Below are 57671 nucleotides of genomic sequence, written 5' to 3' on the forward strand. Positions count from 1 at the left end.
GAATTAGACACTTTTGACTTTGAAGACCTAATCCAAGAAAAATTGGATGTGGTGAAAATGAATCCTGCTTTTCTGGAACGCAGTTTAAATGAAGGGTTTTCCGGAGGAGAAAAGAAGCGTAATGAAATTTTGCAGATGGCTATCCTGGAGCCGACCCTATCCATTTTGGATGAAATCGATTCCGGCCTAGATATTGATGCACTCCGCATTGTTTCTGAGGGGGTCAACTTTCTTAAAAATCCTGATAATGCCACCCTGGTTATTACCCATTATCAACGGTTGCTCAATTACATTGTTCCCGACCACATCCATGTAATGTATGACGGTAAAATTGTCATGAGTGGAGGCAAGGAATTAGCCCTAGAATTAGAAGATAAAGGCTACGATTTCCTCGATGAACAGGTTTTAGCTGCCATTTAATTTCCTGTTTGAGGTTGGTTATTCTCCCCCAAACGAATCAACTGATCGCTAGCTATTATTAGACAACTTTAGCTACTGACTAATCAAATTAATCCACTTTGCCCATCCCCAAGGATACTGCCCATGACCGCCGCCATTCTAGCCAATGCCCTAATTCAAAAAGTTCACCAGACAGAAATAGATCAACAGCTACAAGCCCTCAAGCGGCAAGCTATGGCCCCGGAGACTATGGACTCCATTTTGGTGGAAAAACAACAAGGTGCAGCTAATGTGTTGGATGGTTTACGGTTGCCCCAGAAGCGGGATGAAGAATGGCAATTTACGGATCTAACTGAGCTCAAAGCAGTTGATTTTGTGCCCCCCAGCAAAGTTAACCTCGACGTAGCGGCGGCTGAAAATTTCTATTTACCAGAACTAAGTCAAAGTCGCCTGGTATTTGTCAATGGCTTTTTTGCGGCGGAATTGTCCAATACCGATGGTTTGCCTGCCACCATTACCTGTCAACCTTGGACTAATCTGTCCTCACATCAAAGGGAAAAGTTGGCTAATTATTTAGGCAAACAAACAGATGGCAAGGAAGTTTTCAGTAACCTTAACACTGTCGGACTAAAGGATAGTGCGGTAGTTTGGATTCCCAGCAATGTGGAACTAGCACCCCCTATCCACTGTTTATTTTTAACGGTGGTTGATCCCACCCCCATCTTGGTACAACCCCGATTATTAGTAGTAGTTGAAGATAATGCCAAATTAGTTATAGCCGAATCCTACGGAGCTATTAGCACAAACTGCACTGATCGCCCGCAGCAACAACCCTACTTTAACAACATCGTTAGCGAAATTTACGTAGGGGAAAATGCCCAGGTCACCCATATCCGTAACCAACGAGATTCCGGTGATAGCTTCCACATTGCCACCACGGCGATCGCCCAGGAAAAACAAAGTCGTTACCAATTAATTGATGTTAATTTGGGGGCAAAACTATCCCGCCATAATTTGGCCATGACCCAACAGGGAGAAGCCACGGAGACCGAATTTTTGGCCTTGACTACCCTAGCCGGCCGGCAGGTGAGCGACACCCATAGTAGTATGGCTTTAAATTATCCCCATGGGGTGACCAATCAACTCCATAAATGTATTGTGGATGAATATTCCCAGGCAGTTTTCAGCGGCAAAGTTTTAGTGCCCCAGGCGGCCCAACTAACCAATGCTCAACAATTAAATCGTAACTTAGTACTGTCCCCCAAGGCTCGCATCAATACAAAACCAGAGCTACAAATCACCGCCGATAACGTTAAATGTTCCCACGGTGCCACCATCAGTCAATTGGAAGCCGATGAAGTTTTTTATCTCCGCAGTCGAGGCTTAAATGATTACGATGCCCGCCATTTGTTAATTGATGCCTTTGCTGGAGAAATTCTGGATCAAATTCTCTTACCCTCTTTGCAAGGACGTCTGCGGCAATGCATTTCCTGTCGGACTATTTAGTCAGTCAGAAAATCGATATTTTAGTTGATTTTTTTCGTTAGCCTTAGTGTTGTTTGATTGTTAAACCATGCTCGCCCTACAAATCCCCAGCCTTGCTGCCACTGTCCGCCAGGATTTCCCTATTTTAAATCAGGAAATTAATGGTCATCCCCTGGTGTATTTGGACAATGCCGCCACTTCACAAAAACCCCGGGCAGTGTTGGAAAAATTAAGGCACTATTACGAAAACGATAATGCTAATGTCCACCGGGGAGCCCATCAGCTGAGTGTGCGGGCCACCGATGCCTATGAAGCAGTACGCGGCAAGGTCGCTAAATTTATTAATGCCCGATCGCCAAGGGAAATTGTTTACACCCGTAACGCCACGGAAGCGATTAATTTGGTGGCCTATAGTTGGGGCATGAATAACCTCCAGGCAGGGGATGAAATTATCGCCACGGTGATGGAACACCACAGCAATTTAGTACCTTGGCAAATGGTGGCGGCCAAAACTGGGGCGGTGCTGAAATTTGTCCAATTAGACGAGGCCGAAGGCTTTAACTTAGAGCAATTTAAAACCCTACTTTCTGGAAAGACTAAGCTAGTCACTGTTGTTCACATTTCCAACACCTTGGGTTGCGTTAACCCAGTGGCAGAAATTACCCGATTAGCCCACCGAGTTGGGGCCAAAGTATTAATTGATGCTTGTCAGAGTGCGCCCCATTATCCCCTGGACGTACAACTGATTAATTGTGATTGGCTAGTGGCCAGTGGCCACAAAATGTGTGCCCCCACCGGCATTGGTTTTCTCTACGGCAAAGAAGAAATTTTAGAAGCCATGCCTCCCTTTTTTGGTGGCGGAGAAATGATTGCTGAAGTCTTTTTTGACCATTTCACCACTGGGGAGTTGCCCCACAAATTTGAAGCGGGTACTCCGGCCATTGCCGAGGCGATCGCCCTGGGAGCGGCAGTGGATTATCTAACTGATTTAGGTATGGAAAATATCCACAACTACGAAGTGGAATTAACCCATTACCTCTGGCAGGGCCTGGCGGAAATTCCCCAACTGCGGCTTTATGGGCCTAGTCCTCAACATGGAGATCGGGCCGCCCTGGCTTCCTTTAACGTGGCTGGACTCCACGCCAGTGACGTGGCCACTATGATGGACCAAGACGGCATTGCTATCCGTTCTGGTCACCATTGCACCCAACCATTGCACCGATTATTTGACGCTTCTGGCAGTGCCAGGGCTAGTTTGTATTTTTACAACACCAAAGAAGAAATTGATCTATTTTTGCAATCTTTGCAAGCCACCATTAGCTTCTTTAGTGACGATAACTTTAACGTTTAACTGCTTCAGCAAACCTGATTTTGAGGTAATCATCCTCCATTTTTGCTCCAGCAGGGGTCAAGCCAGCCAAGGCCTGGGGCAGCACTAGGTTACGGCGATGGTTGCCAATGCGGACATTTAACTCATCCCCGGTTTTATTGAGTTGGATTTGTTCCTTATGAATGCCAGGTAAGTAAAGCTCTAGACTGTAGTCGTTATTGTCACCCTGGACAATGTTAATGGTGTTTTCTTTGTAATAAACCTGGGAAGGATCCTCATCTTTATACAAAGTTTCTTTCAGTCTTTCCAGAGCAGCTAGACCACACATTTCTTCGGAAAATAAGGGCGCTTCCTTCACCGGCAGAGGATAGAAATTGTCGTAGATTTCCTGTTTATAGACCTGTTGGTTACTTTTCCACCGTTGAAAGAAAGGATCATCAATGGTGTCTGGCAAAATCCGGTTAGCGATAACCAAATCTGTGGCCACATTGTACAAACTCAGATAGGCATGGGCCCGCAATGATTCCTTCAGCACCATTTTTTCTGGATTAGTCACTAGGCGCACGGAAGTTTGGGTATTATCCGTTAACACTTTCTCCAACGCTTCAATCTGTTCATAAAATTCGTAGGGAGCATCCATCACTTCCTTATCAGGCAAAGAAAAACCGGCGATCGGTCTAAATAGGGGTTCCACCAACGGTCTGAGGGCCACGGACATTCCTTGTAAAGGCTTATAAAAACGCCGCATATACCAGCCCCCCACCTCCGGCAAACTGAGCAGACGCAACGCCGTGCCCGTGGGAGCAGAGTCGATAATCAGTACATCATAATCAGCTTCGTCGTAGTGGCGCTTCATCCGCACCAGACCAAAAATTTCATCCATGCCAGGGAGAATGGCCAGTTCCTCCGCTTGTACCCCGTCTAGCCCCCGGGCCTGTAGCACCTGGGTAATGTAACGCTTCACTGCGCCCCAGTTCCCCTCCAACTCCATCAAGGCATCCAATTCCGCTCCCCAGAGATTTTCCTTCACAAGGCGAGGCTCATGGCCCAACTCCATATCAAAACTGTCAGCGAGGGAATGGGCTGGGTCGGTACTCAGGACCAGGGTCTTATGGCCTAATTCCGCACAACGGAGGCCGGTGGCCGCCGCAACGGAGGTTTTGCCAACCCCCCCCTTACCTGTCATCAGAATTACGCGCATGGATGGATCTGCCTAGAAATATGAAAAATCGGAGACGGAATGTTACATATTGTTAACTTCCATGCTTCCATTATGCCGGGAAAGCCAGACTTCTTGCAGGGTTTTAGCGTAATTTTCCAGGCTGTGGTGTTGACGGTAGGCCTGGGCCATGGCGGCTAACTGCTGATAAATGATGGGGTCAGCCAACTTTTGAGCAATTTCTGCCCACCCCTGGGATGGGGTTTGCCAATCCATTACTAAACTATTGAGATCGTACTGGTTTAGTTCCCTGGCCATCCAGGTACCGGGGGATACTAACGGTATCCTTTCTGCAATGATGGCTTCAGTGAAAATGCCGGAAGTTCTTTCTGCGTAAGCCTCTGGGTCGTAGGGTAAGAGAATGATTTGGGCTTTGTTTAACCAATCGGTGTATTCTTCCCTGGTCAGGCGATCGCCAATTAAATGAACTTCAATTTCTTCACTGTTGCTTTTTAACCCGGAAGCGACCGCCGCAATTATCTGCAGCTTGGGTGAGTTATGCCAAGGTGATGAAACTAAACTGCGCATCACCGACCAGCCCTTTTCTTCCCTGGGGGCACCGGGCCACCAACAGAGGATGGGATCAGCTTGTATGGATAGGGGCACCACTTCAGCAAAATCCGTGTGGGGAATGGGCATCACCGTGAAAGGCTGACGAAAATAATCCTGGAGCGATCGCCCGAGGGGTTCACTATCGGTTAAAAATTGGCACTGGGGCGGGGGCAATAATTTTCCTAAGCGTTGGTGGAGCCAATGGTAAAGAGGACGGGTTTGGTCTAAATGCACATCCCGACGATACAGTAGCCAAAAATGCAGTCGCTGGCGAGCCGGGGGAGACAATTGCCGCAGTCCCCACCAGACAGCAAAAAGTTGAAGATGAATAAAACGTTCCAAAAATAAGATAACTGGTCTGTTTTCTCCATTGTTCAGCAACGGTTTTAACTGTTGGGCCAAGACATTGCCACACTCCATCGCCTTAGGAAGACGGGTTAGCTTGGCCACCATACTACCCTCCGCTTCCAAATCCTCCGGCAGAAGAACTCTATGGAGGCGATCGCCAATTTCCTCCAAATTCGGATCTGTATCCTGGGGAACCCAAGCTTGATACTGCCAGCCCAAACACTCCACCGATCGCCGCACTGCTCCGTGGTAGGGCACAATATGGCCTTGCCCTCTCATTAGGTGGGGGATGAGGGAAACAAATAGGGGTTGATCCTTGGAATCGTCAGAGTTCATTCACTTGAAGGGAAAGCCAGCAGACTAACAGTTTCCCCCAGATTGGCAAAGACGGGAATCGGCCCCGCCAATTGCGACGCAAATTTATCCAACTGCTGACAGGTTTCCTGGCCCCGGCCTGTTAGTAGCACCACTGGTTGGCAACCGGCGGCAATGGCCGCGCCAACGTCACTGGGGGCATCACCAATAAAGTAGGACTCTTGGAGAGAAATTTGGTACTGATCCGCCGCCCGCAACAGCATTTCGGGGGAAGGTTTACGGCATTTACAGCCCTCATCGGGACGGTGGGGACAAAGGAAAAAATCGGTGAACTTTACTCCCTCTTTGCCATACTCATGTTGAATTTTGCCATGCACCGACCCCACGTCACCATGGTCAAAATAACCCCGGCCAATGCCCGCTTGGTTGGTGATCACAATCAACAAATAACCGGCTTTTTGCCACTGGACTAAAGCTGATCCCGCCCCCGGAGGTAACTGTACCTGCTCCGGTTTACCCAGGTAGGGAATGTAGTTGATGATGACGCCGTCACGGTCGAGGAATAGGGCTTTGCGGAGGGCACTCAAGGTTATCGGTGATGGATTTTGGCTAGGTTAGAGATAGCTTCAGTAGCTTGCGAAGTAGGGAAGTAGTTTTACCCCCATATGGAATCAATTTTCGCAACTAAACCTTAACTCCAACGGATTTTTGGGCAAAGAGGCGAGATTCCACCTGTTCACAGATGTGGTGGTAGGTCATCAAATGCACTTCTTGGATGCAAGGGGTATTTTTATCGGCAATGAAGAGGGGATAGTCGGCAAATTCCTGGAATAAACCGCCGTTATTACCAGCCATGCCAATGGTGTGTAAACCCTTATCTTTAGCGCATTTCAGCGCATGGAGCACATTGGCCGATTTGCCAGAAGTGGATAAACCCCAAAGAATGTCCCCCGGTTGCCCCAAGGCTTCCACCTGCCTGGAAAAAACAATGTCGTAGGTATAGTCGTTGCTGACGGAGGTGAGGATAGAACTGTTGGCCGTTAAGGCGATCGCTGGTAGGGCTTGGCGGTTGAAATAGAAGCGGCCGACAAACTCAGCGGCCAGGTGTTGGGCGTCGGCGGCGGATCCCCCGTTACCGCAGATGAGCAATTTGTTGCCCGCCTGAAATCTTTGGCAAATCAGGTCTACCACGGCCTCAATGGCTCCGCAATAGGATTGGTCAAAAGCTTTGGCAAGGGACTGTAAACGCTGTTCAACCCATTCAGACATAGTAAATCCTCATTTTCAAAGCCTGAAGCAACAAGCAAAGTCTAGCTTCGACTTTTAGGGACTCCCATTACCTCAAAAAAGTGGCAGGGGCCAAAATATAGTTTCTAATCTTAATCGAGGCAGGCAAAAATTGGCTAATGTTAAAGGGGTTGGCGTTTGGTCAGGGGGGACAATTTTCCCTCATTCTAGGGTGAGCAGACAGTGATTTGAGATTTTTATGTGGATTATTTATAAGGAGTTTTCCTTTGAGGCGGCCCACCAATTGCCCCACCATGAAGGAAAATGTCGGCGTTTACATGGCCATAGTTTTCGGGGCCGGGTTTACGTGGCTAGCGATCGCCTGAAAACCACTGGTTCAGAAACGGGTATGGTGATGGATTTTAGTGTGCTCAAAGCCCATTTGGACCCCCTGGTGAAAAACTACCTCGACCATTATTACCTCAACGAAAGTCTCGGCCTGGAAAGCCCCACCAGTGAGGCGATCGCCGCCTGGATCTTTGCCAAGTTAGAAGAAGCTGGAGTGCCGGGGTTACATTCGGTTGAAGTGCTGGAAACCTGTACCTCTGCCGCCCGTTACTTTTCGCCCCGCCTGTCCACATTTCTCTGAGTCTCTGATTTTGGGCATCCCTGGAATTGGGGGATTTAACCAAATAAGTTGCCCCCGGTCAGCCAACCATTGCTTAAACTAGGGGAAAGTACTAAGTTTAGTGAAAAAATTGTCAGTCTTGGGTATTTAGCGGAATTTTGATAGGATTTCGCTCCCTTGAGGCATTCTGGAACTAGCACTAGTCACCACTGTTGTTGTTTGTTGAACTGTTATCTCCGCCGCCGCCGCCATGGTCTTACCCTCCGATTCCCCCGAATTTAGCCTTTCCCCCTTTGAGCAAGCCTTAATTGAAGCGGGTTATCTTTCCCTTTCCCAAATTCATCAGGCTTTAATGGAGGCTCGCCGCACCGGCATTGCTCTGCCGACGTTGGTGGAAACAATATTGGGGGAATCTTTGCCCGATGAACTACATCGTCAGTACCAAGCTCAACAACGGTTTGCCCTCTCGGTGATCCATGGGGTGAAATTTTTTGACCAACATCAGTTGATGACCCTGGCCAACACCGAGGCGATCGCCAGTTTATTGAACCGTTACTTTCCCTTCCCCATCTGCCGTCAGTATGGTTTTTTACCCCTGCATTACCGGGAAGATCCCGGCGCACTGTTAGTGGTGATGGTGGACCCCAGCGATAGAGAAGCGAGTCAATTTTTACAACGGCAATTGGCTCCCCATTGTCTTACGTTGCGGCGGCGGGGGGTAACCAGGGAAGACTTTGACAATTTAATCGATCAGCTTTACCACGATCCGGAAGTGCAGGCTGTTCTCAGTGCTCATGACCAAACGGCGATCGCCGAAAATCCCTACGATGGCAGGGAAACGGTGGTGGAAGTGACGGAAATAATTGAGGACTTACCCCAACAAATCGCCGCTCTACAGAATACTCCCCCGGTTGCTCCCCCCACTGCCCCGCCGGTAATTGCCGTGGAGGAAAACATACCTGTTCCGACCTCAGATACCAAAGCCGAAGGGCCAGAAGTTAAATTAGCCAATAAGATTCTTATACTGGGCTTACGGGAAGGGGCCAGCGAAATTCATATTGATCCCCAGGGTAATCGGGTGCTAGTGCGGATTCGCCAGGGCGGTAATCTGCGTATGTTGCTCGAACCCTTACCCAGGGAATTGGGGCCAAAATTGGTCACTAGGCTGAAAACTATGACCCATTTGGACACCAGCCAGACCAATGTGCCTCAAAAGGCTCGCATCCGCAAAAGCTATAACGGCCAGTCGGTATTTTTCTACGTCAATATTCTCCCCAGTTTTTATGGCGAAAAAGTACTGGTGCGAGTGGTGCCTTCCCTAGAAAAATTGCCCGATTTTGCCCAACTTTGTGGCGATCGCCAGGGCCAGGAAAGTTTGCAAAAATTAGCCCAGCAATCCCAAGGTTTAGTGGTGGTGGTTGGGGCGGCCTATGGCGGCAAAACTACCACCATGGAAGCTTTTTTGGCAAAACAGTTGGAACAGGAGCGTGCCGTCGCCCTGGTGTCCGATCCCCTGGTTCATATCTATAGGGACATTAATCAGCTAGAGGTCAACCTTCAAAAGGACTTTACCGGCGAGAAGGCAGTGCAGTCCCTCCAGGAGCAGTTCCCCCCAGTGGTGGCAGTGGATCCCTTGGAAGATCGAGAAACGGCCCAGGCCTTGACCGAGGCCCTCAACCAAGGAAGTTTAGTTTTCACCTCTGTCATTGCCAAAGATGTGCCCTCGGCGATCGCTCAACTGCAAGCATGGTTTGAACCGGCGGTACTGGGGCAACACCTCAAGGGCATTGTTTCCCAGCGACTAGTGCGGCGGGTGTGTCCGGCCTGTCGTTTGAAGGGGGAGGTGACAGCGGAAGAGCAACAGCGTTTTGGTCTACCTCCGGGCCCTATTTATCGGGCTAACAGTTTGAGTGTGGAGTTAATGGCCCAACCCATGATCAAAAGTCGCCTCTGTCGGCAGTGCCATGGCCTGGGTTACGCTGGTATGACAGGGGTATTTGAAGTGGTGCCGGTCACGCCTAAACTCCAACAGTTGGTCAGTGGCCCCTGCTCCCATGAAGAAATTATCAACGGTCTTAATCAAGCTGGTATTGCCAGTCCTGCCCGGACGGCGATTACCCTAGTGAGTCAGGGAGTCACCACCCTTGAAGAAGTAAATCGACTTTTTCCCCAACTGCCCCGACAACTATCACCCCAAACCTCCCCCACTGCGGCTAGTATTACCACTCCCTCCCCAGTTGCACCCCCCGTAAGTCAACCCAACCCAGGAGAAACTGTGCCCCCCAACGACCAATGGTGGCAACGTCTGCAACAACTGGAAAAATCTGTCCAAGAGCTTAACTTTGCCCTGGCAGATTTGAAAAAAATGGCTGGCGATCGCCATTCTGCCCCCCGACCCCATACCGCTCCCCCCCATCCCCCCTCTACTTCTGGCTCCAACTTAGACCTGATGGCGGAATTGCAAGCCCTGGAGGATTTATCCGCCCACAAAAAGCCCAAGGTGAAGAATAGGCATGACCAGGACATCACCGTCATGGAAGGCTTTGATAAAATTGAAGAATTATTAATTGATGAATTGGACCCACCGTCCGCCGCTCCCCCCAATGCCGGGGAAGAAACCTTCATTGCGGAAGAAGAAACCAATTCCCCAGAACAAGGTAAACTCAATCCGTTCAAGTCCGTGATTGACCCTTGGTAATCCAAGAATTAATTCTTCACAGATGGCAAAGGCTGGAAAAAAATTCTGCCCATCCACAGCAAACACACCAGAAAATAACCAGTGGTGATGAGGCCGTTTAGATACATCAACCTGAATGCGGCCAATTCCCCAGCCCCTTGGCCAGTGCCCCAGAGTAGTAGGTATAGACAGAGCCAACCCAGGGTTAATTGCAAGGACCGATGGCTCAAACGACGAAGTTGACGGTGATGCTGATCATCATCAGCCCAGCCATGGCGATTTGGTTGGCGCAACTGCCAGAGGGACGGTAATATGCCCACTACGGGAAGCAAATATAAACAAAGTTGTAGGCGCATCAGTTTCGTGTCGGCAAAACGATCTTCGTTCACTCTGATTTTCCATCCTGCTTGCGAGCCCAGCTTGACCGGCGCTGACTTTTCCATTAACCCTAACCTTGCTGAATTTGTCCATGGCCTCCACCCCAAAATCCGTAATCCTCTACACCGATGGCGCTTGTTCCATGAATCCTGGCCCCGGTGGCTATGGCGCAGTAATTCTCTACGATGATGGTCGTCGGGAGGAACTATCCGCCGGTTATAAAATGACCACCAATAACCGAATGGAAATTATGGGGGCGATCGCCGCTTTGAGTCACTTACCGGAACCATCCCAGGTATTGCTCTACACCGATTCCCGCTATATGGTCGATGCCATGAGCAAGGGTTGGGCCAAGAAATGGAAGGCCAAAGGATGGCAAAGAAATGCCAAGGAAAAGGCCAAAAACCCCGACCTGTGGGAAATCATGTTAGCGCTGTGTGAAAAACACCGAGTTACATTTGAGTGGGTCAAAGCCCACGCTGGCAACAAGGAAAATGAACGGTGCGATCGCCTAGCGGTGGCCGCCTATCAAAATAACCCAAGCCTAGTAGACGAGGGCTTCGGCAAATTCTAGGGGCCAACAGCTAATCAATTCCCATTCTCTACCTAGGCTTTGCGAACCTTACGATTTCCCCTTGGTTGTAAACAAGGGAATTTTTTCACGCACAATTTCCAGGGCTAGACGAGATTGGCTTTCTTCACCATGTCATTGTTTTGCCAAAAAAGTTTGCTGTTAACATCAATGTTCTGTGTTATATGTTGGTTAAATACCGTCTAGTAGGTTTCCCAATGGCAACGCTAGAAGCCCCCCCCATAGTCTCCAACACCAAGAAATTCCCCCCAGCCACCGTATTTTGGTTGTTGAAGATGAGGTTTCCATCCGTGAAACCATTGTTCTATCACTGCAGGAAGAAGGTTATGAAGTCCATGCGGTGGACGACGGACGCGACGCTTTAGCCCTGTTGCAAGAATTTAGCGAAGACCCCGGACAGGCCGCCGTTGACCTGATCATTTTGGATATCATGCTTCCCCAGGTAAACGGTTTAGACGTATGTCGTAGTTTGCGCTTTGGTGGCGATAACACTCCGATTTTAATTGTCAGTGCCAAAGGCAGTGAAATGGAAAAAGTAACCGGCTTGGAAGTAGGGGCCGATGACTACATCACTAAGCCCTTTAGCATGAAAGAATTAGTAGCCCGTTGCCGTGCCATGATCCGTCGCCAAGGCTTGGCCGGTAACAACATTGCCCCATTCCGCAAATTTCGGGATTTGGTGCTTTATCCCCAGGAATGCCGGGTGTTAATGCGGGGGGAAGAAGTCAATCTGGCCCCGAAGGAATTTCGTCTGTTGGAATTGTTCATGAGCTATCCCCGCCGAGTCTGGTCTAGGGAACAGTTAATCGAACACATTTGGGGCATTGATTTTATGGGAGATAGCAAAACGGTTGATGTCCATATCCGTTGGCTGCGGGAAAAGCTGGAACAGGACCCCAGTCAACCAGAATACTTAGTTACAGTGCGGGGTTTCGGCTATCGTTTTGGTTGATCCTAGGGCACAATTTCCTGGTATCTGACACCTTAGGTCCATGGCGATCGCCCTAGTTTTGGTGCTAATGTCAGCAAATGTATAACATTACACCAAACCACTTCGGGTTTTCTGGTGTAAATCTGTTACAATGTCTTTACAAATAAAAAGGGTCTGACCACCGTTCCCCATCCGCAGGCTGTGTTTACAGAATTTGCTGATCATTGCCTGGTTTAGTCCCTACCCTACATTTCTTGGACTTAAACTCAGTCAATATCTAGTAAATAATTTATGGGCCAAACGCCAACGATCGCCATTAACCACTTGGGTTGCGAAAAAAACCGGATCGATTCGGAACATATGCTGGGACTGCTGGTGGAAGCCGGCTACCAGGTGGATGCCAACGAAGAATTGGCCGACTACGTCATTGTTAATACCTGCAGCTTTATCCAAGATGCCCGCCAGGAATCGGTGCGAACCTTGGTGGAATTGGCTGAGGCCAACAAGAAAATTGTTATTTCCGGTTGCCTGGCCCAACATTTCCAAGAGCAACTGTTAGAGGAAATTCCTGAAGCGGTGGCCGTGGTGGGCACGGGGGATTACCAAAACATCGTCGATATTATCCGGCAAACGGAGCAGGGCCAACGGGTCAAAGCGATTTCTGCTAATCCTAGTTTCATTGCCGACGAACATTTACCCCGTTATCGCACCACCAACGAGGCGATCGCCTATCTGCGGGTAGCGGAAGGTTGTGATTATCGCTGTGCCTTTTGCATCATTCCCCAACTGCGGGGTAAGCAACGCTCCCGTCCCATCGAATCCATTGCGGCCGAAGCTCAACAATTGGCCAGCCAAGGAGTAAAGGAATTGATTCTCATCTCCCAGATCACCACCAATTATGGGTTGGATTTGTATGGGGAGCCAAAACTAGCGGAACTACTACAGGCCCTTGGTAAAGTGGATATTCCCTGGATTCGCATCCACTACGCCTATCCCACCGGTTTGACCCCCAAAGTGATTGAAGCGATCGCCACTACGCCCAATGTCCTGCCCTATCTGGATTTACCCCTGCAACATTCCCACCCCGACATTCTCAAAGCGATGAATCGTCCCTGGCAAGGTCAGGTCAATGACGACATTATTGCCAGGCTAAAAACCGCCCTTCCCGACGCAGTGTTACGTACCACCTTCATTGTGGGTTTTCCCGGGGAAACGGAGGCACATTTTCAGCACTTGTTAGACTTTGTCCAGCGCCATCAATTTGACCATGTGGGGGTCTTTACCTTTTCCCCAGAGGAAGGCACCGCCGCCTTTGACCTGCCCAACGCTGTGCCGGAAGAGGTAATGGGCGATCGCCGGGATCGGTTGATGGCCCTACAGCAACCCATTTCAGCCCAGAAAAATGCCGCCTGTTTAGGGCAGACCCTAGACGTACTGATTGAACAGGAAAATCCCAGCACCGGGGAATTCATCGGCCGGGCCACCCGCTTTGCTCCAGAGGTGGACGGATTGGTTTACGTCAAGGGCAATGCCAATTTGAATGAAATCGTCCCGGTCGTAGTCACTGCCACCGACGATTATGACCTGTACGGTATGACCGCCGAGGAGGCTAGGGTTTTTTAGCTAATTGAACTAAGGGGATGGACTGGCTGTGTTATTGACGGTTGGTTCCCAGCCATTCCCGCAAAATTTTTAACTCTTAATTATTTGCCCACTAAACCGTCTTTTGTTACCTGAAATTATTTAATTTTTCCATGACTAATACCTTGACTAGTACTTTCGCCGACCTTGGTCTTTCTGAAAAACGTTGTCAACTCTTGGCCGACATTGGCTTTGAGTCTCCCACCCCAATTCAAACCGAAGCCATTCCCCTCCTGCTCAGCGGCCGGGATATGTTGGCCCAGTCCCAAACGGGTACTGGTAAAACCGCCGCCTTTGCACTGCCTTTGATGGATCGCATTGATCCTGAGGGAGATTTGCAAGCCTTGATTTTGACCCCCACCCGGGAGTTGGCCCAACAGGTGGCGGAAGCAATGAAGGACTTTTCCCACGAACGCCGTCTGTTTATTTTGAATGTGTATGGTGGCCAATCCATCGAGCGGCAAATTCGCAGCCTAGAACGCGGTGTACAGATTGTGGTAGGTACCCCAGGGCGCGTTATTGATTTAATTGAGCGCAAAAAACTGAAATTGGAAACCATCCAATGGGTAGTGCTAGATGAAGCGGACGAAATGCTGAGCATGGGCTTCATTGACGATGTGAAAACTATCCTGCGTAAAACTCCCCCCACCAGGCAAACCGCTTGTTTCTCTGCCACCATGCCCCGGGAAATTAAAGAATTGGTCAACCAATTTTTGAACGATCCCGCCCTAGTGACCGTCAAACAGACCCAATCCACCCCCACCCGCATTGAGCAACAGCTTTACCACGTGCCCCGGGGTTGGTCTAAGGCCAAAGCGTTGCAACCGATTTTGGAAATGGAAGATCCCGAATCCGCCATCATCTTTGTACGCACCAAACAAACCGCCGCTGACCTTACCAGTCGTTTGCAAGAAGCGGGCCATAGCGTGGATGAGTACCATGGCAACCTGAGCCAGTCCCAACGGGAGCGCTTGGTGCATCGTTTTCGGGATGGCAAAATTAAGCTGGTGGTGGCCACGGACATCGCCGCCCGGGGTTTGGATGTGAATAATCTCAGCCATGTGGTCAATTTTGATTTACCCGATAACGCTGAAACCTATATTCACCGCATTGGCCGCACCGGTCGGGCTGGTAAAACCGGCAAGGCGATCGCCCTGGTGGAACCCATTGACCGTCGTTTACTGCGCTCCATCGAAAATCGTCTCAAACAACAGATCGAAGTTTGTACGATCCCCAACCGCTCCCAGGTGGAAGCCAAACGAATCGAAAAACTCCAAGAACAACTCAAAGAAGCCCTAGCCGGTGAACGGATGGCCTCATTCCTCCCCCTAGTACGAGAATTGAGTGATGAGTATGATGCCCAGGCGATCGCCGCTGCGGCCCTGCAGATGATCTATGACCAGAGTTGTCCCCATTGGATGAAAACCGATTGGGAAGTGCCTGAAGTCGACTTCAACAAACCTGTCCTGCGTCGTAACCGTGGTGGTGGCGGTGGTCAAAATAAAGGTGGGGGCTACCACGGTAAACCGGGTAAACCCCGTCGCTCCAGTGGTGGCCGTCGCCCTGCCTACAGCGATCGCCAACAGTAAACAATAGTCAGATCGGCTGGTTGAAAAAAACGAATCCGGATCAATGACTTGCTAAAAATCAACTCCTCCAGAATGAGAATCCTGGGGGAGTTTTGCTGTGACCAATGATTGACTCCCAGGGGGGGGAAATTGACCGACCCATGGCTAGGGATAAAAAGCGAGTTGGGGTAAGCCCAAGGATTCTTCCCAACCCATCATCAGGTTTAGGCATTGCACAGCCTGCCCTGCCTGCCCTTTGACCAAATTATCAATGGCGGAAAGGACAATGACCCGCCCAGTGCGGGGATCCACTTCAATGCCGATGTAGCAAAGGTTAGTGCCCCAGGCCCATTTTGTTTGGGGGTAAACCCCGTGGGGCAAAATTTTCACAAAGGGGGAAGCCCGGTAAAAAGCACTGTAAATGGTGATCAGATCATCTCGCACTAACCCCGGATCCCGCAGGGTGGCATAAACGGTAGCTAAGATACCCCGCACCATGGGGATCAAGTGGGGGGTGAACTGGACTTGCAATTCCGTACCGGCTAAATCACTGGCAATCTGCTCAATTTCAGGGGTGTGGCGGTGTTTGGCAACGCCATAGGCCCCCAAAGATCCTTCGGCTTCCGCTAGAAGCATATTAACTTTTGCTTCTCTGCCTCCCCCGGAAGTACCGGATTTGGCGTCAATGATGGCGGTTTCAGGCGCAATGAAACCCTGTTTGAGCAACGGGGAAAGGGCTAGCAAACTGGCGGTGGGGTAACAGCCGGGGCAACCAATTAGTTGGGCATCCTTAATGGCATCCCGATACAATTCCGGCAAGCCGTAAACGGCCTGGTTATTGGTAGCTTGGTCTTGGCGCTCTTTTTTGTACCATTCCGTGTAGGTGTTGAGGTTGCGAAAGCGATAGTCCGCCGACAGGTCTAAAACTTTACAACCTTTGGCCAATAATACCGGGGCCATGTCACAGGCCAAGCCGTTGGGCAAACCAAGGAATACCGCATCACAGCGGTCGGCGATCGCCTCTAGGTCAATGGGTTCGATGGTGAGATTTACCCGGTGGGTTAAATGGGGATAAAGGTCACTGTAGGGTTTCCCTGCACTGCTGTGCCCCGCTAGGTAGGTCAATTCCACCTGGGGATGTTCTAACAACAAACGTACTAACTGAATGCCGCCATAGCCCGATGCGCCAATGATACCGACTCTAGCTTTTTCATTCCCCATGGTTCTCAAGTCTCAAATAATGCCAATAGATTGGTGAAATTGGTGTGTTGGCTGAATTTTAATATCAAAATTGCCCAATGGCGAACTTGATCCCTGGTTTCACCAAGATTTTTTCTGGGATCTCCCTGCCTGGATTAATTGCTGGACTTCCCTGGGAGGCGGTCAACTTTGCGTACAATGGCTACACGGGGGTTGAGCCTCACCATTAAAGGGTTTAACTCTGTCCTACTTTGCGTCTTTATTTCCCATGGGTTACATCGCCGTCGTTGACTATGATATGGGCAATCTCCACTCCGTCTGTAAGGGTCTGGAGAAAGTGGGGGGTAATCCCCTCGTTACGGACCATGCCCAGGTTATTGATGGTGCCACGGCCATTGTCCTGCCGGGGGTAGGTTCCTTTGATCCGGCGGTGCAACATTTGCGAGCCAGGGGCTTAGAAGAGGTACTCAAAAAGGTGATCGCCAAGGGGACTCCTTTTTTGGGCATTTGCTTAGGTTCTCAACTGCTATTTGACAGTTCCGAAGAGGGCCAGGAAAAGGGGCTGGGCATTTTCCCTGGGCAAGTCAAACATTTCCATTCCGAGCCGGGATTGACCATTCCCCACATGGGCTGGAATGGCTTGGAGTTTAACCAACCGGATTTATGCCTTTGGCAAGCTCTGCCCCCGGAACCCCAGGTGTATTTTGTCCACTCCTACTACATGGCTCCCCTTGATCCCCAGGTAGTTGCCGCTAGCACTACCCATGGCAGCCAAACCATCGCGGCGGCGATCGCCAAAGATAATGTGATGGCAGTGCAATTCCACCCGGAAAAGTCCTCTAACCTGGGGCTAAAAATTTTGGCTAACTTCGTTCAGAAGGTGCTTTGAGGATATTTGACCCTACCAAGTATCGTGGTTGGTCACCGTTGCTTGTAATTTTTCTAACACTTCCGTTACAGGAATTTCTCCCAATTCCCCCGAAGCCCTGGTGCGAATATTGAGGGCATTGGCTTCCACTTCCTTGGCTCCAATTACCGCCATAACAGGGATTTTTTGCTTTTCTGCATTGCGAATCATTTTTCCTAGGCGATCGCCACTGATATCCACTTCGGCCCGTAAACCCAAAAATTGCATTTGTTTAACCACTGACTGGGCAAAGGGAAGAAACTCATCACTCACCGCCAGCAAACGCACTTGAATGGGGGCTAACCAGAGGGGAAAATCCCCTGCATACTCTTCAATTAAAATGCCAATTAATCGTTCCAGGGAACCAAAGGGGGCCCGGTGAATCATCACAGGTCGTTGGCGGGAACCATCGGCGGCAATATATTCCAAATCAAACCGCTCCGGCAAGTTGTAATCCACCTGCACCGTTCCCAACTGCCATTCCCGTTCCAGGGCATCTTGGAAAATGAAATCCAGTTTAGGACCGTAGAAAGCCGCTTCCCCTGGGGCTTCAAAATAATCCATCTCCAATTCCTGCACTGCCCGGCGGATCGCTCCCTGGGCCTTTTCCCAGGCTTCATCGGAGCCAATGTATTTATCAGATTCCGGATCTCGGAAGGAGAGACGGGCTTTAAAATTCTTCAGTTGTAAACTTTTGAACACAGTCAGAATCAAATCCACCACGCTCAAAAATTCCGCATCCAACTGATCCGGAGTAACGAATAAATGGGAATCGTCCACCGTAAAACCTCGCACCCTGGTTAAGCCTCCTAGTTCCCCCGATTGCTCGTAGCGATAGACGGTGCCAAATTCCGCTAACCGTTGGGGCAAATCCCGATAGGAGCGCAGTTCACTTTTATAAATTTGGATATGGAAAGGGCAGTTCATCGGTTTGAGCACAAAGCCTATTTCCTGGGCCGCTTCCTCCGCTGATTCCGCCATCATGGGGAACATGTCTTCGTGGTATTTTTGCCAGTGCCCCGATTGTTTGAACAAGTCCACCCGGGCAATGTGGGGGGTAACCACGGGCAAATAGCCCCGCTTAATTTGCTCCTGTTTAAGAAAATCCTCCAAAACGGTGCGAATAATTGTGCCTTTGGGAGTCCAGAGGGGTAAACCGGGGCCTACGGGGTCAGAAAAGATAAATAGTCCTAATTCCTTACCGAGTTTGCGGTGGTCCCTTTTGAGGGCTTCTTCCTTGCGCCGTTGATATTCTGCCAGTTGTTCTGGGGTTTCCCAAGCAGTTCCATAAATTCTTTGCAGTTGGGCATTGTTGGCATCTCCCCGCCAGTAAGCTCCCGCCACACTTTCGAGGGCGATCGCCTTGGGGTTAATGTCGGCAGTATTTTCTAAATGGGGCCCGGCACAGAGGTCCCACCATTGATCCCCCAGATGGTAAAGGGTGATGGGTTCATGGATGCCGGCGAGGATTTCCAGTTTGTACGGTTCTTGGATTGCCTCAATCTTTTGTTTGGCCTCTTCTCGACTGAGTTCTTCCCGAATCACCGGCAATTTTTTATTAATTATCTTCACCATCTCTTTTTTGATCGCCTTCAAATCCGCCTCTGTAAACGGCTCTTCCACATCGAAATCGTAGTAAAAGCCTGTCTCTGTCCAGGGGCCAATGGTTACCTGGGCTTTAGGAAAGAGTTTCTGTACCGCCATGGCCATGATGTGGGAAGTGGTGTGGCGGATTTTTTTGAGATTTTCCGACTCACTGGTGCGGGGTAAGGCGATGGTATCAGGGGAAACGGGGGGTTTGGCCATGGATAATGCTTGCAAAAAATGTTCAAACGAAGGAATTTAGCCCCCTCCCATGATACTTGATCTGCTCCCGTCCCCCATCGCTCTGGGCATTGTGGCTGGATCGGGACGAATCTGTAGCCCATGGGAACAGGTTATAATCCAAGGCGTTTTCCTTCATGTCTGGTTTTGCCGTGTCCTACGCCATTGATTTTGGTACAACCAATACCGTCATTGCCCGCTGGAATGAAGTGACCCGTCAAGGAGAGCTAATTGACTTGCCCTCCCTAAGCCGTCCCTTGGGGGATAGTGGCCCCTTGGTCCCCAGTTTGCTCTATGTGGAAAATGCGGCCCTTGGCCAGGTGGCGATCGCCAGGGAAGTGATGGATCAAGGCAGGGATATTCCCAGTGATGCCAGATTTTTTCGCAACTTTAAGCGAGGCATTGGGGCGACGGTGCAGGGATTTTTACCTCAATTGGATGGCTGTACGTTGTCCTTGGAAACATTGGGGCAGTGGTATTTAAATAAATTAATCCGAACCTTAACGGAGCAAGAAGGCAAAGGGCCCGATTGTTTAGCCTTGACGGTGCCGGTGGACAGCTTTGAATCCTATCGCCATTGGCTGAGCCACACCTGTCGTAGTTGGGGAGTGGAGGAAGTGCGCCTGTTGGATGAACCCACGGCCGCCGCCTTGGGCTACGGAGTGGGGGATGCTAACCAAATCTTGGTACTGGATTTTGGTGGGGGTACAGTGGACTTTTCCTGGGTGCAGTTGGGGGAAAAGACCGCAAAAAGCCGGGCAGGATTTCTACTCAAATGGGGAGATGTGCTTGGCGGTGGAAAAACAGCGGAAAAATCTGTCCTCGCTAAGGTGTTGGCCAAGGCAGGGGCCAATTTAGGCGGTAGTGACATTGACTATTGGATTAGTGAATATTTCACCCAGGCCCAAGGTTTACAGGTTTCCCCCTGGATTAAACGTTTAGCGGAACGGCTCAAAATTGCCCTGGCCCAAGCAGAAGAAGCCACAGAAGTTTACTTTGATGACCAAGCCCTAGAATCCTATGAGTTTCAACTGCGGCGGTCGGACTTAACAGAAATCCTCCAGCAAAGGCAATTTTTCGACCGGCTAACGGCCCTGTGGGAACAGGTGCAGCAAACGGCCCAACGACGGGGTTTGACTCCCGCTGACCTGGATGCAGTGTTGGTGGTGGGGGGTACCAGTCAATTGCCCATGGTGCAAGATTGGATTAAGGCCCAATTTCCCGCCAATAAAATTCGTAATCAACAACCCTTTGGGGCGATCGCCTTGGGAGCGTTGCAAATTTACCAGGGCCGGGAGGTACAGGATTATCTCTACCATAGCTATGGAGTGCGGTATTGGAATCGCCGTAAAAATAGCCATAATTGGCATCCCATTATCAAAAATGGGCAAGCTTATCCCATGGCCGACCCCATCGAATTAACCCTGGGAGCTTCCTTGGATAATCAGCCCAGCATTGAACTAATTGTGGGAGAGTTGGGGTCTAGCATTGGGGCCACGGAGGTGTACTTTGACGGCAATCAGTTAATCACTAGGGTTTTGGAAAACCAAGAGTTCACAGTTCAACCCCTCAACGACCGCCATGGGGCCAGGCAAATTGCCCAACTGTCTCCCCCTGGCGTCCCCGGTGGCGATCGCATTAAGGTCAAATTTTGGGTGGACGACCAGCGTTATCTACGGCTTACTGTGGAAGATCTGTTACAGCAGAAATTATTGCTGGAAAATCAAGTGGTGGCCCAGTTGCGTTAACCCTGTTGAATCCTCCCTAAAACGAACATTAATTCTTACTTGGCGCTATTGATCGACTTTAATCGTTGGGGATCAAGGCAGAACTGTATTGATCGATGCCAAACCCAGAGAAAAATCGATTCCAGGCGATCGCCAAGATTAGGGTAAAATGTCCTACCCAAAGTCGAGGCCAAATTTTTTATGATCACCACCGATGTCGTCATTATTGGGGCGGGGCACAATGGCCTAGTCTGTGCGGCCTATCTGCTCCAACGGGGCTTGGGAGTGATGTTACTAGAAAAGCGGGAAGTGCCTGGGGGCGCGGCCACCACAGAAGCACTCATGCCGGAGCTATCTCCCCAGTTTCGCTTTAACCGCTGTGCCATTGACCACGAATTTATCTTTCTGGGGCCAGTGTTGCAGGAATTAAATTTGTCCCGGTACGGTTTGGAATATTTATTTTGTGACCCCAGTGTTTTTTGTCCCGGGTTGGATGGGGAAGCTTTCATGGCCTACCGTTCCTTAGCTCAAACCTGCGCCCACATCGCCACCTATAGCCCCAGGGACGCGGAAAAATATCAGCAATTTGTCAATTATTGGACGGATTTACTCACCGCTGTCCAGCCTGCCTTTAATGCTCCTCCCCAGGCTTTGCTAGACTTAGCCCTCAACTACGGTTGGGAAAATTTAAAATCCGTGTTGGCGATCGCCGGGTCGAAAACTAAGGCGTTGGATTTTATCCGCACCATGATTGGCTCCCCGGAAGACGTGCTCAATGAATGGTTTGACAGTGAACGAGTGAAGGCTCCCCTGGCCAGACTATGTTCAGAAATTGGGGCTCCCCCATCCCAAAAAGGCAGTAGCTCCGGCATGATGATGGTGGCCATGCGCCATGGGGAAGGCATTGCTAGGCCCAAAGGGGGCACGGGGTCTTTAACAGATGCGTTGGTGAAATTAGTGCAAGCTCAAGGGGGAAAAATCCTCACCGATCAAACCGTCAAACGGGTATTGGTGGAAAACAACCAGGCGATCGGGGTGGAAGTGGCCAGTGGCGAACAGTACCGGGCCAGAAAAGGCATCATTTCTAACATCGATGCCCGCCGTTTATTTTTGCAATTGGTGGAACCGGGGGCCCTAGCTAAGGTGGATCAAACCCTAGGGGAACGGCTGGAACGGCGGACGGTAAACAATAACGAAGCGATTTTAAAAATTGACTGCGCCCTCTCTGGTTTACCCTACTTCACCGCAATGGCCGGAGAACAGGATTTGACAGGAACCATTTTAATCGCCGACTCGGTACGCCATGTGGAGGAGGCCCACGCTCTTATTGCCCTGGGGCAAGTTCCCGACGCTAACCCTTCCCTATATGTAGACATCCCCACCCTCTTGGACCCCACCATGGCCCCCCCAGGCAAGCACACCCTGTGGATCGAATTTTTTGCCCCCTACCGCATTGCTGGATTGGAAGGAAGCGGGTTAATGGGCACAGGTTGGACTGATGAGTTGAAGGAAAAAGTGGCAGATCGGGTGATTGATAAATTGACTGACTATGCCCCTAACCTAAAATCCTTAATTATTGGTCGCCAGGTGGAAAGTCCGGCGGAATTAGCCCAACGGCTGGGGAGTTACAACGGCAATGTTTACCATTTAGATATGACCCTCGATCAAATGATGTTCCTGCGACCCCTACCGGAAATCGCTAACTATCAAACCCCCATCAAAAATCTTTACTTAACTGGGGCCGGCACCCATCCCGGGGGCTCCATCTCCGGTATGCCTGGTAGAAATTGCGCTCGGGCTTTTTTGAAGCAACAACGACGTTTTTGGTGAAGCAGAACACTTAGATCGGGACGCTGACAAATCTTCTGGTTTGGTCATCGGGGAACATTGCAGGTTAAGCCCGACAAGATAAATGGTTTACCATGTTAGGCCTAAGCTTGCCCTTCCAAGGTCAGCCTTGAATCCTATTGTTATTTTCCTTTCCATACCATGGCCAGCGCCACCACTGCCAGTGCAGATCTCTACGAAAAAATTAAGGACTTCTACGACGACTCCAGCGGTCTTTGGGAAGATGTCTGGGGTGAGCACATGCACCACGGCTACTACGGGCCCCACGGCACCTATCGGATCGATCGCCGTCAGGCCCAAATTGATCTGATTAAAGAACTATTGGCCTGGGCAGTGCCCCAAGATAGTGGTAAGCCAGGGAAAATTCTCGATTTAGGCTGTGGCATTGGCGGCAGCAGTTTGTATTTAGCCCAGCAATACCAAGCAGAAGTAATGGGGGTAAGTCTCTCCCCCGTACAGGTGGAACGGGCAGGGGAAAGAGCCCGGGCCGTGGCATTGGGCTCAAGCTGTCAGTTCCAAGTGGCCAATGCCTTAGCTTTACCCTTTGCTTCCGACTCTTTTGACTGGGTTTGGTCTCTGGAAAGTGGGGAGCACATGCCCAACAAAGCTCAGTTTTTGCAAGAGGCTTGGCGGGTACTTAAACCCGGTGGCCGTCTGATTTTAGCCACCTGGTGTCATCGTCCCATCGAGCCCGGCAATGGGCCCCTCACCGCCGATGAACGTCGTCATCTCCAAGCTATTTATGACGTGTACTGTTTACCCTATGTGGTTTCCCTGCCAGATTACGAGGCGATCGCCAGAGAATGCGGCTTTGGGGAAATTAAAACCGCCGATTGGTCTGTGGCGGTAGCCCCTTTTTGGGAGCGGGTGATGGAATCTGCCCTTAATCCCCAAGTGTTATGGGCCTTGGGGCAAGCGGGACCCAAAATTATTAATGCCGCCCTGTGTTTGCGATTAATGAAATGGGGTTATGAACGGGGATTGGTGCGTTTTGGCTTATTAACGGGGATAAAGCCTTTAGTTTGAAGTCCACAATCTCCTAGGTAATTATGGAATTCGACTATCTTCATTTGTACGTTGACGATTATCAGTCAGCCCATCATTGCTATCAGCATCAATGGGGTTTCACTTGCTTAAATAAAATTATTACTGACCAGGGTATTACTGGCATTTACCAACAGGGGCAAATCCTGTTAATGGTTTCTGCTCCTACATCTGAATCCGATTTCAGTAGATATGGTCATTACCTACAAAAACATCCCCCCGGCATTGGCGAAGTGGCATGGCAAATAGAAGCAGAGAACTGGCCTAGTTTTTCCGTCCATCTAGAGCAAAAACAAATTAAAACTAGTCCTATTAACCATCCCCTCACTGGGGCAGAAGGATTAACTTTTTTAGCCTGGGGTGACTTGGCCCATAGTGTTTATCCAGCTCGTCCTTCCTTGAAGAGCCAAAAGTCCCATGGCTCTAACTTAACCACCATTGATCATGTGGTACTAAATATTGGAGCTGATCAATTTACCCAGGCTTCCCAATGGTATCAACAGGTGTTTGATTGGTCAGTGCAACAACAGTTTACTATTAATACTTTCCATTCTGGGTTATACAGTGAAGCGTTAATCAATGCCAATGGAAAAGTTCAGTTTAATCTCAACTGTCCGACTACAAATACTTCTCAGATAGAAACTTTTTTAGCTAACAATGGCGGGGCGGGTATTCAACACGTAGCTTTTGCCACCGACAATATTATTGAAACCGTGGGGCATCTGCGCGCTCAGGGAGTGGAATTTCTTTCTGTCCCCCCTAGCTATTACAAGCAACAACAACAGTGCAGTCACTTCCACCATAACTATTTAAATCTAGACTGGGATAGCCTAGAGCGTCTACAAATTCTCCTCGATGATCAAGCCCATACAGGTGAGCAGTTACTGCTACAAATTTTTAGCTTGCCTTGCTACGGAGACGGTAGTTTATTTTGGGAAATTATTGAACGTCGTCATCGGGCTAAGGGGTTTGGTGAAGGCAATTTTCAAGCTCTCTATGAAGCGGTGGAAGCTTTGGAACAACAGTTGGAAGTTCCCCAATGGTCTGGGAAGATTGACTAATGCCTTATCTTTGCTTATTTTAATAATAATTTTACATTTAAAATAGAGTCATTCACCCTAGATATGCTTAAAACTATTACTGCTGAGCAAAGACAGTTTTTTCGTCTTCGTAAAACTCAATCGGTGGAGGAAAGATTAAGCTTACTGACAAAACTAAAAGCGCAAATTCAAGCCCAGGAAAAAGATATCATTACTGCCCTCCAGCAGGACTTTGGTAAGCCCCCTTTTGAAACCTATGTAAATGAAATTTTAGGGGTAATTAGGGAAATTAATTATTATCAAAAACATCTTCAGCAATGGTCAAAAGCCCAACGAGCGGGTATTAATTTACTGGTGTTTCCTGCCACGGCCCAACTAAGACCAGAACCCCTTGGTTTAGTGCTAATTATTAGCCCCTGGAATTATCCTTTTTATCTTTGTTTGATGCCCTTAATCGGGGCGATCGCCGCTGGTAATTGTGTGGTGATAAAGCCGTCAGAATACACCCCGGCCATCAGTGGAGTAATGGCCCAATTAATCCAGAACGTATTTCCCCCAGGTTGGGCGACGGTGGTGGAAGGGGATGAAACCGTTAGCCAACAATTGTTACAGGAAAAATTTGACCATATTTTCTTCACTGGCAGTGCTAGGGTGGGTCGGTTAATTATGACAGCGGCGGCAGAGCAATTAACCCCAGTTACTTTGGAATTGGGCGGTAAATCTCCCTGTGTGGTGGATAGGGAAATTAACCTCCAGGAAACGGCTAAACGAATTATGTGGGGCAAGCTAGTCAATGCAGGGCAAACCTGTGTAGCGCCGGATTATTTGTTGGTGGAGCAATCTTGTATAGGGCAACTTTTGCCAGCCTTACAACAAGCCATTAAGATACTTTTTGGGGAAAATCCGGCCCAGAACCCCGACTACACTCGCATTATTAACCAACGACAATGGTCACGGTTAGTGTGTTTATTAGGCCATGGCAAAGTGATTACGGGGGGAGAGCATGACGAAGGCGATCGCTATATTGCACCGACTCTAATGATTGAGTCGGATCTTAATTCTCCATTAATGCAAGAAGAAATCTTTGGCCCCATCCTGCCAATTTTGACCTATGAAAACTTGGCAGAAGCAATAGATTTTATTCGCTCTAAGCCTAAACCACTGGCGTTATATTTTTTCAGTAATAATCGACAAAAACAAGAGCAAATGTTGCAATTTACCAGCTCTGGCAGTGTTTGCTTGAACGACATTCTCTTACATTTAACCGTGGCAGAATTACCCTTTGGTGGGGTAGGAGAAAGTGGCATGGGTCGCTACCATGGTAAAGCTAGTTTTGACACATTTAGTAACTACAAAAGTATTTTACGTCGTCCCTTTTGGGGGGAAACCAATCTCCGTTATCCTCCCTATGGGAAAAAGATGAACTTGATTAAGCGACTTTTTTCTTAGGTTAAACCATGGCTGTTATGCCCCAGTTAAGTATTATTATTCCTGTGCTTAATGAAGCAGAAATTTTGCAGCAATCTTCAATTCAATACGAAAAAGGGTATTTGGCACAGTTTACAAAAGATAAACGAATGGAAATTTTGATTATTGATGGGGGTAGTCAAGATAGCACAGTAGAGTTATGCCAAAGTTATGCGGATCATTTAGATTTAAAGGTTTTTTCTAGTCCTCAACCAGGGCGGGCTAACCAAATGAATTATGGTGCCAGCTTAGCCCAGGGGGAGTGGTTATTATTTTTACATTTAGATAGCATTTTGCCAGAGGATTTTTTTGCCCAAATAGCCCGAATATTAACTAATACTAATTACATAGCCGGAGCTTTTGCCCTGACCATTGATCTGCCTGGTAAACTCTACCGCTGGCTAGAAAAGTTAATTCTTTGGCGTTCTATTTATGCCCAACTTCCCTATGGCGATCAAGGTTTATTTATCCGAAAACAAGATTTTCAGCGACTGGGGGGGTTTGCTGATTTACCAATTATGGAAGATTACCAATTTATGCAAAAACTGAGCCAACAAGGGGGAAAAGTGGCGATCGCCGAAGACAAAGTGATTACATCTGGACGGCGTTGGCAAAAGCTAGGACTGGTCAGGACTACGGTCATTAACCAGGCGGTGGTAGTGGGCTATCATCTGGGGGTTTGCCCCCACACTTTGGCCCATTGGTACCGGGGAGCAAAACCGAATCTGGGGAACCGGCTAAACTGCGACGGAACTTCTTGTTAGAGTAGGTTAGTTGGGGGTAAAGCTAGGGCGGTTTGACGAACTCTATGGCGGGTTTGGGAAAAATTTTTCTAGTTTTGCTCCAGGGCGGCAGTTTCAGGTCACAGGAGGGACACTTGTATGGCATCAACGGATTTCAAGGACTATTACCAAATTTTAGGAGTGGGCAAAACCGCTTCAGAAGCTGACATTAAAAAGCAGTTCCGTAAATTGGCATTGAAATATCATCCTGACAAAAATCCTGGGGATAAGGCGGCGGAGGAAAGGTTTAAGGAAATTAGCGAAGCCTATGAGGTGCTTTCTGACCCGGAAAAACGCAAAAAATATGATCAATTTGGTCGCTATTGGCAACAAGCCGGAGCGGCGGGGCAACCCGGTGGAGGTTATGGCCCAGGGAATCCCGGCGTGGGGGTTGATTTTGGTGGCTTTGACTTCAGCCAGTACGGTAATTTTGACGAATTTATCAATGAGCTATTAGGGCGGTTCAATACCCCCGGTGGCGGTCCTAGAACCTCCTACGGTTATTCCACCGGCGGCCCTGGTTTCAATGATTTTGGTGGTTTTGGCAATGCCCAGGCCCCCGCTGGCGATCGGGAAGCAACTCTACAGTTAACCCTGGCGGAAGCTTTTCGGGGGGTGGAAAAACGCCTCAACCTGGGGGATGAAATGGTCACCGTGCGCATTCCTGCTGGAGCGAAAAATGGTAGTCGAGTGCGGGTCAAAGGTAAGGGCATGGCTAGCTCCTACGGCCAAAGGGGAGATCTATACCTTAATCTGCAGCTGACCTCCCATCCCTTTTTCCAATTCGAAGGGGATAACCTGGTCTGTGAATTGGCGATCGCCCCCGATGAAGCAGTATTAGGGGCCGACATTGATGTGCCCACTCCCGACGGCATGGTGCGGATGAAAGTACCGGCCGGGGTTAAATCTGGCCAATCCCTACGGTTAAAGGGTAAAGGTTGGCCCAACCCCAAACAGGGGCGGGGTGACCAGTTGGTGCGTTTAATCATCACTGCTCCCCAAAACCTTAGCGCCATTGAACGAGAGTGCTACGAAAAGATCCGGGCCCAACGGACAGAAAATCCCCGCCAGACGGTGGAAAAGTACGCCAATTTATTGGCCTAAAATTCAACAAAATATTCCATGGGCAAAGGTATCACCGGTTTTGATCCCAGTCTTTACTCCTATCTGCAAAGCATTAGTGCAGAGGAATCCTTGTCTCTAGCTCAGTTACGGCGGGAAACGGCCCATTTACCCGGATCTCAGATGCAAATTAGCCCAGAGCAAGCCCAATTCCTTGCTTTGTTGGTCAGCTTAACTGAGGCAAAACTGGTACTAGAAATTGGCGTCTTTCGGGGTTACAGTACTTTGGCTATGGCCTTACAACTTCCCCCCGACGGTCGAATTATTGCCTGTGACCAAGACCCCAACGCCACGGCGATCGCCAAAGAGTATTGGCAGAGGGCGAGGATGGCAGAAAAAATTGATTTAAGATTGGGGCCAGCGTTGGCAACGTTGGAGCAGTTGGCTGAGATCAGGCCGTTGCCCCAATGTGACCTGATTTTTATCGATGCCGATAAACGGAACTACCCCCATTACTACGAAGCTGGTTTAAAACTACTGCGGCCTGGGGGATTGATCGTTATTGATAATGTGCTTTGGCACGGAAAAGTGGCCGAAGTTGATCTCCAGGAACCCCAAACCCAGGTTTTGCAAAAATTTAATAGTGATCTAGCTCAGGACGCACGGGTACGGATTAGTGTGATTCCCTTGGGGGACGGCATGACGTTGGCGGTTAAAAAATAGCGACAATCCAATTGCCAATTACTTGAATTTGGAAAGTGTTTACAAAATCCCAGATTGCCCCAAGCTTGGGAAGAAATGAGATACAAGTTCTCCAGTCTTGCGGGAGTTTTAGGGAGCAACGAAAACTTTGCCTACAGACTCTCGGAAATTGAGCCATAGGGAGTATCGACAGTTCCTGTCCGGAAATGCTGATGGTTGCGGGTTCCAGATTTATAACCCTGGTCTATGCTGACGATTAGCAATCTTGATGCAATTCCCCTTCCTTTTCCATGGCTACTACCCTCCCTTCCCCTGCCCGTTTTGTCCATGGGCTTCGTTTTGATAATCTCCGGGGGGACATTTTCGGCGGTATCACAGCGGCGATCGTTGCCCTTCCCCTGGCCTTGGCCTTTGGGGTTGCTTCGGGGGCTGGCCCCATTGCGGGACTATATGGCGCCATTTGCACGGGATTTTTTGCCGCCCTTTGTGGGGGAACTCCGGCTCAGATTACCGGCCCCACGGGCCCCATGACAGTGGTAATGGCCTCCACCTTTGCCAATTTAACTGCCAGCAATCCAGAAAATGGTTGGGCCATGGCTCTCACGGTGGTGATGTTTGGCGGCATTTTCCAAGTGCTTTTGGGGCTATTTGGTTTGGGAAAATATATTACCTTTATGCCCTACACTGTCATTTCTGGTTTTATGTCTGGCATTGGGGTAATCATCATCATTTTGCAAATTGCTCCCCTATTGGGACAACAAACTGCCCCTGGGGTAGTGCGTTCCCTCGAAGCTCTTCCCACCTATGTCAATGATGTTAATTTTGCCGCCGTTAGTTTGGGCTTAATTGCCTTGGCGATCGTCTTTTTCTCTCCGCCCCGTGTTAACCGGATTTTGCCCGCTCCCCTGATCGCCCTGGTGGTGGGAACGGTGATTTCGATCATTTTTTTCGGGGATGTATCCCTGCCCCGCATTGGGCAAATTCCTTCTGGTTTGCCCAGTCTCCATCTGCCCTATCTCAGTTGGGGAAGCTTAAAACAAATGTTGCTTTACAGCATCATGTTGGCCATTTTGGGTTCCCTAGACTCTCTATTAACCTCCCTAGTGGCGGATAACATCAGCCGCAGTCATCACGATTCTGACCGGGAACTAATAGGCCAGGGCATTGGCAATTTTGTTTCTGGTTTATGCGGTGGCTTGCCGGGGGCCGGGGCCACCATGCGGACAGTAATCAATATTAATTCCGGTGGCAAAACTCCCATTGCCGGCATGATCCATGCGCTGATTTTGTTAATTATTGTCCTCAAAGCGGGACAGTTGACGGAACCCATTCCCCATGCAGTCTTAGCCGGCATCCTGATCAAAGTGGGCATTGACATTGTTGATTGGAGTTTCCTCAAGCGGGCCCACCAACTTTCCACTAAAGGGGCGGGGTTAATGTATCTGGTGTTGGGATTAACCGTGTTTGTGGATTTGATTACGGCGGTGGCGGTGGGGGTCTTTGTGGCCAATCTGTTCACAGTGAAAAATTTGACCGATATCCAACTTCAATCCATTAAAAGCGTTACTCGGGGAGATGGAGAAGACTGGCTGTCGGAAGAGGAACAACAAATTTTGCGGGAAGCCAATGGCCGTATTTTTATGTTTCATCTCAGTGGCCCCATGAGCTTTGGAGCAGCTAAGTCCATTGCTCGCCGGCTCTCCATTGTGGAAAATTACGATGTACTCATCCTCGATTTGGCCACGGTGCCCCGCCTTGGCATCACTGCCCTACTGGCGATCGAAACCATGCTCAAAGATGCATTGACCAAGCAACGAGAAGTGTTTTTGGTGGGGGCCAAGGGCCAAGTCCAGGCTCGCCTGCAAAGGTTACCAGTATTGGCACAACTATCTCCCCATCATCGCTTGGAAAATCGTTTACTAGCTTTACAAATGGCCGCCGCCTGTATCAATGTTGATTAGGATCTTAATGGCCATTGGTCTGGTGATTTATGTTTGGCAAATATCGACAAAAAAATCTTGATAACTGGCATTACCGCAATCTTTTTTGGTCAATTGTTTTATTACTGCTTTTTACCATGTTTGTGAAAACGCGAATAGGAGGAGTTATTACTTCCGTCCTGTTCACGGTGACCATTCTGGTAATGGTAAAAAATATGCCCATTAGCTCTCTTTGGAAAACCTTTCTACGGGGACTAGTGGCGATCACCTTAGTCTGTGATTTGTTAACTTTGTTGATTAGTGACCCAACCATTTCCCAAAGACTCTTTACCTGGGCCGATATAGTCTATGCAGTGTTCTTCGGAGCGGCGGTAATTACCATTAGCCAACAATTAAATAAGGCTCAGAAAGTTGACCAAAATGTTTTGCTGGGGGCGATCAGCGTTTATTTACTCCTCGGAGTCTTTTGGTTTTTACTCTATCGAATCTCCTATATTATCTCCCCTACTAATTTTAGTGAATTGCAAAGTGATGGGGTTAATAATTTTATCTTGCTCTATTTCAGTTTTACGACCTTGACCACCCTGGGCTACGGCGATATTACTCCCACAGATTCCGTTGCCATGGGGCTGTCCAACATGGAAGCTATTGTCGGTCAAATGTACTCAGTAATTTTCGTCGCCCGCCTGGTTAGCCTCTACACCACTGACCTCAATCGCCACAGCCAATCCCAAAAGGAAAAAGAGCCCGACTAGGGTCCCCTGCGAGAAAATTGATCCCTTGGCACAATGGTAGAAACAACACCTAGCCCGAACAGTAACACTTAACTTATTTCATGGTTGTCTCCGCCACCGATCATTCAGACAGAACCACATCCCAAGCTGGCGATCGCCAAGGCTCATCATCTTCCTCGTCGGAATCAGAACCAATCCTTTGTCCCCATTGTCGCCGCACGGCCAGTAATGGCATTAAATGCAAGGGAATTTGCGTTGCCGATAGCGATTATTGAGCATTTTCTGAATTTTCATTGTTTTATGCTTGATTTTCTAGCTTTTCCTGGGGCGATTCTGCGGCCGTTTCTTCGTCCACCACTTCGCTGGTAATCAGATTTAAAAACACATCTTCCAAGGTGGGGCGTAGCCGTTGCATTGCGTACAAGTCCCAACCCTGGGTAACGATCGCCTGGGCTAATTGTTGCCCCAGTTCCTCCGGTTGATTACTCCGCACCAAAATTTGCTGACGTTCCTGCTGTTGGGGATGGGTTTTAATCTCCACCTCTTCCACACCGGGCAAGGACTGTAAACAATGGGCGATCGCCGTTTCCTCTGCCCCAGCTACTTCCAACTGATAACTGAGATTACCTTTTAAATCTGCTAGTAAATTGCCCGGGGTATTGGTGGCCACTACTCGCCCTTGGTTGATGATGGTTACCCGGTCACAGGTCATGCTTACTTCCGGCAAAATATGGGTGGAAAGGATAATGGTGTGGTCCTCTGCCAAACTTTTGATTAAGTTACGCACTTCAATAATTTGCTTGGGGTCTAGCCCCACCGTGGGTTCATCCAAAATGATCACCGCTGGATCATGGACAATGGCCTGGGCAATGCCCACCCGTTGCTTAAAGCCCTTGGACAGCTTGCGAATTAGAACTTTGCGTTTTTCCGTCAACTGGCACCGTTCCATGGCCCAGGTCACCCGCTGCCGGCGATCGCCTGGTTTAACTCCCTTAATGCTAGCCACAAAACCCAAAAAGCTTTCCACGGTCATGTCCCCATAGAGGGGAGGATTTTCCGGTAGATAACCAATGCGTTTCCGCACCGCCAAGGATTGTTCATGGACATCAAACCCCGCCACCCGCACTGTCCCGGTGGTGGCCGGAATATAGCCAGCCAAAATCCGCATAGTGGTGGTTTTCCCTGCGCCATTAGGGCCCAAAAAACCGAGAATTTCACCTTTTTGCACCGAAAAGTCCACATCTTGGATGGCGGTGGTGGACCCATAAACTTTGCTGAGATGTTCAACCTCAATCATGGCGGGGGAAATTAGTGAGTAAACAATCTGGGCATATTATCGCCTGTTCTCGGTCAGACCCCAAGTGAGGTGGGTCAACCCTGTCTCTGGCTTTAGATTTGCCTGCTTTTTCAATAGTCCCTTGGCAAGGTCTTGATTAATTCCATAAATCGACTCGCTAAAGCAATCGCAATTTCGGGAGACTGTTCTCTAGATTTCCTCCCAAAATAGAGGGAGCGGGGAAGCTTCTAAAACACTCTCTAAATTCTGGCAATCTTCTCTTTACCCTTAAAATAGACTAAGGCTGTTTTGCCAAAAGCCATTGCGACTCGATTTCACCAATATTTCATCTTTCCCCATGCCGGAGTCTTCCACCTCTTCCCTGCTTGTGCCTAATTTCTCTCCTCGCTCAGCGGCGGTGCATCGAGTCACCAAGGAAACCGATGTGCGGGTGAGTTTGAATTTAATGGGTAGTGGTTTATGCCATGTGGCCACGGGAGTTCCGTTCTTAGATCATATGTTGCACCAGATTGCTTCCCACGGTTTGATTGACCTGGAAGTGAATGCCACTGGGGATATTGAAATTGATGACCACCACACCAACGAAGATGTCGGCATTACCCTGGGTCAGGCTTTAGCAGAAGCCCTTGGCGATCGCCGGGGAATTAATCGCTTTGGTCATTTCATTGCCCCTTTGGATGAAGCATTGGTACAGGTAACGTTAGACTTTTCCGGCCGGCCCCACCTCAGCTATGGTTTGCAGATTCCCACGGAACGGGTGGGCACCTATGACACCCAATTGGTACGGGAATTTTTCGTGGCTGTAGTGAACCACAGTCAGATGACTCTGCATATCCGCCAGTTGGACGGTATTAATTCCCATCACATAATCGAAGCCACCTTTAAAGCCTTTGCCCGGGCCATGCGCATGGCGATCGAAGTTGACCCCCGCCGGGCCGATACTATTCCCAGTTCCAAAGGGGTTTTGTAAACAGAATTTTACCTCCGTTAACTAGGGAAAATTCTTTGCAGAGATAGGGTAAATCCTGGCAAAACAGTTTCCCCTGATAGATGGCTGGGATTTTCTAAAACTTCCACAGCTTGACCGGAACGATAAATTTCCACCCGTTTAGTTTGGGGATCAATCAGCCAACCCAACTGAGCGCCGTTTTCCATATACTCCTGCATCTTTTCCTGCAGTTTCTTAAGACTGTCGGTTCGGGAACGTAATTCCACCACAAAATCTGGACAAAGGGGCGCAAATCCCTCCTGTTCTTTTTGGCTCAGTGCCTGCCAGCGTTCCTTAGCTATCCACGATGCACCCGGCGATCGATTAGCGCCATTGGGAAGTTCAAAGCCTGTAGAGGAATCAAAAACTTCACCCATATCTGGGTTGGCTTCTCCCCATGCCCCAAGTTGAGTAATGATTTTGGCATTACGATTACCTGAATCACTACCAGTGGGAGGATTCACAATTAATATTCCCGTTGCTGTACGTTCAAGCCTTAAATCACGATTTTCCGCCGCTAAAACGGCAAATTGTGCTGGTGTAACCTGCAAGGCCAGTTCTTCGGGGATATTCAACGGCAGTGACTTGGGATGATCAACGACCTGAACCATGGCAATTTCCTCTGTGCAACCAGGGGGACTTTTCAATTTTAGTCCTTAGCATTAACTGAGGGTGAGTAATTGCCGAGTTTGGAGGCTCCGCACCAATGCCAAGTTGATGGATTGATCGCCTAGGTCAGTCAGAATTTTTTCCACATTTGCTTGAGTTTCTGTCTGGGCTTCCACTGCTTGAAGAAACTTAAATTCCTCTTCGGTTAACTCTAACGGCTGATAGTTATAGTCAAATAAACTGCGGCTGGGCCAACCAGTAACACAGGGATGGAGATTGGGGATGGCTTGCAGTAGGGTTTGATCGTCCGACCAGTCACTAATTTGTATGGGGGGTTTAGCCAAGAAAAATTCGTAATGGGTAATTTCGGGATCTAATAATTCAATGAGGCGATACCGTTCCTTTTCGCCTAAATCTTTGGCCCGGGCCATTAAATCCGGCGCTTTACCCAACAGGCGATCGAGTTGCCAATAGTCGGGGTTGGAAAAGCCTAGAAATTCTAGTCTAGCCGAGTCGATTAATTCAAACAAAGTATTAATGTTGTAGTCAGTTTCCTGGGGATGGACATACATATCTGCAAAGGATTCGTCCCGATGATTTTCCAGAGACCAACGCTCTTTTTCCCTTTTCACTAAACGGTTATATTCCGGCAAACTAGCAAAAATTTGTCGACCTACTGCTACTCCATCCTGGTAGTCGCCCCGTTTTTCCCCCTGTAAAATGGAGATCGCCCTTTGCATGAGCTGGATTTCCCAACGGCCGATTTCAGCGTAAACAAAAATGTGGAATAAACCACCGGGAGCTAATTTTTCCGCTAGAGCTTGGATGCCTGCAATGGGGTCAGGGAGATGGTGCAACACCCCCACGGAGTTAATGTAGTCAAATTGTCCTGGTATGCTGGCGGCATTTTCGAGGGGTAACTGCTGAAAACTCACTCGGTCACGCCACACGCCGGATTTTTGTAACCTTTCCTGGGCAACCTGCAACGCCCCTTCGCTAATGTCAATGGCGTGGATTGTCGCTTCGGGGTTAAGGTGAACTAAATATTCCGTTCCCACCCCAGTACCACAGCCGGCATCGAGAATACGAATTTTTTGGTTAGATGGCCGTCGCCCCAAACAGAAATTGTGCACCGCAGTCCATTGCCAGCGCCAGTTATAACCCGGGGGTGGTTCCTGTAACAGCGGTTCCGGGGGAAAAGGATAGGTATTGTAGAGGGCCTGGACAGCTTGGCGTTGGTGGGAATTGGGCAACATGGAGGGGTAGATCAGAAAAAAACTTGAGCTTTGGCGATCGCCAGAGGAATGTGAGGCAAAATTTTCGCCCTAGTTTCTAATAATCACCTAATATTGACCCACCGCCTAGGGGATAGCCCTCAATCCTCCGGGAAATGGACGTGCAAACCTTCGGGCACAATGTCTAACCCCAGCAAAACTTTTTCCGTATTGGACATATCACCGATAATCCGTTGCAGAGGAGGGGGCAATTGTTTGATCAGGGTGGGGGTGACCATGATTTTTTCCTCTTCCGCCCGTTGGGGTTGCTCCAATACATCGATGATTTCAACATTGTACTGATCACCTAAATCTTCTTGACAAATGCGGTAAATATTGGCGATCGCCTGCTGAGAACGCACCGAATTACCCGTAATATAAAGTCTTAAGACAATCCTATTCATATTCGTCGTTGATAGTAAATAAAGCCAATGCTAAAATCCAACTAAATAAACCTGGGGTGAATAACTTAAACTCAAGGGAACTTAAAGGGAAGGAAACCATCAATCAACAGATTAATATTTTAGTTAAAATAAAATATATCAGGTTGATCAAGTAACCCACTAATTGAGTAGATATCATCACCTCAAGAACCATCTTTGGGAGGGAGCTGTGGTGAAATGCGGGAGGAAATATTCAAATTATTTAAGCTGACATAGTACTTGCGGTAAAAGCCAGCTAAATACCCCATTAATTCTAATACTATCAATCTGCCTTCGACGGCATAGGCTTGGGATTTAACCACATTAATATTGTGATTTTTTTCCTTGAGGGTCGTGGTGTGGATTTCGATAATATCTCTGGGGCTGGCTTTCATAAAACCTAGGCGATCAGCTAAATTTCTCAAGCGACCAGACAGATTATGGTCTATCCTAAAGGCCCTTTGATCCAACGCTAACTCTAACAACTGTCCATAGGATTGTTTCAATTCTTCAAACAATTCTGGAAAGGAGTCTTTGATGGTATCGGAGCCAAATATCCGGGCGGTGACGCTGGTGGTGGAGCTAATTAGGGTTTCCAGGTCGCGGTATTCTTTCTGTTGGCTGGCTAAGTTCCGTTGATTTTCACTCTTGCGGCGATAAATATTTCTTTCTAAAACCGATAGCAATTCATAATAAAGCAAATAGCTGTCTAGGTTTTTGAGTCGTAAATAGCCATCGGCCCCGTGCTGAAAAGCTTGAATAACTAAATGCTCATCTTCACTTTGGCTATAGGCAATGATGGATTGGTCGGGAAAAATTATACGGGCTTTAATTAGAGTATCAATTCCTTGAATTTCCGATAAAAATAGATCTAATAAAACAATGGCAAATTCCCGGTCTTGGCAAACTTCCACCGCCCCAGCCAAATTCGACACCGCTGTGATTTGCACTGGCAGACGGGCCGCCAAAGGGGACATAGTCGACGAACCCAGATAATTCTCAACCATTGTCGCTGTGGCCGAATCGTCTTCAATCAGTAAAATTTGGTAGGGATTCTGGGTCATGCAATCACTGCTAAGTTCCAAGGCGAGGGGTTCATTGGTCAGTTCAGTTTAATTATCTTGTTTTGCCTCCCCAAGGGTTGCCTGGTAACGTCCCTGTGCCTAAAGTTTTGAGGAAAATTAAAGCAAAACTAAAACCTGGTAAATAGGCTTTTACTAATCCTAAATACAACGGTTACGGTGTCTGAGTGGCACAGCAAACTCTTTACTGTATCTCTATGATTTGATTTGAGTATTTAGCTGTGTTCATTATATTGAGCTTCTAGCTGAGTTTTTAGGGTTGGTTAATTAATCTTCACTCCCCTGGGTCGGCACAAAGTTGCCCATCTTCAAGTTGAATAATCCGGTCCGCCACGTCCAAAATGCGGTTGTCGTGGGTAACAATCAAAATAGTAGACCCCTGTTCCCGGGCTAGCTTTCGCATTAACTCGACCACGTCATGGCCCGATTTACTGTCTAAGGCCGCCGTTGGTTCATCGGCCAAAATCATTTTGGGATGGGAAACCAAAGCCCTGGCGATCGCCACCCGTTGTTTTTGTCCACCGGAAAGGTTGTGGGGATGGTAGTTGACGTGCTCTCCTAGGCCCACTGCTTCCAGCATAGCAATGGACAATTCCTTTGCCTGATGGTCATTGTATCGGGGGTGTAGTTCGATGGCCATCTGCACATTTTGCCTAGCAGTGAGGGATTCCAGCAAATTATGGGCCTGGAAAATATAACCAATGTGACGGCGGATCTGGACTAACTCGTGTTTTTTTGCGCCGTTTAACTCCTGACCAAACACCCGCAAACTACCGCTCTGGGCTGACCGCAATCCCCCCATGAGGGTCAACAATGTGGTTTTTCCCGAACCGGAGGGCCCCTTGAGGATCACCACTTCCCCTTCCTCAAGTCGGAGATTGATATCAAATAAAATCTGTTTGCGTAGGTTGCCAGTACCGTAGAAGTGACTGAGATTTTCCATAGCCACCACTGGTTCCGTTGGCGCCGTTGCTACTGGATCGCTGGAGGGAGAGGAAAGGAGCATTGCCATGGGCACAATCTTAGTGGGGGAAAAATCTTTATCCATCATGACCGTTCCTTGGGGGGAAAACCACCGCTAAACTTAAATACTCCCTTGGATAGCCACCATTTAATTTTCACAAATTTTCACAAATTTTCACAAAATCTATGCACAAAATCCCCGTTACCGTGGTCACTGGCTTCCTTGGCTCTGGCAAAACTACCCTGGTTAGGAACCTATTACAAAATAACCAAGGACGACGCATTGCCGTATTGGTCAACGAGTTTGGGGAAGTGGGCATTGATGGAGATATTCTCCGCAGTTGCCAAATGTGTGACGAAGACGGTAATCAGATCTCTTCTTCAAGCAATGAAGCCCCTAAAATTGTCGAATTGGCCAATGGCTGCCTGTGTTGCACCGTGCAGGAAGAATTTTTGCCCACCATGCAGGCTTTATTGGAGCGGCGAGAGGAAATTGATTGCATTGTGGTGGAGACTTCTGGTTTAGCCCTGCCCAAACCCCTAATTCAAGCTTTTCGTTGGCCAGAAATTCGCACTGGAGCCACGGTGGATGGGGTAATTACCGTGGTGGATGGGGAGGCCCTGGCTAGGGGAGCCATGGTGGGAGACTTGGATGCATTGGAAGCGCAACGGCAGGCCGATGATAGCCTCGACCATGAAACTCCCATCGAAGAACTGTTTGAAGATCAGTTGGCCTGTGCGGATATGGTGCTGTTAACCAAAACCGATTTATTGGCGGATGCGGATCAACAACGGTTGGAAAGTTGGTTGGGCGACCAGTTACCCACAGGAGTGAAGGTGGTGCCCTGTCACCAAGGGCAAATTAGCCCAGAAATACTTCTCGGTTTTAATGCGGCGGTGGAAGACAACCTCCATAGTCGCCCCAGTCACCATGACCACGAGGAAGATCACGACCACGACGAGGACATTAATGCGGTCTATGTGGCCTTAGACCGAGAGTTTGACCCCAAGCAATTGGTCAAAGGTTTAGCCGATTTAGTGGAAAACCATGAGATTTATCGCATCAAGGGTTTTGTTGCCGTGCCCCAAAAGAATATGCGCCTGGTGCTGCAAGGGGTGGGGCCAAGGTTTGATTATTTCTACGATCGCCTTTGGACAGAGACAGATAAACGGCAAACCCGTTTAGTGGTAATTGGCCAGGCTCTGGAATCGGAAAAGATCAAAATGGCGATCGCCAATATCTAGGCCCCTTCGGCCATTAACAGAATCAGCTACCATGGAGCAGAGAAACATTAGCTTTCAGGGTAATGGTAAATTTCGGGCTCAATTCAGCTAGCATCCTTGGTATTTTTCTCGCAGTGGCCGGGGCGGGGCTCTATTTTCTGCGCTCCGTACGGCCGGAGGTGTCCCGGGATTACGACATCTTTTTTTCTGCTGTGGGCCTACTGTGCGGGCTAATTCTACTGTTCCAAGGTTGGCGACTTGATCCGATTTTACAGTTTGGGCAATTATTGCTCAGTGGCTCCACCGTGTTTTTTGCCGCTGAAACTATCCGTTTACGGGGCATCACCACCGAACAGGCCAGGCGCAGTGCCCCCTACGCAGACGATCGCCGGGTGAGTAAAACTAGGGTCTATACCGAAGCAGAATTAGACCAATTGGAACCAGAGGATGAACCTGTTGCCCGTAACAATCGTCGCCTAAGGGGTTATGACGATGATGCCCGCAGTGGCCGTCCCGATGGCTATGGAGAAGCGGAAGCTAGGGCCAGGCCCCGTCCCCCTAGTGGTCGCAGTGCTCCCCCTCCCAATACCAAGCCAATCCGTTCCCGTCCTCCCGCTGGCCGCAGTGCCCCCCAGCGCCCCGCCCCTGGTTACAGCGATAACTACGGTTATGAAGATGAAGATGATTACTCTGGTTGGGATAGTGGTGCCAATGACGTTTGGGATGATCCTACCCCCAGCCGTCGTCCCTCAAGCCGTCGCCCCCGCCCAGAAGCGAGCAATCCCCCCAATCCCCCCCGTCGTCCCAGTAACCGCCGTCCCCGTCCCACTACTGGTCCGAGCAGTGATTATGATTCCTTTGGCGATCGCCCAGAGAGGAATGCCCCCCGCAATGCCCGCCCCTACGAAGATGAACCCCCGGCGGCCTATGTGGACTACCAACCCATTGATGAAGCTGATTTAACTCCCCGCCCCACCACTCCCGAGGACTCTGCCGATAGGAACCAGGAACAGAGTCGCAGTGGTAATCCCCGCAGTCAAGGCCCTAGTCGCTCCCCCGTTGATGGCGAAGAGCCCCCCATCGGAGCTGATGACCAAGAACGGTTTGATTATTAGTTTTTCCCAGTGAACAGGGTGAGAATTTGGGGTAGTTTAGGGCGGACTCCATGGTTATGGTCGGCAATAATACTAGTCCCCCTAGCGCTCAGTGGTTGTAATAACGTCAGGCGATCGCCATTGGACCAGAGCTTAAATAGCCGCTTCAATGACGAACAGCCCAGCCTCAGTGGTGATGGCCGCTGGTTGGCCCTAGTTTCTAACCGCAACGGCACCAGGGAAATTTTGGTCTATGACCTGCGCAACAATCAATTGGTCAACCTACCGGGATTGAACCAAGCCAACACCATTGCCGAAAGCCCCAGCCTGAGTCGCACCGGCCGTTACCTAGTCTATTTGTCCAGCATCCAAGGGCGGCCCGACATTGCCCTTTATGATCGCTTCACCAAAAAAACTGACCTATTAACCCTCAACTATCGCCAATGGGTCAGAAATCCCAAGATTAGTCCCGACGGGCGCTACATCGTTTTTGAAACCGCAAAACGGGGACAATGGGACATCGAAATTCTCGACCGGGGCCCGCAAATTGAATTGGACATTGCCGAGGGTACCCCTGTGGAAAATCCCCCCGCTGCCCCATGATTAACCATGGACAAAACTGAATTTTGCTTAAAGCTCCTTCACAAAAGGGGCTTCAACATTATGCGATTCTAAAGAGTGGCGAAGTTTAACCACTAACAATTAATTAAAAATTTATAAATCTATGGAACAGCCGATGAAACCAACGGTGATCATCACCGGAGCCTCCTCCGGGGTGGGACTATATGGCGCTAAAGCGTTAATTGATCAGGGCTGGCATGTCATCATGGCCTGCCGCAATTTGGACAAAACTCAGAAAGTTGCCGACGAGTTGGGTTTTCCTAAAAATTCTTACACCATTATTAAACTAGATTTGGGCTATTTAGACAGTGTGCGGCGATTTGTGAGCCAGTTTCGAGAATTGGGGCGTCCTCTCAAAGCTTTAATTTGTAATGCGGCAGTTTACTTCCCTTTATTAGATGATCCCCTCTGGTCAGCGGATGACTATGAATTATCCGTCGCCACCAATCACCTGGGACATTTCTTGCTTTGCAATCTCTTGCTCGAAGACCTGAAAGCTTGTTCCGACGAAGATAAACGCCTAATTATCTTGGGTACCGTCACCGCCAACAGCAAAGAGCTTGGGGGCAAAATTCCCATCCCCGCTCCACCGGATCTGGGCAACTTTGAAGGGTTTGAAGCGGGCTTTAAAAAACCCATTGCCATGATTAATAATAAAAAATTCAAATCGGGCAAAGCGTACAAGGATAGTAAGCTCTGTAATATGCTCACCACCAGGGAATTACACCGTCGCTTCCACCAAGAAACAGGCATTATTTTTAACTCCCTTTACCCTGGTTGTGTGGCCGATACTCCCCTCTTCCGCAACCACTATTCCCTATTCCGGACTATTTTTCCCTGGTTCCAAAAAAATGTCACCAAAGGCTATGTCAGCCAAGAATTAGCAGGGGAACGGGTCGCCATGGTGGTGGCAGATGACAAATTTAAAGAGTCCGGGGTGCATTGGAGTTGGGGCAACCGCCAACAAGCCGGGCGGGAAGCTTTTGTGCAGGAACTTTCCGAACAGGGTAGCGATGCCCAAAAAGCCCAGCGCATGTGGGATTTAAGCGAAAAGTTAGTGGGTATGACTTAGTTTTTTAGTTCCCCCTACAAACCCAGCATTGGGGGTCAGGGGGACAATTCAAAAAAGGATCAAACGGCGGCGATGGGATAATCCCTAGACTGGTCCGTTTCCACTTCCCGATGCACTGCGCTTTGGTAGGTGTCCACCACATGGTTGGGTAAAATGTCTTGCCCTTGGTTTAGGAAACTCCAACTCTGGCCCACATGGACGTAGGTGCCCAGTCCCGTGGTGGGGGGCAGGAGGGGAATTACGTCCGCTAGATTAACAATGCGGTAACTGTTAGGCACTTGGCGAGAATGGAGCTGGGCAAAGGTTATATCCCCAACCCTAGGGCAAGCGTAGCTATAAAGTTGGATTTGAGGCCGTAAATTAGGCAGGTTAACGGCCAAATCTAGGGCTGCCAGCACCGCCAGGGAAGCGCCCAAACTATGGCCAGTGACGTAACAGGGCACAGTCGGGTCTAATTGTCGGGCAATTTCCCTAGGAATGGGACTGACAATACGCAGATAATTTTCGATAAAGCCTTGGTGAATTTTGCCGAAATGTTGCCCTGATTGGGGATCGGTGAAGGAAATTTGCTGGGCCCGGAGATTGTTAACCCATTCCATGGTGGTTTGGGTGCCCCGGAACACAATTAAATTGTGCCGGGGAGAACTGAGCACAAAACCGAGGTAAACGGGGATTTCTTGGGTGACTTTAACCACTTGACGAATGGTTTCCCCTAGGGAGTCCTCTGCTTGGTCCCAGGTTTTATCTAGGGGATCGCCGGTGTTATCCAGGGGAATTTGGACGGCAACGGATTCGGAAATCTTGGCTTCCTTGCCTCGAAACGAAGTAATTTGCTTATATTCGTCCAAATCGGAGCTGTAGGCCGGTAATTGTCGGATATTGCCGTCGTAGCTGGGGATGGTTTTCCCCGTTAGGTATTGTTGGGTGGCGATTTTACTGCAACGGATCAGTAGTCGGGAAATTTGGCGATCGTAGGGCAGGATAGGGGGAGTAAGCCTCACACTCTTGATAATCTCCTCGCCCCGGTAGATTTTTTCCGCATCAGCTTCAAAGGCGGCACTTAACATACTGGTGCGGTCGGTGTTGCTGGCCTGGGCCCGGGCCAGTTCCTCCAACTGTTGCTGTTTTTGTCGATGGCGCTCCTCCTGGCCTATGGTGAATGCTCCCCCCAGGGCTGCTCCCCCCAGTAATAGTCTTCGGCGGTTAAAGATGCCCATGGTTTACGCTTCCCTGAGTCAGTCAGGCTGGATTGGTCCAAGATTTAACAAATCAGCGGGATGAGGACTTGGCCGCACCATTGGCATAATACTGGTTGGTGCTTTGCCCTAGCATCCAAGTGAGGGTAAACAGTCCAGCAAAGCCTTTAAAACTGTCGAAATAGGGCACCCAGATCCCGATCGCTAGTAGGATGACCCAGACTACAGAGGCTGTGATCACTGCGCCAATGGCCCCAAAAATATTACCGGCGATCGCCAATAGGTCTTGACCCCGGGGAAATTGCCAGACTTTCCCAATGTCCCGGCACATCTTCACCAGCAGAAATAACACCAGCAACAGCCGCAGGGAATAGTAACCGGCGATCGGCAATAGGGCTACTAGGCTAGTACCCAAAGCGTAGTCGAAAACTAAATCCCTGGCCTGCTTGGCCCGGTGCAGATTTTTTTGCCAAAGTTCGACGGATGACTGCACTGTATTCTCAGACCGGTAATGCCGACTGGTAAAGGCTTAGAGCTAACCGTTGGGCGGCTCCAGGGGGATTCTAACCCAATTTGAGGGTAGAGGTGATGCGCTCCATGGCTTCCTCTACGTTTTCCCGACTGTTAAAGGCGGAAATGCGGAAATAGCCTTCTCCGGCCGCTCCAAAACCAGAGCCAGGGGTACCCACCACATTCACCGTATGTAATAACTTGTCAAAAAAGTCCCAACTGCTCAGCCCATCGGGGGTTTTGACCCACACATAGGGAGCATTGACCCCACCATAGACCATCAAACCGGCGGCGGCTAATTTCTCCCGGATAATGCGAGCATTTTCTAAATAAAAGGCAATCAGTTCCTGTACCTGGGCTTGGCCTTCAGGAGAATAAACCGCTTCTGCCCCCTGTTGGATAATGTAGGAAACCCCATTAAATTTGGTGGATTGGCGGCGGTTCCAGAGTTTCCATAATTCCACGTCAGTGCCATCGGCGGCTTTGGCGGTTAAAGTTTTTGGTACCACAGTGAAAGCGCAACGGGTGCCGGTGAAACCAGCATTTTTGGAAAAGGAGCGAAACTCAATGGCACAGTTCCTGGCCCCTTCAATTTCATAGATGGAATGGGGCAAAGTGGGATCGGTAATAAATGCTTCGTAGGCTGCATCAAAAAAGATGATCGAACCATGGGCCAGGGCATAGTCTACCCACTCCTTTAAATAGGCTTTAGTGGCAGTGGCCCCGGTGGGGTTGTTGGGAAAACAAAGGTAAATTAAATCTACTTTTTGGCTCGGTATGGCCGCTATAAACTCATTTTCCGCCGAAATGGGCAGGTAAACCAGGCCACCGTATTCCCCTTTGTCGTTGGCATCGCCGGTGTGCCCCGCCATCACGTTGGTGTCCACATAGACGGGATAAACAGGATCGGTGACGGCAATGGTGTTGTCTTTGCCAAAAATATCGAGGATATTGCCGGTGTCACATTTGGAACCGTCGGAGATAAAAATTTCTTCGGCACTAACCTCACAGCCCCGGGCTTGGAAATCGTGCTGGGCAATTTTTTCCCGCAACCAAGCGTAACCCTGTTCCGGGCCATAGCCCTTAAAGGTTTGGCGATCGCCCATGTCGTCGATGGCTTTGGCCATGGCCTGGCGACAAGCAAGGGGCAGGGGTTCCGTCACATCCCCAATACCAAGTTTGATCACCTGGGCGTTAGGATTGGCATTGGTGAAAGCATTTACCCGCCGAGCAATTTCGGGGAACAGGTAACCGGCTTTGAGCTTGAGATAGTTGTCGTTGATACTGGCCATGGCTTGGTGATTAAAGGGCGATCGCCATTATAAAAGTTAACGTTCCCCCCGCTCTGCCCATTGACCCTATCCCTGCTAATGTATATCGCTCCATGAAGTAAATTTCTTATGCCATCTATCCTCCCATCCTTACTCAATATCTATGTCCCAGTGGATTACAGAATGGATTCCCCAAGTAATGAATCAGTTGGGCTATGTGGGAATCAGTCTTTTGATGTTTTTGGAAAATTTATTTCCCCCTATCCCTTCTGAATTGATCATGCCCTTAGCTGGTTTTGCCGCCGCCCAGGGTAAATTGGAATTATTTCCAACCATTATTGCTGGTGTTATCGGCACTATTCTAGGTTCCTATCCTTGGTACTACATAGGTAAATGGGTCAGTGAAGAAAGGCTAGAACAACTTGCCGACCGTTATGGTAAGTGGATTGGTCTAGATGCCAAAGATATTCACAAAGTCAACATTTGGTTTGGTCGCTATGGACGTCAATCAGTATTTTTGGGGCGTTTAGTGCCAGGCATCCGCACCATGGTCTCCTTACCGGCGGGGGTCAATGCCATGGGTTTGATTTCCTTTACTCTCTACAGCTTGGGGGGCATATCTCTGTGGGTAACCTTACTCGGTAGTTCTGGCTATAAGCTGGGAAATAACTATGACTTAGTGGAGCAATACTTGGAGCCAGTATCAAAAATTGTCCTGGTTAGTGTGGCCGCTATCATCGTGTTATCAATCGTCCGTAAACAGCTAGGTCGGAGGGCTTGATTTTTGGGCTCCAATTTCAGTGTCATCACCATGGTGAATTTCTTAGTTAATCATTCCCTTAGTCCACTGAACCCTAGGCTAGAATTGGGGCTTGGCCATATTTGATCATCCTGATCCTGGGAAAGCATACCGTGATCGCACAACTTAATCTACAAGCACCGGCCCCCCAGGCGATCGCCAATGGGATTGAACAAGGGCATTTACTAAAAATTTGGCTGGTGGAAACATTGAATGCTCCCATCTTCAAGCTGGGCACTGAGAGCATCACTTTATGGTGGATTATTCAGGCCTGTTTTCTGCTTTTATTGGTGGGAGTATTTGCTAAGACCACCAAACAATTCCTCAAAAAAATTCTACTGCTCAAACTTGGATTTAGTGAAGGTAACCGAGAAGTAATTGGCACATTAACCAGTTTAGGGGTAGCAGTATTAGGTTTTATCATCGTACTGCAAGGCATGGGTCTGGAATTGGCTAGCTTTGCTGTAATTATGGGGGGACTGGGGATTGGCATTGGTTTTGGTTTACAGGAATTGACCAGAAATTTAGTCAGCGGTCTAACAATTTTTGGCGAAAATAAACTTAAAGTTGGCGACTTAATTGAATTTAATAACCACATTGGCTATATCAAAGAAATTTCCATTCGGTCTACAGTAATCCGTACTTTTAGAGGTAGTGACCTGGTGGTACCCAACACCGATTTAACCAGCAACTTAGTAATTAACTGGAATTATGAAAATTGCAGTGGTCGCCTCGAAGTGCCAGTCAGTGTGGAATATGGCAGCGACTTAGTTTTAGTGACGGAAGTGCTATTAGAATCCGCCGCCATGGAAAAAAATATTGTCAGTGAGCCAGCACCAAAAGCAATTTTTCTTGGGTTTGGCGAAAATTCTCTTAATTTTGAACTCTGGGTTTGGACTGAAAGAATTGACCAAAGGTTTCTGATCTTTAGCTCCCTTAATCACATCATTCAATATAATTGTCGTCGCCGGGGAATTAATATGCCCTTTCCCCAAAGGGATCTATGGCTGAGAAATCCAGAAAGTATATCTCTAGCAGTTAGTAATCAAGAAAATACAGTTCCGATCCCTGGAGAAAAATTAGATAATTCTCCCACCCTCACCCAGCTATTGAAGAAAAACTTCTGCTTTCAGAAACTCAATAATCTTGAAATTAGAAATGTGATTGAAATGGGGAAACGATGGCATTTATCGGCGGGAGAAATCTTAGTTAAACAAAATCAGTACCATAGCTATTTTTGTGTCGTTCTCACCGGGGCAATAAATGCCATTTATGAAAATGAAAAAATTAGCAATCGTATATTTACCTTCAAACAAGGAGAATTCTTTGGTGAGTTACCATTGATGTTAGAGGTTCCCTATCCCACTACCATGATCGCCGCTGAAGAGTCCACTCTTTTCTTAATTGGTAAAGATTGTTTCCACAAACTTTTATCCACCCACCCTGAACTATCGGATCGAGTAGCAGAGGAATTAAGCAAACGCCAGGATACCCTCCAGGGATATGAACAAAAACTTAAAGAAATGGGACTACTGGTTGAGGAGGATTTGAAAAACCCGGTGGAATGGATTAGACAAAGAATCAACAAAATTTTTGACGTTAGTCAGAAGTCTTTATCTCGTTAGCTCCAGGTTATCGCAGGCATTGTTCTTCCAAAAATTCAAGTAAGTAAACTTATCCCAGTCACTTTCTTGTTCTTCTATTTTATTAATCCCTAGACCTGAGGTTGTTACCATGGGAATTAGATTATCAGAAAAGATGTCGTTTTTCATTATATCGAAACTATTGAGTGATTAATTGTTTAATCACTAGGCCAACAGAGTCTGTGCAAAATCTGCAAAGCTTAATGCAGTCATTATGGAGACTGGTAACTACGGTAAGATCAGAACTTGAAAGTACCTCACCCTAATGATCGTCCACAGACAAGCCATGGTTGCACAAATCGAGTCACAACAACAGTATGAACAGGCTACCCAGGCGATCGCCAAGGAACTATTAGCCCAGACCAGGGAGAAACGATCACTATGGGACAAAATTGGGGATAATCTGCGGCTCGATGATAAATTGCTGGATTGGACCATGGGCCATCCCGGCTTACGGGTGCAACTGTTCAAATTTATTGACTGTCTCCCCGCTTTGCAAAGTAATAGCGAGATTGCCAACCACCTCCAGCAATATATGGGCGAAGAGGAGGTGGAGTTACCGGAGGCGTTGAAAAAACTGTTGAACTTTGCCGATGCCCACTCTACTCCTGCCCAGATTGCCGCAGGGACGGTGAGTAAGGCCACGGAGCAATTGGCCTTTAAATACATTGCCGGGGAAACGATCGCCCAGGTGATTAAAACAGTGGAACGGCTCCGCAAGGAAAAAATGGGCTTCACCATTGACCTGTTGGGGGAAGCGGTGATTACGGAATCGGAAGCGGCGGAATATTGGCAAAATTATTTAGACTTAATGGCCCAGTTATCCCAGCAGGCCAAGTCTTGGTCGAAGGTGGCCCAAATTGATGAGGCGGACGGGGAAATGTTGCCCCAGGTGCAGGTATCGGTAAAGCTAACGGCCTTTTATTCCCAATTTGATCCCCTCGACCCCGCAGGCAGTAAAGCCAAAGTTTGTCAGCGGATTCGGGCACTGTTGCGAAAAGCCCAGGAATTAGGCGTCGCTGTCCACTTTGATATGGAACAGTACCACTACAAAGATCTGATTTTAAATATTCTTAAGGAGTTGTTGATAGAAGAAGAGTTCCGTTCCCGCACTGACATTGGCATCACCATGCAGGCCTATCTGCGGGATTCTGCGGCGGATCTAGAAGGATTGATTCCCTGGGCCAAACATCGGGGTTATCCGGTCACTGTGCGCTTAGTGAAAGGGGCCTATTGGGATCAGGAAACCATTAAAGCTCAACAAAACCATTGGCAAATTCCCGTTTATGTGGAAAAAGCCCAGACCGATGCCAATTATGAGCGGATGACTCGCTTATTGTTGGAAAATCACGAGTATTTATACGCCGCCATTGGTAGCCATAACGTGCGTTCCCAAGCCCTGGCCTGTGCGATCGCCGAACAATTAAATATTCCCAAACGACGCTATGAAATGCAGATCCTCTACGGCATGGGGGAACCTTTGGCCCGGGCGATCGTGAAACGGGGTCATCGGGTGCGGGTCTATGCCCCCTACGGTAAGCTACTGCCGGGCATGGCGTACTTGATCCGACGATTGCTGGAAAATACGGCCAACAGTTCTTTTCTGCGCCAAAACCTCGAAGAGCGGCCCATCGAAGAATTGATTGCCCCGCCCCAAATTAAAGGCATTAATGACCTACCCACCAAGGGTTATCCCAACGCCCCCGATATGGATTACGCTGATGCTGACCTGCGCCAAAAAGCATTCCAATCCCTAACCCGGGTTAAACAACAATTGGGCAAAACCTATCTGCCCTACATCAATGGCAAGTATGTAGAGACAGAAACCTATATTGATTCCGTTAATCCCTGCCGACCATCCCAGGTAATTGGCAAAGTAGGGTTGATCAGTGTTGACCAAGCAGACCATGCCCTAGAAATGGCTAAAGCGGCTTTTCCTGCCTGGAAGAAAACTCCGGTACGGGAACGGTGTGGCATTCTTCGTAAAGCGGCGGACATTATGGAAGAGCGTCGCCATGAATTGAATGCCTGGATTTGTCTGGAAGTGGGCAAAATTATTCCCCAAGCCGATGCGGAAGTTTCCGAGGCGATCGATTTTTGTCGTTACTATGCCGATGAAATGGAACGGCTAGATCAGGGCGTTAACCTCGATATTCCGGGGGAAACCAACCGTTATTTCTACCAACCCCGGGGTATTGCCCTAGTGATTTCTCCCTGGAATTTTCCCATGGCGATCGCCGTAGGCATGACAGTAGCAGCTTTGGTGACGGGCAATTGTACTTTGCTTAAACCGGCGGAAACTTCCACGGTAATTGCGGCCAAAATTGCCGAAATCCTCATTGAAGCGGGGGTTCCCCCTGGGGTCTTCCAGTATGTACCCGGTAAGGGCTCGGTGGTGGGTTCCCACATGGTCAACCATCCCGACGTGCATTTGATTGCTTTCACCGGCTCCAGGGAAGTGGGTTGTCGCATTTATGCCGATGCCGCTTTAGTACAACCGGGGCAAAAACACCTCAAACGGGTAATCGCCGAAATGGGGGGTAAAAACGCCATCATCGTCGATGAAAGTGCGGATCTAGATCAAGCGGTGGCCGGGGCAGTCTATTCCGCCTTTGGTTACACCGGGCAAAAGTGTTCCGCCTGTTCCCGGGTGGTGGTGCTTTCCCCCGTCCATGATGCCTTTGTGGAGCGGTTTGTGGAAGCGACCCGTTCCCTCAATGTAGGCCCCACCGATGACCCCAGCACCCAGGTGGGCCCAGTGATTGATGCCAAAGCCCAAGCCCGCATTAAGGAATACATCGAACAGGGCAAGGCGGAATGTGAATTGGCGATCGCCTGTGATGCTCCTAGTGAAGGCTATTTTGTCGGCCCGACGGTGTTTAAAAATGTAGAACGCCATGCCACCATTGCCCAGGAAGAAATTTTCGGCCCGGTGGTGGCAATTATCCGGGCGGTCAATTTCGACGAAGCTTTGGAAATTGCCAATGGCACCGACTACGCTTTAACGGGGGGTCTCTATTCCCGTACCCCTGACCACATTAACCGAGCCGCCGCTGAGTTTGAAGTGGGTAATCTTTACATCAACCGCACCATTACCGGGGCGCTCGTTTCCCGCCAACCGTTTGGGGGCTTCAAAATGTCTGGGGTAGGTTCTAAAGCCGGTGGCCCAGATTATTTATTACAGTTCTTGGAACCCCGCCATGTAACAGAAAATATTCAACGCCAAGGTTTTGCACCGATTGAAGGGGCGGATCAGTAAATTAACCTGAGATAGGGGGAATTAATAACAGTTCCCTCCACTAGATTTTGGAATAACCTAGTAAAAAGTCAAATTTACTTTATTATTTGCGCGTTTCATAATGTCTAAATTAAGTCAACTTGACCGAGTTGTAATGTTCTTAAGAGAATACCCAAATAAACAGTTTTCTGCAAAACAAATTGCACAAGAAATTATCAAAAGATATTCTGATGATTATGAAGAAAAACGCCAAAATACCAGATATACTGATGATATTGATGATACGGAGCTAATAAAACAAGTCGCGGCAGAGATTGGAGCTTATGTTGCGAAAGGAGAGCTACTCAAAAGAGAAATTCGTATTTGTTGGCGTAATAAACCTAAACCCAGAATATTTTGGTTTGACCCAGAAAAACGTCTCAAGACTGAAAAAGATGAATTCAATAAAACTACAGCTATTGAAGAAAAAGACAGTAGTGATATTTTTATTTCTCAAGTTAGCTTATAAAACAAAACGTTAACAGAAGAAGATTTATATCCATTGCTAATTAATTATTTAAGATCAACTATTGGATTGTATTGTTTGAGGATTAATGAAAAACGATCAAAAAATAGTTTGGGATCTGGTGCAAATAAATGGTTACATCCTGACATTGTTGCGATGGAAACTAAAGATACAGACTGGCATGAATCAATTAGGGAATGTGTAAAACATGGGGCAGGAAGGCGGGTTCGTTTATGGTCTTTTGAAGTTAAAAAGAAACTCAATATGGGTAATGTCAGGGAGTATTTTTTCAGGCAGTCAGCAATTCCACATGGGCAAATGAAGGTTACTTAATAACGGCTGAGATTTCAGATAGCAATGTTGAATATGAATTAAGGATGTTATCATCACTTCATGGTATTGGAGTTATTCTTTTAGATCCTGAAAATCCATCTGAAAGTGAAATATTTTTACCCGCTAAGCCACGTCTTGAAGTGGATTGGGAATCAGTCAATCGAATTGTTAGTGAAAATCAAGATTTTAATGAATATATAGACAAAGTTAGTATTTATTATCAGACAGGGAAAATAAACAATCTTGGCTGGAATAAAATTTAAAACTAGTGTTTTGTGTTTGCATGGGTTTGCAAGTGATAGTATCTCTATTTAGCAGAATGAGCTAAATTTACATAGAATTAAAACAAGTTTAATGAAGTTCCTGACCATTAGACACAAGGAACAGATACTGAAAACCTAATCGAAAACTTACGGTAGATTCCATGAAGAAGTGGTAGAATGAGCGACAAACAGCAGTAGATTTTTATCGAAAGATAAAATGCATGCTCTATCAATGGATATCAGGGAGAGAATAGTCAAGATCCATGAGAGCTGATTTCATAAGTATACTGAGATCATGCAATGATAAGGCTTTCAGTGTTTGTTATGGCAAGAGCTACAAATACTCCAAACACTTACTAGATAAAGGTTTGAGCACTCTTAAGATTTTCTTTAGAAATCAGATCTGAAGGTGGTCAAACCTCAATTAGAAAAGTAGCAGAGCAGTTTCAAGTGAGCAAAACAACCGTTTAGGATTTGCTTAAATTAAAAAAAGAAAGGGGACAAGTTTGTCCAACAGCTCCTAGTGGTGGTAAAACTAGTCAGCCTATTGGAAAAAAGGAATTACACTACACAATCGCCTCTCCTCTTTTAGAACTCCTTAAGACTAGGATTTTGGGCTAATTTTTGAATTTCATCTACCACTGCATTATTTTCATGGTTAAGTTGAACCACCAATGCCCGGGATAGTTGATCCTGCTTTTCTAAGGCCAGTGCGTAGTATTGCTGGGCCTGTTGAAGTTTGCCTAAATCCATACTGCGGCGGCCCTCATTACGTAAAAACTGCCCTTTTAAGTATTGCAATTCAGGGTTATCTGGAGTTATGGTCAAAGCCCGGTCAATATTAGCCATGGCAAGGTCGTACTTTTCCAAATCTCGATAGGTGGTGGCTAGGGCGCGGTAACGGAGATAATCAGGTGCCGCATACTGCTCAAAGCGGCTAATCACCTGTTCCGATTGGCTGAAGGGGGTATAACGGGATAAAAATAGATCCAAGTAACCCCGCAAAAGATTAAGTTCTGGATCGTTGGGATTAATGGCGGAGGCTTTGTCTAGATGCTCGAATACCGTACCTGTTTTGCCTACGGCTTGTAAGTAACTACCCTTTTTAAGCAGATAACTACCCTCTAGAAAATGACCCACAGCAATGTATAAGTTACCCCGTAAAGGATCGCTGGGGGCCAAGCGCTGGGCCGACTCTAGGGTTTGCTGGGCATATTTCCTCATTCCCTCCATATCATTGGCGTCGTAGGCAAAGGAAGCCTGCATGGCATAAACCAGTGGTTCATTGGGTTCGGATTGAAGAGCTACAGCTAAAATTTCTTCTGCCCCTCGATAATTCCCATCGCGAAAAATTGCTTCAAAGGCAGCTTCTGTTTGGTTGCCAATGTTATGGGGATTGCTGGGGCGAAAGGGATCCCCGGCCCAAGCAGTACCACCAACTATCAGGACCCCTAATAGCGATTGGGTAAAGACTTGAGCCCAACGATTACGAATCAAATTCATCGGAGTAAAACGGGTGAGGGAAGCCAACATAGTCGAGTGTATCTACAAAGAGAACAGGAAGGAGCAATGGCGAAGCCAAGAAAATTAGGCCAATCAAGCTAAAATTCTAGGAAATTGTGATTGCCATAATATCTAGCTTTTGGCGGAACTGGCAGGGCAAACTATGATCTGCCAGGGACATTGCGTTTCAATTTTATCCATATGCTGTGTTTAAACGACGTTTGCTACCATCCGCCCGCCGCCTTGCATCCCATTCTAAAAGATATCAATTTAGAATTAGCTCCCCAACAACTCGGTTTGATAATTGGCCCTAGTGGCTCTGGTAAAACTACTCTGTTAGAAATTCTTTCTGGTCTAGCGGAACCGACCGGCGGCCATATCCGTTGGCAAACCCAGGAGTTAACTCCTCTGCACCTCCAGCAGCTATGTGGTTTAGTGTTTCAGTTTCCGGAACGTCATTTCTGCGGTGGCACATTGCTAGAGGAATTGCGCTTGGGGCATCCGGAAGTTGCCCGCAGCCGTATTGCAGAAACTCTCCAAGAGGTTGGCCTAGGTCACTGCCCTTGGAATTTGTCGCCCCAGGCCCTTAGTGGCGGTCAGCAAAGACGACTGTCCTTAGCAGTGCAATTAATTCGTCAACCTAATATTCTTCTCCTCGACGAACCAACCGCTGGCTTAGATTGGTCGATGCGTCAACAATTGGTCAGTCTACTGACTAAATTAAAGGGTCATTGGGGACTCCTGGTTGTGACCCACGATCCAGGCGAACTAACAGCGATCGCCGATCAATGTTGGCGTTTAGAGAAAGGACGCTTAACTCCCCAAGTTTCCTGAAATAGAAGAAGAAAAATAAAAACTCCCTCGGTTATATGAAAAACCGAAGAAGTTACTAGAAGATGAAAGTATATTTCTAATCTCAGTATCGACAACTAACTAACGACGGCGGGAACGCTGTCTTCTGCGGGTTGCTTCCTTGCGTTTATGTTTTTCCTGCGGCGTTTCAAAAAATTGATGCTTTTTGAAATCTGTATAGATGCCAGCTTTAGCAACTTGGCGCTTAAAGCGGCGTAGCGCGGATTCAATGGGTTCGTTTTGACCTACAACAACTTGAGTCATCTGAGAGTTTTAAACCTCCTGGGTTAACAACAAAAGGGGGCTAGGGGAATAACTAGCTGAGAATTTCTACAAAGCCAAATTAGACTTCTAGCAATTCTATCATTCCCCTCGTTGACAATTTTCCTCGGTTCACGCCAGAGAACTAATTGCCATCATCACTAAAAAACTAAAAATAGAATCTTAAATCTAAGTTTAAGATGACCAAAGGCCCCCCAAGTAAAATGGAGAGCCTTAAATCAAAGAAAGAGGAACTTGGCATCGGACTATTGTGCCGTGGGGCAACCCCCAGAGTATCGTCGCCGCTATCACATTTCACAGCCGAGTGCGGGATGGGATCGGAGTGGTTCCATGACGCTAAAGACACCAAGAAAGATTGTTGGGTTTAGCTGAGAAGAGACCCAGAAGACTGCACAAGAAAAAAGAAAGAGAAAGAAGAAAAAGGTCAAGCCCTCGGTCTATTAGTACTCCTCGACTTCATCCATTACTGAACTTCCATCTAGAGCCTATCAACGGGTAGTCTTCCCGTGACCTTACTGGCTTAACACCATGAGAGTACTCATCTTGAGGTGGGCTTCCCACTTAGATGCTTTCAGCGGTTATCCACTCCGCACTTGGCTACCCTGCGTTTACCGTTGGCACGATAACAGGTACACCAGAGGTGCGTACTTCCCGGTCCTCTCGTACTAAGGAAGTCTCCTCTCAATACTCTTACGCCTACACCGGATATGGACCGAACTGTCTCACGACGTTCTGAACCCAGCTCACGTACCGCTTTAATGGGCGAACAGCCCAACCCTTGGGACGTACTACCGCCCCAGGTTGCGATGAGCCGACATCGAGGTGCCAAACCTCCGCGTCGATGTGAACTCTTGGCGGAGATCAGCCTGTTATCCCTAGAGTAACTTTTATCCGTTGAGCGACGGCCCTTCCACTCAGTGCCGTCGGATCACTAAAGCCGACTTTCGTCCCTGTTTGACTTGTCAGTCTCACAGTCAAGCTTCCTTCTGCTTTTACACTCTTCGGCTGATTTCCAACCAGCCTGAGGAAACCTTTGCGCGCCTCCGTTACCTTTTAGGAGGCGACCGCCCCAGTCAAACTGCCCACCTGAAATTGTCCTTCTCCCGGATAACGGGAACAAGTTAGAATTCTAGCCTCACCAGAGTGGTATCTCACCGTTGACTCCATTACTCCCACAAGAGCAACTTCATAGTCTCCCACCTATCCTGCGCAAGCAAAGCCCGAACCCAATTCCAAGCTACAGTAAAGCTTCATAGGGTCTTTCTGTCCAGGTGCAGGGAGTCCGTATCTTCACAGACAATCCTATTTCGCCGAGCCTCTCTCCGAGACAGTGCCCAGATCGTTACGCCTTTCGTGCGGGTCGGAACTTACCCGACAAGGAATTTCGCTACCTTAGGACCGTTATAGTTACGGCCGCCGTTCACCGGGGCTTCAGTCGCTAGCTTCGGATTACTCCTAACCAACTTCCTTAACCTTCCGGCACTGGGCAGGCGTCAGCCCCCATACTGCGTCTTACGACTTTGCGGAGACCTGTGTTTTTGGTAAACAGTCGCCTGGGCCTATTCACTGCGACCTCCATTGCTGGAGGCACCCCTTCTCCCGAAGTTACGGGGTAATTTTGCCGAGTTCCTTAGAGAGAGTTACCTCGCGCCCCTTAGTATTCTCTACCTTCCTACCTGTGTCGGTTTCGGGTACAGGTGACTATAAATTAACGTGGTTCGGGCTTTTCTAGGAAGCTTGACATCATGCACTTCGTCTCCGTAGAGACTCCCCATCACACCTCCGCTCAAGACGTTTTCTCCGTCTCTCATCGCCTCGAATGCTTGGACTGGTAACCAACTTCCAGCTGCACTAGCCTTCTCCGTCCCCCGCCACAATTTATAATCAGTACCGGAATATTGACCGGTTGTCCATCGACTACGCTTCTCAGCCTCGCCTTAGGTCCTGACTAACCCTCCGCGGACGAGCCTTCCGGAGGAACCCTTAGGATTTCGGGGTATGGGATTCTCACCCATATTTTCGCTACTCAAGCCGACATTCTCACTTCTGTACTGTCCACACCTGCTTGCCGCTAGTGCTTCACCCTATACAGAACGCTCCCCTACCACTCATATCTGAGTCCACAGCTTCGGTACATCACTTAGCCCCGTTCATTTTCGGCGCAGGAGCGCTTGACCAGTGAGCTATTACGCACTCTTTTAAGGATTGCTGCTTCTAGGCAAACCTCCTGGTTGTCAATGCACTCCCACCTCCTTTCTCACTTAGTGATGATTTGGGGACCTTAGCTGGTGGTCTGGGCTGTTTCCCTTTCGACGATGAAGCTTATCCCCCACCGTCTTACTGGTCGTTTCTTCTTGGGTATTCTGAGTTTGCCTCACTTTGGTACAGCTCTCGCCGCCCGCAGCGAAACAGTGCTTTACCCCCCAAGTTGACTTTACAACCGCTGCGCCTAAACACATTTCGGGGAGAACCAGCTAGCTCCGGGTTCGATTGGCATTTCACCCCTAACCACAGCTCATCCGCTAATTTTTCAACATTAGTCGGTTCGGACCTCCACTTAGTGTTACCTAAGCTTCATCCTGGCCATGGTTAGATCACCCGGGTTCGGGTCTACAAATTGTGACTAACGCCCTATTCAGGCTCGCTTTCACTTTGGCTTCGGTGCAACACACCTTAACCTGCCACAACCTGTAAGTCGCCGGCTCATTCTTCAACAGGCACACGGTCACTCGTTTAATCGAGCTCCCATTGCTTGTAGGCTAACGGTTTCATGTTCTATTTCACTCCCCTCAACGGGGTTCTTTTCACCTTTCCCTCGCGGTACTTTACGCTATCGGTCACACAGTAGTATTTAGCCTTACCAGGTGGTCCTGGCGGATTCAATCGGAATTCCACGAGCTCCGACCTACTCGGGATTCAGCTAGGCTGCTTCGATTTTCGACTACAGGACTTTCACCTCCTCTGGTGCAGTTTTCAGCTGCTTCGTCTAATCTACTCAGTCCACGTTGCTGTCCCACGACCCCAATCTCCGAAGACATTGGTTTAGGCTGTTCCCCGTTCGCT

Annotated in this window: 50 protein-coding genes and 2 rRNA genes (2 of these 52 only partly in view); 32 read left to right on the forward strand and 20 right to left on the reverse strand. The window is 48.5% G+C overall.

Going from position 1 to position 57671, the window contains the following annotated elements:
• The 3 genes from sufC to IQE94_RS17520 form a co-directional block, all read left to right on the forward strand.
• Positions 1 to 420, forward strand: the 3' portion of a protein-coding gene (sufC, locus tag IQE94_RS17510; protein ID WP_212719175.1) for a Fe-S cluster assembly ATPase SufC. The gene continues 351 nt to the left of window position 1, outside the view; the window shows 420 of its 771 coding nt (coding positions 352–771); its start codon lies beyond the left edge, outside the window; the stop codon is at positions 418 to 420.
• A 123-nt stretch (positions 421 to 543) separates the two neighbouring features.
• Positions 544 to 1905, forward strand: a complete 1362-nt coding sequence (sufD, locus tag IQE94_RS17515; protein WP_223342424.1) for a Fe-S cluster assembly protein SufD — start codon at positions 544 to 546, stop codon at positions 1903 to 1905.
• Positions 1906 to 1972: 67 nt separating this feature from the next.
• On the forward strand, positions 1973 to 3235 hold the full coding sequence (locus tag IQE94_RS17520) for a SufS family cysteine desulfurase (RefSeq protein ID WP_223342425.1): 1263 nt from the start codon (positions 1973 to 1975) through the stop codon (positions 3233 to 3235).
• Here IQE94_RS17520 and IQE94_RS17525 read toward each other — a convergent pair.
• The 4 genes from IQE94_RS17525 to gmhA form a co-directional block, all read right to left on the reverse strand.
• Positions 3225 to 4415 (reverse strand): TRC40/GET3/ArsA family transport-energizing ATPase, encoded by a 1191-nt coding sequence (locus IQE94_RS17525; protein WP_190597811.1) that lies wholly within the window; start codon positions 4413 to 4415, stop codon positions 3225 to 3227. The genes IQE94_RS17520 and IQE94_RS17525 overlap by 11 nt on opposite strands.
• 42 nt (positions 4416 to 4457) lie before the next feature.
• The gene (locus IQE94_RS17530; protein WP_223342426.1) at positions 4458 to 5669 is read right to left on the reverse strand and encodes a glycosyltransferase; all 1212 of its coding nucleotides are present in this window, start codon (positions 5667 to 5669) and stop codon (positions 4458 to 4460) included.
• A complete protein-coding gene (locus IQE94_RS17535) occupies positions 5666 to 6235 on the reverse strand; it encodes an HAD-IIIA family hydrolase (RefSeq protein ID WP_223342427.1) in 570 nt (189 codons plus the stop codon). Before IQE94_RS17535 ends, IQE94_RS17530 begins: the two co-directional genes overlap by 4 nt.
• Before the next feature lie 97 nt (positions 6236 to 6332).
• A complete protein-coding gene (gmhA, locus tag IQE94_RS17540) occupies positions 6333 to 6917 on the reverse strand; it encodes a D-sedoheptulose 7-phosphate isomerase (protein WP_212719140.1) in 585 nt (194 codons plus the stop codon).
• A gap of 217 nt (positions 6918 to 7134) precedes the next feature.
• Between gmhA and queD the strand changes: the two genes are divergently transcribed.
• Together queD and IQE94_RS17550 are read left to right on the forward strand one after the other, a co-directional pair.
• The gene (gene queD, locus IQE94_RS17545; RefSeq protein ID WP_194020168.1) at positions 7135 to 7524 is read left to right on the forward strand and encodes a 6-carboxytetrahydropterin synthase QueD; all 390 of its coding nucleotides are present in this window, start codon (positions 7135 to 7137) and stop codon (positions 7522 to 7524) included.
• A 229-nt stretch (positions 7525 to 7753) separates the two neighbouring features.
• Positions 7754 to 10201, forward strand: coding sequence for a GspE/PulE family protein (locus tag IQE94_RS17550; protein WP_223342428.1), 2448 nt, complete (start codon positions 7754 to 7756; stop codon positions 10199 to 10201).
• An 8-nt stretch (positions 10202 to 10209) separates the two neighbouring features.
• Here IQE94_RS17550 and IQE94_RS17555 read toward each other — a convergent pair whose 3' ends face one another.
• Positions 10210 to 10569, reverse strand: coding sequence for a hypothetical protein (locus tag IQE94_RS17555; protein WP_212719134.1), 360 nt, complete (start codon positions 10567 to 10569; stop codon positions 10210 to 10212).
• An 80-nt stretch (positions 10570 to 10649) separates the two neighbouring features.
• Between IQE94_RS17555 and rnhA the strand changes: the two genes are divergently transcribed.
• From rnhA to IQE94_RS17575, 4 genes are all read left to right on the forward strand, one after another.
• On the forward strand, positions 10650 to 11132 hold the full coding sequence (rnhA, locus tag IQE94_RS17560; RefSeq protein ID WP_194015720.1) for a ribonuclease HI: 483 nt from the start codon (positions 10650 to 10652) through the stop codon (positions 11130 to 11132).
• A gap of 280 nt (positions 11133 to 11412) precedes the next feature.
• A complete protein-coding gene (locus tag IQE94_RS17565; protein WP_370630490.1) occupies positions 11413 to 12102 on the forward strand; it encodes a response regulator transcription factor in 690 nt (229 codons plus the stop codon).
• A 270-nt stretch (positions 12103 to 12372) separates the two neighbouring features.
• Entirely contained in the window at positions 12373 to 13704 is a 1332-nt protein-coding gene (gene rimO / locus IQE94_RS17570) for a 30S ribosomal protein S12 methylthiotransferase RimO (protein WP_212719128.1), read from the forward strand.
• A gap of 131 nt (positions 13705 to 13835) precedes the next feature.
• Positions 13836 to 15311, forward strand: a complete 1476-nt coding sequence (locus tag IQE94_RS17575) for a DEAD/DEAH box helicase (protein ID WP_223342429.1) — start codon at positions 13836 to 13838, stop codon at positions 15309 to 15311.
• Positions 15312 to 15455: 144 nt separating this feature from the next.
• Here the strand turns inward: IQE94_RS17575 and argC are convergent, their stop codons facing one another.
• On the reverse strand, positions 15456 to 16511 hold the full coding sequence (gene argC / locus IQE94_RS17580; RefSeq protein WP_194015716.1) for an N-acetyl-gamma-glutamyl-phosphate reductase: 1056 nt from the start codon (positions 16509 to 16511) through the stop codon (positions 15456 to 15458).
• A gap of 247 nt (positions 16512 to 16758) precedes the next feature.
• On the opposite strand from argC, the gene hisH reads away from it, so the two are divergent.
• On the forward strand, positions 16759 to 17379 hold the full coding sequence (hisH, locus tag IQE94_RS17585; RefSeq protein WP_212719092.1) for an imidazole glycerol phosphate synthase subunit HisH: 621 nt from the start codon (positions 16759 to 16761) through the stop codon (positions 17377 to 17379).
• A gap of 12 nt (positions 17380 to 17391) precedes the next feature.
• Here the strand turns inward: hisH and thrS are convergent, their stop codons facing one another.
• Entirely contained in the window at positions 17392 to 19203 is a 1812-nt protein-coding gene (gene thrS / locus IQE94_RS17590) for a threonine--tRNA ligase (protein WP_223342430.1), read from the reverse strand.
• Positions 19204 to 19373: 170 nt separating this feature from the next.
• Here thrS and IQE94_RS17595 point away from each other — a divergent pair, with 170 nt between their 5' ends.
• The 10 genes from IQE94_RS17595 (at position 19374) to IQE94_RS17640 (ending at position 31588) form a co-directional block, all read left to right on the forward strand.
• The gene (locus tag IQE94_RS17595; protein WP_223343257.1) at positions 19374 to 20969 is read left to right on the forward strand and encodes an Hsp70 family protein; all 1596 of its coding nucleotides are present in this window, start codon (positions 19374 to 19376) and stop codon (positions 20967 to 20969) included.
• Positions 20970 to 21149: 180 nt separating this feature from the next.
• Positions 21150 to 22778, forward strand: a complete 1629-nt coding sequence (locus IQE94_RS17600) for an NAD(P)/FAD-dependent oxidoreductase (protein WP_223342431.1) — start codon at positions 21150 to 21152, stop codon at positions 22776 to 22778.
• Between the two features lie 159 nt (positions 22779 to 22937).
• Positions 22938 to 23822 carry a methyltransferase domain-containing protein gene (locus IQE94_RS17605; protein WP_212719085.1) on the forward strand — a complete coding sequence of 295 codons (885 nt, stop codon included), beginning with the start codon at positions 22938 to 22940 and terminating at the stop codon, positions 23820 to 23822.
• Between the two features lie 23 nt (positions 23823 to 23845).
• Entirely contained in the window at positions 23846 to 24901 is a 1056-nt protein-coding gene (hppD, locus tag IQE94_RS17610; protein WP_223342432.1) for a 4-hydroxyphenylpyruvate dioxygenase, read from the forward strand.
• A gap of 63 nt (positions 24902 to 24964) precedes the next feature.
• Positions 24965 to 26329, forward strand: a complete 1365-nt coding sequence (locus IQE94_RS17615) for an aldehyde dehydrogenase family protein (RefSeq protein WP_223342433.1) — start codon at positions 24965 to 24967, stop codon at positions 26327 to 26329.
• Positions 26330 to 26337: 8 nt separating this feature from the next.
• Positions 26338 to 27111 (forward strand): TIGR04283 family arsenosugar biosynthesis glycosyltransferase, encoded by a 774-nt coding sequence (locus IQE94_RS17620; protein ID WP_212719076.1) that lies wholly within the window; start codon positions 26338 to 26340, stop codon positions 27109 to 27111.
• 117 nt (positions 27112 to 27228) lie between these two features.
• Positions 27229 to 28233, forward strand: coding sequence for a DnaJ C-terminal domain-containing protein (locus IQE94_RS17625; protein WP_212719073.1), 1005 nt, complete (start codon positions 27229 to 27231; stop codon positions 28231 to 28233).
• An 18-nt stretch (positions 28234 to 28251) separates the two neighbouring features.
• Positions 28252 to 28914: a class I SAM-dependent methyltransferase gene (locus tag IQE94_RS17630; protein WP_223342434.1), complete on the forward strand. Its 663-nt coding sequence runs from the start codon at positions 28252 to 28254 to the stop codon at positions 28912 to 28914.
• 269 nt (positions 28915 to 29183) lie between these two features.
• Positions 29184 to 30854, forward strand: coding sequence for a SulP family inorganic anion transporter (locus tag IQE94_RS17635; protein WP_223342435.1), 1671 nt, complete (start codon positions 29184 to 29186; stop codon positions 30852 to 30854).
• Positions 30855 to 30970: 116 nt separating this feature from the next.
• Positions 30971 to 31588 (forward strand): potassium channel family protein, encoded by a 618-nt coding sequence (locus tag IQE94_RS17640; protein WP_223342436.1) that lies wholly within the window; start codon positions 30971 to 30973, stop codon positions 31586 to 31588.
• A 277-nt stretch (positions 31589 to 31865) separates the two neighbouring features.
• On the opposite strand, the gene IQE94_RS17645 is transcribed toward IQE94_RS17640, so the two are convergent.
• The gene (locus IQE94_RS17645; protein ID WP_223342437.1) at positions 31866 to 32864 is read right to left on the reverse strand and encodes an ABC transporter ATP-binding protein; all 999 of its coding nucleotides are present in this window, start codon (positions 32862 to 32864) and stop codon (positions 31866 to 31868) included.
• A 337-nt stretch (positions 32865 to 33201) separates the two neighbouring features.
• Between IQE94_RS17645 and hisB the strand changes: the two genes are divergently transcribed.
• Complete coding sequence (gene hisB / locus IQE94_RS17650) at positions 33202 to 33834, forward strand: imidazoleglycerol-phosphate dehydratase HisB (RefSeq protein WP_212719057.1); 633 nt, start codon at positions 33202 to 33204, stop codon at positions 33832 to 33834.
• A 17-nt stretch (positions 33835 to 33851) separates the two neighbouring features.
• Here the strand turns inward: hisB and IQE94_RS17655 are convergent, their stop codons facing one another.
• The 5 genes from IQE94_RS17655 to IQE94_RS17675 form a co-directional block, all read right to left on the reverse strand.
• Complete coding sequence (locus IQE94_RS17655) at positions 33852 to 34463, reverse strand: Uma2 family endonuclease (protein ID WP_223342438.1); 612 nt, start codon at positions 34461 to 34463, stop codon at positions 33852 to 33854.
• Between the two features lie 51 nt (positions 34464 to 34514).
• Positions 34515 to 35717, reverse strand: a complete 1203-nt coding sequence (locus IQE94_RS17660; protein WP_223342439.1) for a bifunctional 2-polyprenyl-6-hydroxyphenol methylase/3-demethylubiquinol 3-O-methyltransferase UbiG — start codon at positions 35715 to 35717, stop codon at positions 34515 to 34517.
• 119 nt (positions 35718 to 35836) lie between these two features.
• Positions 35837 to 36139 (reverse strand): circadian clock KaiB family protein, encoded by a 303-nt coding sequence (locus IQE94_RS17665; protein ID WP_212719048.1) that lies wholly within the window; start codon positions 36137 to 36139, stop codon positions 35837 to 35839.
• Positions 36140 to 36321: 182 nt separating this feature from the next.
• Complete coding sequence (locus IQE94_RS17670; protein WP_212719045.1) at positions 36322 to 37221, reverse strand: response regulator; 900 nt, start codon at positions 37219 to 37221, stop codon at positions 36322 to 36324.
• Between the two features lie 292 nt (positions 37222 to 37513).
• Positions 37514 to 38251 carry a DevA family ABC transporter ATP-binding protein gene (locus IQE94_RS17675; protein WP_212721873.1) on the reverse strand — a complete coding sequence of 246 codons (738 nt, stop codon included), beginning with the start codon at positions 38249 to 38251 and terminating at the stop codon, positions 37514 to 37516.
• Positions 38252 to 38388: 137 nt separating this feature from the next.
• On the opposite strand from IQE94_RS17675, the gene cobW reads away from it, so the two are divergent.
• From cobW to IQE94_RS17695, 4 genes are all read left to right on the forward strand, one after another.
• Positions 38389 to 39447 carry a cobalamin biosynthesis protein CobW gene (gene cobW, locus IQE94_RS17680; RefSeq protein ID WP_223342440.1) on the forward strand — a complete coding sequence of 353 codons (1059 nt, stop codon included), beginning with the start codon at positions 38389 to 38391 and terminating at the stop codon, positions 39445 to 39447.
• A gap of 62 nt (positions 39448 to 39509) precedes the next feature.
• Positions 39510 to 40541 carry a Ycf66 family protein gene (locus IQE94_RS17685; protein WP_223342441.1) on the forward strand — a complete coding sequence of 344 codons (1032 nt, stop codon included), beginning with the start codon at positions 39510 to 39512 and terminating at the stop codon, positions 40539 to 40541.
• Between the two features lie 9 nt (positions 40542 to 40550).
• Entirely contained in the window at positions 40551 to 41123 is a 573-nt protein-coding gene (locus IQE94_RS17690) for a biopolymer transporter Tol (protein WP_223342442.1), read from the forward strand.
• A gap of 121 nt (positions 41124 to 41244) precedes the next feature.
• Positions 41245 to 42213, forward strand: coding sequence for a protochlorophyllide reductase (locus IQE94_RS17695; protein ID WP_212719023.1), 969 nt, complete (start codon positions 41245 to 41247; stop codon positions 42211 to 42213).
• A 59-nt stretch (positions 42214 to 42272) separates the two neighbouring features.
• On the opposite strand, the gene IQE94_RS17700 is transcribed toward IQE94_RS17695, so the two are convergent.
• The 3 genes from IQE94_RS17700 to IQE94_RS17710 form a co-directional block, all read right to left on the reverse strand.
• Positions 42273 to 43430, reverse strand: coding sequence for a lipase (locus IQE94_RS17700; protein ID WP_223342443.1), 1158 nt, complete (start codon positions 43428 to 43430; stop codon positions 42273 to 42275).
• A gap of 52 nt (positions 43431 to 43482) precedes the next feature.
• Positions 43483 to 43902 carry a hypothetical protein gene (locus IQE94_RS17705; protein WP_370630491.1) on the reverse strand — a complete coding sequence of 140 codons (420 nt, stop codon included), beginning with the start codon at positions 43900 to 43902 and terminating at the stop codon, positions 43483 to 43485.
• Between the two features lie 70 nt (positions 43903 to 43972).
• Positions 43973 to 45211: an LL-diaminopimelate aminotransferase gene (locus IQE94_RS17710; protein ID WP_212719015.1), complete on the reverse strand. Its 1239-nt coding sequence runs from the start codon at positions 45209 to 45211 to the stop codon at positions 43973 to 43975.
• A gap of 142 nt (positions 45212 to 45353) precedes the next feature.
• On the opposite strand from IQE94_RS17710, the gene IQE94_RS17715 reads away from it, so the two are divergent.
• The 6 genes from IQE94_RS17715 to IQE94_RS17740 all read left to right on the forward strand — a co-directional run bounded on the left by IQE94_RS17715 (position 45354) and on the right by IQE94_RS17740 (position 51971).
• The gene (locus IQE94_RS17715) at positions 45354 to 45971 is read left to right on the forward strand and encodes a DedA family protein (RefSeq protein WP_212719012.1); all 618 of its coding nucleotides are present in this window, start codon (positions 45354 to 45356) and stop codon (positions 45969 to 45971) included.
• Between the two features lie 131 nt (positions 45972 to 46102).
• The gene (locus IQE94_RS17720; RefSeq protein WP_212719009.1) at positions 46103 to 47614 is read left to right on the forward strand and encodes a mechanosensitive ion channel domain-containing protein; all 1512 of its coding nucleotides are present in this window, start codon (positions 46103 to 46105) and stop codon (positions 47612 to 47614) included.
• 304 nt (positions 47615 to 47918) lie between these two features.
• A complete protein-coding gene (gene pruA, locus IQE94_RS17725) occupies positions 47919 to 50891 on the forward strand; it encodes an L-glutamate gamma-semialdehyde dehydrogenase (protein ID WP_223342444.1) in 2973 nt (990 codons plus the stop codon).
• A 100-nt stretch (positions 50892 to 50991) separates the two neighbouring features.
• Positions 50992 to 51378, forward strand: coding sequence for a hypothetical protein (locus IQE94_RS17730; RefSeq protein ID WP_212718954.1), 387 nt, complete (start codon positions 50992 to 50994; stop codon positions 51376 to 51378).
• A gap of 153 nt (positions 51379 to 51531) precedes the next feature.
• Positions 51532 to 51708 (forward strand): hypothetical protein, encoded by a 177-nt coding sequence (locus IQE94_RS17735; RefSeq protein WP_223342445.1) that lies wholly within the window; start codon positions 51532 to 51534, stop codon positions 51706 to 51708.
• A gap of 44 nt (positions 51709 to 51752) precedes the next feature.
• The gene (locus tag IQE94_RS17740; RefSeq protein ID WP_212718951.1) at positions 51753 to 51971 is read left to right on the forward strand and encodes a hypothetical protein; all 219 of its coding nucleotides are present in this window, start codon (positions 51753 to 51755) and stop codon (positions 51969 to 51971) included.
• A 588-nt stretch (positions 51972 to 52559) separates the two neighbouring features.
• On the opposite strand, the gene IQE94_RS17745 is transcribed toward IQE94_RS17740, so the two are convergent.
• Complete coding sequence (locus tag IQE94_RS17745; protein WP_212718937.1) at positions 52560 to 53504, reverse strand: Sll0314/Alr1548 family TPR repeat-containing protein; 945 nt, start codon at positions 53502 to 53504, stop codon at positions 52560 to 52562.
• A gap of 171 nt (positions 53505 to 53675) precedes the next feature.
• Here IQE94_RS17745 and IQE94_RS17750 point away from each other — a divergent pair, with 171 nt between their 5' ends.
• Positions 53676 to 54308, forward strand: a complete 633-nt coding sequence (locus IQE94_RS17750) for an ABC transporter ATP-binding protein (RefSeq protein ID WP_212718934.1) — start codon at positions 53676 to 53678, stop codon at positions 54306 to 54308.
• Between the two features lie 99 nt (positions 54309 to 54407).
• On the opposite strand, the gene rpsU is transcribed toward IQE94_RS17750, so the two are convergent.
• From rpsU to IQE94_RS17765, 3 genes are all read right to left on the reverse strand, one after another.
• Entirely contained in the window at positions 54408 to 54590 is a 183-nt protein-coding gene (gene rpsU, locus IQE94_RS17755; protein WP_010873397.1) for a 30S ribosomal protein S21, read from the reverse strand.
• A gap of 250 nt (positions 54591 to 54840) precedes the next feature.
• Positions 54841 to 54958 (reverse strand): 5S ribosomal RNA (gene rrf / locus IQE94_RS17760).
• A gap of 70 nt (positions 54959 to 55028) precedes the next feature.
• Positions 55029 to 57671 (reverse strand): 23S ribosomal RNA (locus IQE94_RS17765) (it continues 239 nt past the right edge of the window).

Source organism: Synechocystis sp. PCC 7339 (assembly GCF_019924095.1).
GTDB lineage: Bacteria > Cyanobacteriota > Cyanobacteriia > Cyanobacteriales > Microcystaceae > Synechocystis.

Excerpts from the sequence above, each read along its gene's own strand:
- sufD (WP_223342424.1), top strand. The coding sequence starts at position 544 with ATGACCGCCGCCATTCTAGCCAATGCCCTAATTCAAAAAGTTCACCAG.
- IQE94_RS17520 (WP_223342425.1), top strand. The coding sequence starts at position 1,973 with ATGCTCGCCCTACAAATCCCCAGCCTTGCTGCCACTGTCCGCCAGGAT.
- IQE94_RS17525 (WP_190597811.1), bottom strand. The coding sequence starts at position 4,415 with ATGCGCGTAATTCTGATGACAGGTAAGGGGGGGGTTGGCAAAACCTCC.
- IQE94_RS17530 (WP_223342426.1), bottom strand. The coding sequence starts at position 5,669 with ATGAACTCTGACGATTCCAAGGATCAACCCCTATTTGTTTCCCTCATC.
- gmhA (WP_212719140.1), bottom strand. The coding sequence starts at position 6,917 with ATGTCTGAATGGGTTGAACAGCGTTTACAGTCCCTTGCCAAAGCTTTT.
- queD (WP_194020168.1), top strand. The coding sequence starts at position 7,135 with ATGTGGATTATTTATAAGGAGTTTTCCTTTGAGGCGGCCCACCAATTG.
- IQE94_RS17550 (WP_223342428.1), top strand. The coding sequence starts at position 7,754 with ATGGTCTTACCCTCCGATTCCCCCGAATTTAGCCTTTCCCCCTTTGAG.
- rnhA (WP_194015720.1), top strand. The coding sequence starts at position 10,650 with ATGGCCTCCACCCCAAAATCCGTAATCCTCTACACCGATGGCGCTTGT.
- rimO (WP_212719128.1), top strand. The coding sequence starts at position 12,373 with ATGGGCCAAACGCCAACGATCGCCATTAACCACTTGGGTTGCGAAAAA.
- IQE94_RS17575 (WP_223342429.1), top strand. The coding sequence starts at position 13,836 with ATGACTAATACCTTGACTAGTACTTTCGCCGACCTTGGTCTTTCTGAA.
- argC (WP_194015716.1), bottom strand. The coding sequence starts at position 16,511 with ATGGGGAATGAAAAAGCTAGAGTCGGTATCATTGGCGCATCGGGCTAT.
- hisH (WP_212719092.1), top strand. The coding sequence starts at position 16,759 with ATGGGTTACATCGCCGTCGTTGACTATGATATGGGCAATCTCCACTCC.
- thrS (WP_223342430.1), bottom strand. The coding sequence starts at position 19,203 with ATGGCCAAACCCCCCGTTTCCCCTGATACCATCGCCTTACCCCGCACC.
- IQE94_RS17600 (WP_223342431.1), top strand. The coding sequence starts at position 21,150 with ATGATCACCACCGATGTCGTCATTATTGGGGCGGGGCACAATGGCCTA.
- IQE94_RS17605 (WP_212719085.1), top strand. The coding sequence starts at position 22,938 with ATGGCCAGCGCCACCACTGCCAGTGCAGATCTCTACGAAAAAATTAAG.
- hppD (WP_223342432.1), top strand. The coding sequence starts at position 23,846 with ATGGAATTCGACTATCTTCATTTGTACGTTGACGATTATCAGTCAGCC.
- IQE94_RS17615 (WP_223342433.1), top strand. The coding sequence starts at position 24,965 with ATGCTTAAAACTATTACTGCTGAGCAAAGACAGTTTTTTCGTCTTCGT.
- IQE94_RS17620 (WP_212719076.1), top strand. The coding sequence starts at position 26,338 with ATGGCTGTTATGCCCCAGTTAAGTATTATTATTCCTGTGCTTAATGAA.
- IQE94_RS17625 (WP_212719073.1), top strand. The coding sequence starts at position 27,229 with ATGGCATCAACGGATTTCAAGGACTATTACCAAATTTTAGGAGTGGGC.
- IQE94_RS17630 (WP_223342434.1), top strand. The coding sequence starts at position 28,252 with ATGGGCAAAGGTATCACCGGTTTTGATCCCAGTCTTTACTCCTATCTG.
- IQE94_RS17635 (WP_223342435.1), top strand. The coding sequence starts at position 29,184 with ATGGCTACTACCCTCCCTTCCCCTGCCCGTTTTGTCCATGGGCTTCGT.
- IQE94_RS17640 (WP_223342436.1), top strand. The coding sequence starts at position 30,971 with ATGTTTGTGAAAACGCGAATAGGAGGAGTTATTACTTCCGTCCTGTTC.
- IQE94_RS17645 (WP_223342437.1), bottom strand. The coding sequence starts at position 32,864 with ATGATTGAGGTTGAACATCTCAGCAAAGTTTATGGGTCCACCACCGCC.
- hisB (WP_212719057.1), top strand. The coding sequence starts at position 33,202 with ATGCCGGAGTCTTCCACCTCTTCCCTGCTTGTGCCTAATTTCTCTCCT.
- IQE94_RS17655 (WP_223342438.1), bottom strand. The coding sequence starts at position 34,463 with ATGGTTCAGGTCGTTGATCATCCCAAGTCACTGCCGTTGAATATCCCC.
- IQE94_RS17660 (WP_223342439.1), bottom strand. The coding sequence starts at position 35,717 with ATGTTGCCCAATTCCCACCAACGCCAAGCTGTCCAGGCCCTCTACAAT.
- IQE94_RS17665 (WP_212719048.1), bottom strand. The coding sequence starts at position 36,139 with ATGAATAGGATTGTCTTAAGACTTTATATTACGGGTAATTCGGTGCGT.
- IQE94_RS17670 (WP_212719045.1), bottom strand. The coding sequence starts at position 37,221 with ATGACCCAGAATCCCTACCAAATTTTACTGATTGAAGACGATTCGGCC.
- IQE94_RS17675 (WP_212721873.1), bottom strand. The coding sequence starts at position 38,251 with ATGGCAATGCTCCTTTCCTCTCCCTCCAGCGATCCAGTAGCAACGGCG.
- cobW (WP_223342440.1), top strand. The coding sequence starts at position 38,389 with ATGCACAAAATCCCCGTTACCGTGGTCACTGGCTTCCTTGGCTCTGGC.
- IQE94_RS17685 (WP_223342441.1), top strand. The coding sequence starts at position 39,510 with ATGGTAAATTTCGGGCTCAATTCAGCTAGCATCCTTGGTATTTTTCTC.
- IQE94_RS17695 (WP_212719023.1), top strand. The coding sequence starts at position 41,245 with ATGGAACAGCCGATGAAACCAACGGTGATCATCACCGGAGCCTCCTCC.
- IQE94_RS17700 (WP_223342443.1), bottom strand. The coding sequence starts at position 43,430 with ATGGGCATCTTTAACCGCCGAAGACTATTACTGGGGGGAGCAGCCCTG.
- IQE94_RS17710 (WP_212719015.1), bottom strand. The coding sequence starts at position 45,211 with ATGGCCAGTATCAACGACAACTATCTCAAGCTCAAAGCCGGTTACCTG.
- IQE94_RS17715 (WP_212719012.1), top strand. The coding sequence starts at position 45,354 with ATGTCCCAGTGGATTACAGAATGGATTCCCCAAGTAATGAATCAGTTG.
- pruA (WP_223342444.1), top strand. The coding sequence starts at position 47,919 with ATGGTTGCACAAATCGAGTCACAACAACAGTATGAACAGGCTACCCAG.
- IQE94_RS17730 (WP_212718954.1), top strand. The coding sequence starts at position 50,992 with ATGTCTAAATTAAGTCAACTTGACCGAGTTGTAATGTTCTTAAGAGAA.
- IQE94_RS17735 (WP_223342445.1), top strand. The coding sequence starts at position 51,532 with ATGGAAACTAAAGATACAGACTGGCATGAATCAATTAGGGAATGTGTA.
- IQE94_RS17740 (WP_212718951.1), top strand. The coding sequence starts at position 51,753 with ATGTTATCATCACTTCATGGTATTGGAGTTATTCTTTTAGATCCTGAA.
- IQE94_RS17745 (WP_212718937.1), bottom strand. The coding sequence starts at position 53,504 with ATGTTGGCTTCCCTCACCCGTTTTACTCCGATGAATTTGATTCGTAAT.
- IQE94_RS17750 (WP_212718934.1), top strand. The coding sequence starts at position 53,676 with ATGCTGTGTTTAAACGACGTTTGCTACCATCCGCCCGCCGCCTTGCAT.
- rpsU (WP_010873397.1), bottom strand. The coding sequence starts at position 54,590 with ATGACTCAAGTTGTTGTAGGTCAAAACGAACCCATTGAATCCGCGCTA.